Source organism: Spiroplasma endosymbiont of Villa modesta, from assembly GCF_964030925.1.
GTDB lineage: Bacteria > Bacillota_I > Bacilli_A > Mycoplasmatales > VBWQ01 > Spiroplasma_E.
Map to the genome: position 1 here is coordinate 1,384,115 of NZ_OZ034992.1, position 57,671 is coordinate 1,441,785.

The window sequence follows — 57,671 nt, forward strand, 5'->3', positions numbered from 1 at the left end:
GTATAGGATGACGAAAGCAAATTATATAAAAATTTGAATTGATTATTTTACATTTAAAAATTTGATAGATATTTATGTTTCAAATGTTTCTACAGAAGCTCGTCTTTTTGAAGAACTAAGAAGGTTTCCACGAATTGATAATACTAAATCAAATATTTGACTTACAGATATAGAAACAGGTTTTAACATTCTTTATAAAAACTTTCCAGAAATAAGAAATTTTTGAACAAAATTACCAACAGATGGATCACAAGGTTTAGTAGTCAAAACAAATAGAGATGGCGATTGAAATAAATGAGATTTTACAGTACACTATCAAAGCAAAGATCTCTAAATAAAAGAATGAAAGAGGTTTTTTAGAAACCTGTACATATTTGTTTTGCAAAGTACTAGTTCAGATTAATTCTATCTTTAAATTTATTATAAATTGAACAATTCCTATTCAAAATTGAAATGAATTGTTCAATTTTTGTTATATTTTAATTACTAAGTAAAATATTTTGAAAAACTGCCATATCATTAAGAAAGACTTTTTTATTTCTGATGACTTTTTGTAATGATGATTAATTATCTTTGCTTAGTAAATTCAATGTTAAATATTTTTAAACAGTATTATTTTCAATAATTTTCCTATCAAAATCAATCTTTTTTAAAAAATAATATAAGCATTTTTCAAAAATAATTTTGTCTATTAAAGAAAAAACTTCTTTAAAAACAATCCTTAAATATCAATTTTTATCAAAATTATTAGTTTTCATAAATTGATTTTAATTATTTAAAGATAATAAATAAATAAATAAATGAAGTTAATGATTATTGTTTTCTCATTTTCTGTTTTAGATATTTTGTTCTTTCTTTTATATTTAGTATATAATTGTTGATTTACATTAATTAATAACCACCCTTAGTTTCTTGTCCTGAAATAATAGCAACACCATTACTAGTACCAATTCTAGTAGCACCAGCATTAATCATCGCCATTGCATCATCTTGATTTTTAATACCACCAGAAGCTTTAATTGCAACATGAGGACCAATATTTGCTTTCATTAATTTAATATCAGCAACCGTGGCACCACCATTAGCAAAACCAGTTGAAGTTTTAATAAAATCTGCTTTTACTTTAGTTACTAACTGACAAGCAATAATTTTTTGTTCTGTTGTTAATAAACTACACTCAATTATTACTTTTAAAATAATATTTTGTGGACATGCATTACGAACTGCTTGTAGATCTTGCAATACAAGTTTTTGATCATTATCCTTTAATGCACCAATATTAATAACAACATCAATTTCTTGAGCACCATCTTTAATCGCACTAATTGTTTCTGCTACTTTAGTTTGTGTAGTATTGGCACCCAATGGAAAACCAACCACTGTACATACTTTAACATTACTATTTTTTAATAAAGTAACAGCACGATTAACATAAAATGGATTAATACAAACTGCTTTAAAATAATAAATTTTAGCTTCTTTACATAATGTATCAATCATTGATAATGTTGCTTCTGGTTTTAATAATGTATGATCAATATATTCATTTAAATTAATATTACTTTTCATAAACTTCAACTCCTAATTCATTTTCACTTTTAATAATTGCTTCAATAACTTCAAGATTCATTAAACTATGATTTAATCAATAATCTCGACTTAAATAATCTTTATTTTTAATCATTTTTACAAAATCATTTAATTCATATGTCATTAAACTTTCTTCATTAGTATTATCTGCGATTTCTTTTATTCCGTTTTTAGTATAAACCTTAATTCCACTTAATGGATGAACTTGTGATAAAACAAGACTACTATTATGACCTATAAATTCACTTTGTGCATAAGAGGTTACTCCTTTACTACAAGTAATAGTAGTAATAGTTCCATTTTCATGCTTCAAAATAACATGATTACTTAAATTAACACCATTAGGTAATTTAATTGCCATCGCTTTAACTGTTTTTACTTTACCTAATAAATACAATACTAATTGTAATGGATATACTAAACTATCATAAGTTGCACCTTTACCAAAATCTTTATCAAAAACAGAATCATATATTCCTTTTTCAACTGATGGCATTCTTGAAGAAATACGATTAAAATTAAGGTTAACTACTTCTGGATTTATTTCATGAACTAATTTTTTTAATTTAGAAAAAATAGGTAAATGAACAGTAACATAAGCTTCTAATAAAATTAATTTTTTACTTCTTGCTAAAAAAATTAGGTCTTTAACTTCTTCAACTGTAAAAGTAATAGTTTTTTATACTAAAACATGAATATTATTATTTAAAAATAATTTACTTTGTTTGTAATGCAAACCATTTGGTGAAGCAATATAAATAGCATCAATATGTTCTATCATTTTATTTAAATCATCAGTACTATGGGCAATATTATATTTTTTTGCTCATGTTTCTGCTTTATCTAAACTTCTTGAATATATACAAGTTATTTTAACTTTTTTATTAGTTAACGCTTGCTTTATAAATCTTTGAACAATTTTTCCAGTTCCAATAATACCAATTCTAATCATCTTGTACTCCTTTAACTTTTTAAACTTGTTTCATAATTAATGATTGACATTAAAAATAAAGGTGCAGTTTCGGCACGTAAAATTAATTTTCCTAAACTAATATTACTAAAATTAAGTTGTGTTAAAGTTGCAATTTCTTCTTTAGTTATTCCTCCTTCGGGTCCAACTATAATTGTTATTGATGATAATTTATTATTTATTTGACTAATCCAACTAGTTTCTGATGAATTTTCATATGCAACCAAATTAAGATGAGACCGATATCGTTCTAATTGTTTTAAATCAAAAACAACGGGTGTAACAATCGGAATTAAATTGCGATTTGATTGTTTGGCAGCAGCTTTTGCAATATTTTGTCAACGTAAAACTTTCTGTTCTGCTTTTGTTCTTGTTAAAATACTAACACATCGTTTTAACTGCAATGGCACAATTTGATAAACTCCCAATTCTACTGCTTTTTGAATGACTAAATCAAATTTTTGTTCTTTTAATAACGATATTACTAATGTGATTTTACATCTTAATTCTGAATTACTATTTGGCACTGTTTTTATAATTTCGCATTTAATAACTGATGTAATTTCAATAATTTTTGTTAAATATTTTTGTTCTTGATGAATAATAACTATTTCATCATTAATTTTATGACGTAATACTTTAATTAGATGTTTACTATCTTCTTCATCTAATATTAAAATACTATTAGTTTTATGGTTAGTAAAGTAGCATTCCATAGTCCACCTCTAATTTGATTATAACATAAGGTAAAACTCAAATTAACAAGTTTTAACTATCATCTTTAATTTATAAAATATAAAATTTCTTTTTTCTTTTATCATGAAACTAAATTAAAAACTACTTAATTAATTAAGTAGTTTTTAATTATTTATAAAATAATACATTTTGCAACTTTAGTAGTAGCATTATTATCTATGTTTACTAAAGGTTTATCATTTATGTAGCAGCAACTTTTCCTCGTCTTTCTCTTTCTTTTTCTTTTCCAAAACTATTATTTACTTCATCTATTTTTTTGCAAGTGAATCTTTATCTTTTGTACTTCATTTTTCATATGGTTCTCATGGCATATTTTTTACTTCCTTTATTATTTTTTGAATATTTTTTCTACCCTTTAAATACTCAGTAAAATTATATATTTTTTATAAATGTAAATATAAAAAAATATATAATTTTACTCTTTTTAACAAAACTATTAAAATTATTTTTAAAACAATATTTTATATTGAATAACTTCGTTGTTTTGTTACTGGACTAATTGGGGGTTGTATATCAGAAGAATTAACTATAACACTTAAATCAAAATTTTTAGCAACAGGATTAGTAACTGTTGGTTTTGCTTTATCTGGGTTTTCTCACGTTGTTTTATTACTTAATAGTTTATTTATTTTTTGCTTTTTCCTATTATCTAATTCTTGTTTTAAAATATTAAATTGTCTTTCTAATTGAGTTTCTACTTTATCACTTGTCAAGTCTCTAATTATTGTTTTAAATTCTTTTTTATCTTTTTCAATTTTTTCTTGATTTTTAAACATTTTATTATAAATTCACGAATCAACTTTTTTTATTGCAGTTGAAACTGTTGTTGCAGCAGTTTTAATAAATAAGCCAAGCGTAATTGAAATTAAACCAACTATAAGTTTGTCTTTTAATTCTGTTACAATTTCCCTCCTTACAAAGGGTAAACAAGAAATCAATATTGGAACACCAACAGAAAGTACTGAAATAACACCCCACATTGTGAATTCCGCTATAGATGGTTTTTCTTTACATTCTGTTTGTTCTTTTATAAACTCTTTGATTGGTATTCTATCAAAATTATTATTATTATTTATTAATAAAAGATCATTTTTGTATTGACTTAAATTTTTATATTGTTTTGTTTGAGTTAATATTTGTATATTATCATTATCAAAGTTATGAAAAAACATTATTTTTTCTGAAATTGATTGATTATTATGTATAAAAGTTGTTATATAATAATAATTATTATTTATTGTCAAAATTTCTTCATATATTTGTTTAACTTTTTTACCATTTTCAATTTTTTCTTGTTTAATTTCGTTTTCTAATTTTAATATTTTATTTTCATATTTTAATTCTTTTTGTAGAATGTTAATTTTATTAAGTTTAATTTTTATTTTTTTTATTTTTTTTCTATTTTTTGTTAATATTTTGGTTTTGTTCTTTTCATCATTATTTAAAAATTGTTTAATATCATTTTTTAATTCATTTTGGATATTGCTATTTATCTTTTGATATTCATTTAATTGTTCTTTTCTTTAGACATATTCCGTAATTAAATTTTTTAAAAGTCAATTAATAATTTTAAAATTTATTTTATAATTTTGTTATTAACAATAAATTTAGAAAAGTGTTGATAAAAATGATTTTTGAAAATTTAAAAAAATTAAAAAATGAAGAATTTTACAGATATTTTGGTATAAAACGTTTTCATTTTAATGAAATGTTAGAAAAATTAATTGAAATAGAAAAATTAGAAAAAAATAAAGGTCGAAAAAATAAACTTTCAGTAGAAGAAAGATTAATGATGACTTTATTATACTGAAAAGAATATTATACTTTTTTTCAAATGAGTATTAAATCTAAAATGAGCCCATCAAGTTGTTTTCGAAATATTACTTGAGTAGAAAATAAACTTAGTAACCACAAAGATTACCAATTTTTAAAAGAAAGATATAAATTAAAAATTGATAAAAAACAAGAAAATTCAAATTAATTTCAATTTTATTTAATTGATTCAACTGAGATTGAAATTGAAAGACCAACTAAAAAAACTACAGTTAGAATATTTTTCTGGTAAAAGTTGAATGTATTCTATAAAATTTCAAATTGTATATGATTTTTTTAATAAAAAAATTGTTGATATTTTTGCTGATAATGGTAAAGTGCATGATTTTCAAATATTAAAAAATTCAAATCTTGAATTTTCAGAAAAAACAATAATTATTGGTGATTTAGGATATCAAGGTATACAAAGTATTTATAAAAATACAATAATACCAATTAAAAGAACTAAAAATAAAAAATTAACTAAACAAGAAAGAAAATACAATAAGATTGTATCTAAAATTAGAATTAAAGTTGAACATGTCTTTGCTTGATTGAAAAGATTCAAAATTTTAGTAAATAAATGTAGAAAATCTAAATTTAGACTTATGTACTTAAGATTTAACTTACTTTGTGAAATTTTTAATAAAATAAAACCATTAAAATAAAAAAAATATTAAAAATATTTTTTTAAAATTTAAATTTTTATCGAGTTAATATAAAAATATTATTAACAATTTTTTGTTTAAAATGTAAACTCATTTTTTAAACTATTTTTTCAAAAAATATTTATTTCTATATTCAATAACACTAAATAGTTTTAAAACAATTTTATTGACAATTAATTAAATTTAATTACGGAATATGTCCAAACTATTTATATGCAGTATTTAAGTTCTTTTGCTGGGTTACATACTGTAACACTTTTTATTAAGTCGTTCTTTTATGATAGTTTATACACTTTACCTTTGCCTATTCTCGCTTTAATAAATGTTAGTTTTGTATTTTATTTAATTTTAGGATTATTTAGATTTACAAGACATTAGGAGTAAAATTATGTTTATACCTTTTATTACAACCGTTATGCATTTATTTGCTTCAATTTTTATGAAGTTTTTTAGTTTTCCACTTGGTGATTTAGGTTTTAATTTGGGTACGTTGATGATATTTTTGATTTTACTTAGATTTGCATTTAGGGTTATTTTACCTGAATTAATGTTACCAACATTAGGTTTAGGATATGCTGTTAAGTTTATTGGTAAAAGTTCTGTTTCTTTGGGTGTTGGTGCTGGTCAACAAATTGCTAAGAGTTATCAAAGACGTGTTGAAAAAGTAAAAACAAGAAATAAACAACAAGGTAAGTTTAAAGGTGGTGCTGGCGGTAATAAGTTTACTGGTAGTTCAACTCGTGACTTTGGTATTGGTGATTAATTATGTCTAATTTTGTTATTAGTATATTGCATTTTATTTTTATATTTTCTAGTAATGATATTGGTATATTTTTAAATCAAACTAAAGACATATTCCGTAATTAAATTTAATTAATTGTCAATAAAATTGTTTTAAAACTATTTAGTGTTATTGAATATAGAAATAAATATTTTTTGAAAAAATAGTTTAAAAAATGAGTTTACATTTTAAACAAAAAATTGTTAATAATATTTTTATATTAACTCGATAAAAATTTAAATTTTAAAAAAATATTTTTAATATTTTTTTTATTTTAATGGTTTTATTTTATTAAAAATTTCACAAAGTAAGTTAAATCTTAAGTACATAAGTCTAAATTTAGATTTTCTACATTTATTTACTAAAATTTTGAATCTTTTCAATCAAGCAAAGACATGTTCAACTTTAATTCTAATTTTAGATACAATCTTATTGTATTTTCTTTCTTGTTTAGTTAATTTTTTATTTTTAGTTCTTTTAATTGGTATTATTGTATTTTTATAAATATTTTGTATACCTTGATATCCTAAATCACCAATAATTATTGTTTTTTCTGAAAATTCAAGATTTGAATTTTTTAATATTTGAAAATCATGCACTTTACCATTATCAGCAAAAATATCAACAATTTTTTTATTAAAAAAATCATATACAATTTGAAATTTTATAGAATACATTCAACTTTTACCAGAAAAATATTCTAACTGTAGTTTTTTTAGTTGGTCTTTCAATTTCAATCTCAGTTGAATCAATTAAATAAAATTGAAATTAATTTGAATTTTCTTGTTTTTTATCAATTTTTAATTTATATCTTTCTTTTAAAAATTGGTAATCTTTGTGGTTACTAAGTTTATTTTCTACTCAAGTAATATTTCGAAAACAACTTGATGGGCTCATTTTAGATTTAATACTCATTTGAAAAAAAAGTATAATATTCTTTTCAGTATAATAAAGTCATCATTAATCTTTCTTCTACTGAAAGTTTATTTTTTCGACCTTTATTTTTTTCTAATTTTTCTATTTCAATTAATTTTTCTAACATTTCATTAAAATGAAAACGTTTTATACCAAAATATCTGTAAAATTCTTCATTTTTTAATTTTTTTAAATTTTCAAAAATCATTTTTATCAACACTTTTCTAAATTTATTGCTAATAACAAAATTATAAAATAAATTTTAAAATTATTAATTGACTTTTAAAAAATTTAATTACGGAATATGTCTTAATATTACTGATGAAGTTTATATTTTGTTTAATTTGACTTTTTGATTAGTATTAGGTGTATTTTTTAATTTTATTTATCGTGCTATTAAATTTGTTTTTAGGTCATTATTTGGGTAGGTGTTAAGTATGAGTGTTTTAGAAAAGAAATTTACAATAAAATACATCAATGTATCGTTGATTATTGAACTATGTTTATAGGTAATCCAGTTGATGATTTTACTACTATTTTATGAAATTTAGTAGTTTATGGAACACAATTTTTTATTGGATTTGTTTTATTTTATGGTTCATGGTGAATTTTAAAATGTTTATTTGGTAAATAATTATGTGATTTAAGTTTGCTAAATTATTTTTTGTTGTAAATACTTCTGTTCAAGCACCGACTAGTTTAATTGCTTCAAATGACCCTAATGTTGTTAATTATGATATTACAAAAGAAATGGTTAAACATGTTAAATACCATAGTTTTGATGATTGAGCAACAATTCCATGAAATTCTGCTTATTTTGATGTTGACCAACCGGATTTAAAATTAGTTAGTGGTGAATTTATTGGAAATGGTGAGGGTATTTATACATGTTATTATTATAGTGATACAGTTGGTGTTCCATCACAAATGATAGATATGGGAACTGGTGTTTATACTTTTAATAGAAAACAATTAGATGAATTTTCACGTATCATGTTTAATCATAATTATGTTGCAAAGAATAATACTAATAATTTAAATTTTGTTAATACTGGTAAAAGAATTATAAATTTTCAAACACAGTTAAATTTTGAAATTGATAAACCTTTAAGTTTTTATATTCAAGGTTTTATGTTTTATTTTGAATATGAATATTTTAAAACTTTTACTGCTAATTTTGTTTTTAGTTTTTTAGATAATGTTGGTGATACAAAATATGTTTTTAAAGGTAAAGTTGATAATGATATTTATCAGCAAGATTTATATAATTTTGTTACTATGCCTATTCGTGTTCCAAATTTAAGACATTTAACAGTATTTTTTGATGTTCATGGTGAATCAACTAGACCAACTTTTTCACCACAATTAAATTTTGGTCAAATTAATATTTTTTCAAGCGAAAAAGTTACGCCAGTACCACCAAATAGTCCTTTTAACCCTGAGTATGAACGTGTTAGTTGATATGATGTTTTTGGTCATTTGCGTAATGCTTTTAGGTGAGTACTATATGGTGTTGTTGGTAAAGTTTTACCCGTGGAACCATTAAGAGAATTTTTTACTAAACTTGACGGATTATTGAGACGTATTTTTGATGATACTATTAGTTCTGTTTTAAATGTTGATTTTACTAGTGGTTTAGAACAAGTTTTAACATTATGAGTATTTTTAAAAGCAGTTGGATTTTTAGTTGGTTAGGAGTTGAAATAATGCCTTGATATGGTTATTTACTTTTAGGAGTTATATTATTAATAATACTTTATCCATTTTTAATAACTAGAAAAAATATAAAGATATTACAACGTGTAGGTAGTTATATTATTTCAGCACCACCACGTACTGGTAAATCTGCCCTTGCTTGTTGTTTAGCACAAAAACATAAAGATAGGGTAGTAAGTCCTATTCCTATTAAAGTGCGTAATGAGTATAGTTATCGTTGTTCTTATGATGATGTTTTTAAATTTAATCAATTAAATAGTAATTATGCTTTTAAAGAGAATGATATGCTTGTTTTTGATGAATTAGGTTTAAAAATTAATAGTAATGATTTATCACCCGAATTTAAAGAAACACAAGAAAGTTTAGGAATGTTTTGTAAATTGATAGGTCATAATTTTAATGGAATTATGTATATGATTGAACAACACCCCGATAGAATACCAAAACAAGCACGTGAAAAAGTAGAATATATTGTTCAAGTTAAAAGAATGCGTATTTTATTATTTTTAGTTAAATTTAAATTGAATATTTATACTAATGTTGAGGACTATAATAAAGTTGTCTTATCTAAAAGACAAATGGTGGTTGGCCCGGTGGTTGGCCCTCATTTAAATATTGGACATATTCCGTAATTAAATTTAATTAATTGTCAATAAAATTGTTTTAAAACTATTTAGTGTTATTGAATATAGAAATAAATATTTTTTGAAAAAATAGTTTAAAAAATGAGTTTACATTTTAAACAAAAAATTGTTAATAATATTTTTATATTAACTCGATAAAAATTTAAATTTTAAAAAAATATTTTTAATATTTTTTTTATTTTAATGGTTTTATTTTATTAAAAATTTCACAAAGTAAGTTAAATCTTAAGTACATAAGTCTAAATTTAGATTTTCTACATTTATTTACTAAAATTTTGAATCTTTTCAATCAAGCAAAGACATGTTCAACTTTAATTCTAATTTTAGATACAATCTTATTGTATTTTCTTTCTTGTTTAGTTAATTTTTTATTTTTAGTTCTTTTAATTGGTATTATTGTATTTTTATAAATATTTTGTATACCTTGATATCCTAAATCACCAATAATTATTGTTTTTTCTGAAAATTCAAGATTTGAATTTTTTAATATTTGAAAATCATGCACTTTACCATTATCAGCAAAAATATCAACAATTTTTTTATTAAAAAAATCATATACAATTTGAAATTTTATAGAATACATTCAACTTTTACCAAAAAAATATTCTAACTGTAGTTTTTTTTAGTTGGTCTTTCAATTTCAATCTCAGTTGAATCAATTAAATAAAATTGAAATTCATTTGAATTTTCTTGTTTTTTATCAATTTTTAATTTATATCTTTCTTTTAAAAATTGGTAATCTTTGTGGTTACTAAGTTTATTTTCTACTCAAGTAATATTTCGAAAACAACTTGATGGACTCATTTTAGATTTAATACTCATTTGAAAAAAAGTATAATATTCTTTTCAGTATAATAAAGTCATCATTAATCTTTCTTCTACTGAAAGTTTATTTTTTCGACCTTTATTTTTTTCTAATTTTTCTATTTCAATTAATTTTTCTAACATTTCATTAAAATGAAAACGTTTTATACCAAAATATCTGTAAAATTCTTCATTTTTTAATTTTTTTAAATTTTCAAAAATCATTTTTATCAACACTTTTCTAAATTTATTGTTAATAACAAAATTATAAAATAAATTTTAAAATTATAATTGACTTTTAAAAAATTTAATTACGGAATATGTCTATTGTAAAAAATTAATAATTATTTTAAAGTGATTATATCATAATTTAAAAAAAATTAAATTCTAGATTTTTAAATGATTTTATTAAAAAATAGTTTGTTATATATTTTACATTTTTAATGTATGTACTTTTAATGAAGGAGTTGAAATCGAAATATTTTGTACATCTTTATTAATTTTTTTAATAACAAAATTTGATATTTTATTATCATTTTCTAAGTTTTTCTTTACAAAAAATTGTTTTTTATAACATTCAAAATACTGTTCTTTTCAATATTTAACTATTTCTTTTTCTTTTTTATAAAGTTTAATAGAAAATTTATATCAAAATTTATTGATTGATAATTCTAACTCAAGATTATTAACTAAGAATTCATTATTTATATTTTTACTTAATAAAAAATTTTGATGTTCTAAAAGTTGAATTTTTATTTCTTGAAAATTATAATTTTGTTCTAAAATTGAATCTTTTATCATATCTATCTCTTCGTCACAATAGTTATTTCTATTAAATATGATTTCATTTAAAATTTCATTATTACGTTTATATAATTTTTTTATATTTAATATTTTTTCATTTATCTCTTTTAAATGTTCTTCTTTCATTTTTTTTCCTTTCAAAAAAATTCATTTATTTTAATTTTTAAAATAAACTATAAATAATAATAATAAATGATTATCTAAAAAACATAAAAAATGCTTTTAACACTATTAAAGTTTTTATTATTACTTTTTTTGAAATTTGACTTATTTTGAAATAATATAAAAGATTCTAAAGTTGACAAATTTTTTTTATTTTCTATACTGTATATAACTAAATATTAGTTTTTAATCCATTTACTTTCATAAAAAGTAAATGGGTTTTTATTTTGAAAGGAAAATTAAATATGCCAAAAAAATCAAATTTTGAAAAAAAAGATTGAAAAGAAAAAGAAAAATTTGATGAAGAAGAAATAATCAACTCAAGTATTTTTCATACAATAACAATTTTAGAAGTTTTAAATGATAATCCTATAATATTTTTTAAAAAATTAAATCATATTATTAAAGAACTATATATAGAAACTATTTTATTAAAATGCCAAATACATATGGTTCAAATGCTAACTCAGAGTTTTATTATATAAATCAAAAAGCACAATATGATTACTTTTCAATTACTGTAAATATTGAACAAAAAACGTTAAAATTATTTTTTTGTTCAAAAAGTTTATACCTACAAGGATTTACTTTTGAAACAACTTATTATTATTTTGAAGATAGCACATTAATAAATCCTAATATAAAAAATATTTTTTGCCAATCTTTACCTTTTGTAGGGAGTTATGTAGCAAGTAATGGACTCCAGGCACATAATAATTATTCTTGACAAACAATACATAATGATTTTTTATTGTTAACAAATTCTAACTTAAATGAAAATCAAATTAAATGCTCATTAATAGGAGTAATTCTAGCTACATCAGAAAGTATTCGTTTCAGAAGTGTTAAATATTTTATTCTTCAAAGTCAAAGACCTATAAATCCAATAATACAAAGTTGAGTTTTTTTTCAAAAAATTATAAGAAATTGAGATCGCGGAACACATAATGCTATTAATTATCTTTTAAATAATAAAGGTAACTTAAATAAATATTTTCACCAAGAATTAAGTAATAATGGATTAAGAATAATGGTTTTTAACACAAGCATGTATCATGCAATTAACAATTATCAAAATCCACCATTAATAACTCCAAATCAAAAATGAAAAATAAAAAAATTACAAGATTGAATAGATATCGGTATTAAAATCTGTGAAAAACAAAAATACGCTATTGCTAAAGAAAGAAATAAATTTCAAAACTTAAATAATCTTATTGAAATACTGAAAAATTTTAAAAATGATATTATTACAAATAAAAAATTACAAGACGAAATAAAAACAGTAAAAGATTTTGCTGATAATATTATTGAAATAAATAAGGTTTTTGATATAAAGACAAACCCAGAAAATATAAAAAGTTGTTATATTTAAAAAATAAATTATTCTTTTATTTTAACTCTTTTGACTCAATTTCATCAATGTTGTTACTTCTTCTTCTGTCAAATAACGATATTCACCCATTGCTAAACCTTTTAAAGTAATATTAGCAACTTGTAAACGCTTTAAAGTAATTACTCTACTTCCTACTGCTTTAATCATACGTTTAACTTGTTGATTTTGTCCTTCATGAATAGTCAGATGTAGTAAAGTATTTTCTTTTTTTATATTTTTATAAATTATTTTAACAATAGCAGGAGAAGTTGTAAATGAAGTTGATAAAATAATACCGTCTTGTAGTTTTTTAATAGCATTTGATGACAAAATACCACTTGCCAATACTTCATATACCTTATCTATTTTATAACGAGGATGAATAATAGCATTAGTAAATTCACCATCATTAGTCATTAACAACAAACCTGAAGTATCAAAATCTAAACGACCGACTGGGTAAATTCTACTATTAATATTAGTAAAATAATTCATTACCGTTGGTCGATTTTTAGGATCACTTACTGTTGTTAAACAATTAGGTGGTTTATAAAATGCTAAATAAATATGATTAGATTGCTTAATAATTTGATTATTAACTTTAATAACATCACTACTTGTAACTTTAAAACCTAACGTTGTAATAATTTGCCCATTAACTGTTACTTGCCCATTAATAATTAGTAATTCTGCTTTTCGTCGTGAACATACTCCAGAATTAGCAATAACTTTTTGCAAGCGTTCTAAATCATTATTCATTAGTAAAATTGTAGATTTCTTGTTCATCATTTTGGTTATTAAATTGAGGCAAAGTTGGTAATTGAGTTAAAGATTCGATATTAAAATGATCCATAAATTCATCAGTTAAATCATATAAAATTGGTTTTCCTGGTAATTCACTACGACCAATCTCGGTAATTAAATTTAAACTTTTTAGTTTAAAAATAATAGAATCACAATTTACACCACGAATATCTTCAATTTGTGGTTTAGTAACTGGATGATTATAAGCAATAATAGCTAGTGTTTCTAAAGCTGCTTGTGATAAACGTATTAAAGGTTGTTGTTTTAATACTTGATAGCGATTATAATGAATAGGTTTTGTTGTTAATTTATAAATATTACCAACTTTAATTAAACTTAAACCACTGGTATCATCATCATTTAATTTCATTTGTAAAGATGCAATTAAATTTTCAACAGTTTTTGGTTTTTTTGTTAATTCTAAATATTCAGCAAGTGTTAATAAATCAAGGCCTTCATTACCAGCAATAAATAATAAACCTTGTAAAACTGCTAATCTTTCGTTTGTTTTTCAATTGCTATTATTCATTTTTCTCACCTCGATAAATTACTGTAATTTCAGTAAAAGTATTAGTTTGTATAATATGTAACATTTGATGATTTGCAAGATCTAAAATTGCAATAAAAGTAATAATAAAATAATGTAAAGTTAATGTTTTAGTAAAAAATAATTGTTCTAAAGTAAAATGTTGCTTGGGATTTTTTTTCAGTAACTGTTTAATTTCTTTAGCTCGATCTTCAGCTGAAATTAAGTTTAATGCTAAATTAACTGGTAATTTATTTTCATTTTGTAGTCTATTAAATAAGTTTAACATTGCTTGTGTTAGTTTATTAACATTATTTTTTACCAAAATTGGTGTAATTTCATCAACTAAATATGTTTTTAAATCACTAGGTGCTTTTGTTAATAATTGGGTTCTATATACAGCCTGTTCTTTAAAATAATTACTTATTTCTTTAAATTTTTTATATTCTAATAAACGAGCAATTAATTTTTGACGATTAACTTCATTTTCATAAGCACTATCTACTACTAGTTCTTGTTTTGGTAATAATTGTTTTGATTGCAATTCTAATAAATAAGCAGCAATCGGTAAATATTCACTTACTAAATCAATGTTTTTAATTAATTCTTCATTAATAAAATGAACATATTGGTTAGTAACATCATTTAGATTTAAATCTAAAATATCAATATTTTTTTCTTTAATTAAATGCAAAAGCAAATCCATTGGTCCTTGAAAAGATTCAATTGTAATTACTGGTTGTAACATTATTCTCGTTCCCTCAATATCATTTTATACTTATTAATATTAATTATAACTTAATTTAATAGTACTTGATTAATCTTTAATAAATAAAAAAACTTATTTTTAATTTTTTAATGATTAAAATAAGTTTTAAAAGTTATTATATTTTTAAATATTATTATTTAACTTCACGTAACGTAATATGAATATTTTCAGCAGATATTTCAAATTTTGAAGTTGTCTTTATATCTGGAAAGCCTTTACTTAGATCATATTCTAATTTAAAGTTTAAATTAAAATAACCATTTTTTTCATTAGGATTAAGATTAAATCCACTTTCAGGATTAGTAATAGTTATTACATTATTTCATTTAGGAACAAGAATACTATAAATTTTATTAATATTAGCAAAATAACCATTTGTTATAACTTGTTCTTTTATTTTTCCATCTTTGTCATAATCTGAATACTTATCTGAAGCTTTTGGTAATTCCTTTACTGTATCAACTGTTCAGTCAGAAAATATTTTTGAAATTTGTGTTGTTGCATCAACAAAAGTTTGGTTAATCTTAATAGCAGTAGTACTTTCAATATCACCAGTATTAAAAGTAGATTTACCATCATTACCAACTAAGAAATCAATAGTAATATTACTAACATTACCATTAAATACAATTGATTTATCATCATTATTGGTCACCGTTGGATCTGTCATTTTAAATAAAGTTGATTTAGGAACATTTGAAAAATCACCTGAAAATTCAAAACTTAAACTTAAACCAGAATATTGAACTTTATCTTTAATGGCAACATTTAAATTTTGTTTAATATATGATAACTGAGTTCTAGCAATTTCTTCTTTTTCTTTTTTTTCTGCTCCTTTAATTTCTCCAGTTATTGGTAAATTTTCAACATTAATATTTAGATTACCTTTAGTAATTTCTTCTTTAATAAAGTCTCTAATTGCATCAGCTTTTTTTTGATCACTAGTATGACTTGTATCATTATTAATTGTAATTTTAATATCTTTAGTAACTGATGGTAAATTTAAATAAGAGATTTCCACTTTTACTCATAAATGACCATTGACTAATTCACTACCAGTTGGTAAAACAAACTTAGGTTTGTCTTTTTCATCATTATCATTATCTTTTTTTGGAACATAGTCCATAATTTTGACATGTGCATCAGGGTGATATCAATTTGTTGGATGTTCATTGGTACTTTCTTTAAGTTTACTAGAGAAAAAGTTACCAATAGCTGTTTGCACAGAAGTATCTAATTCGCTAAAAATTTTACCTTTCATTTCTCCTATATTGGTATCATCTGATAAATTAAGATCAGCCTTAATTTGCACACTACTATCAGTAACAAAAGAGGCAGCAAAATTAAGAATATCCCTTGGAGTCATTTGATTATTTTCACTACCACAAGCAACAACTGTTACAACTGGTGTTGTTGCTAAAGCAAGTGTGCCCAGTAATTTTAATAAAGATTTCACAAAAACGCTCCTTATCATTTCATTTAATTAATATTTTTTAAAATACTGTAACATTATAAACAATTTTAAACTAAATTACATTATTATTTCTAAAATTATTGGTTTAATATCGTATTTTTTATTAGTAATCTGAAATGTAGAAATTGCCAAATCTAAAAATTGTTGATGAAAATGTTGATCTTTATTAGTATGGAGTTCCATAATTACACTATTTTTTTCAACTTTTTGACCATGAATTTGTTTTAAATAAATTCCTGCCACTGGATCAATGATATCAGTTTTAGTAGTTCTTCCTGCTCCTAATATTACTGATAATTCACCTAAAGCATAATTATTAGTAACATCTAAATAGCCCGATAATTGTGCCTTAACTTTAATAATATATTTAGCTGGTGGTAATTTATCAATATTATCAAGATATTTAGTATCTCCACCTTGACTTTTAACAAAATCATAAAAAATTTGTAGTGGTTTTTCACTAGTAAACATAGCATTAGCTTTATCAATACCCTCTTTTAAGGTTTTTACGTTTTTAGCTCCCAATAAGGCTAAAGCTACTAAATTACTAACAAGAATTTTCAAATCTTCTGGTCCTTTATTTTTTAAGCTTAAAATAACTTCTTGTAATTCTAGTGCATTACCAATTGTTTGTCCTAAAGGCTTATTCATATCACTAATAATAGCATAAATTTTTTTATTAAAAGCTTTACCAATATGTACCATTAATTTTGCTAACTTTCTTGCAGTTACTATATCCTGAACAAAGGCACCTTTTCCACATTTAATGTCTAGTAAAATTAAATCAGCACCCATTGCTATTTTTTTAGACATAACACTAGCAGCAATTAATGGTAATGAATCAACTGTTCCTGAAACATCACGTAATGCATATAATTTTTTATCAGCAGGCACTAAATTACTAGTTTGACTAATAATACTCATACCAACTTTATTAACAACTTTAATAAAATCTGATATTGCCAAATCACATTTAAAATTTGGAATTATTTCCAATTTATCAATAGTACCACCAGTAATACCCAATCCTCTTCCAGAAATTTTTGCAACCTTTAATCCACAAGCAGCAGCTAATGGACCAAATACTAAACTAGTTTTATCACCAACACCACCAGTTGAATGTTTATCAATACTAAAACCAGTAATTTGTGATAAATCCATGGTTTCACCACTATTAATAACGGCTTTTGTATATTCTACTAATTCATCATTAGTCATTCCCTGAAAACAAACAGCCATTGCTCAAGCACTAATTTGATAGTCTGGTATTGTTTCATTGACAATACCTTCTGTTAAAAATTTTAGTTCTTCTTTATTTAAACTTTGTCCTAATTTCTTTTTAGAGATTAAATCAATCATATACATTTTAATAAAACACCTTACTTTCTTTTTATTAAATAACAATTGCAATTGCAATTGCATTAGTTTCATTATGTGATAAAGATAAAAGTAATTGATAATTCTTAATGATAGTTATTGGTTGATTATATTGATTATAACTAATATCAATATTTTTAAATGTTAACTTTTCTTGTGGTAATGCCTTAAAAATTGCTTCTTTTAATGCTCATCTTCCTGCCAAAAATTCCTGTTGACGTTGTAAAGAATATTGATTAAAAAGTATAATTTCTTTCTTACTTAAAATTCTTTTAGCAAATTCTTCAATATTTTCTATTCGATTTACTTCAATAATATCTATACCTACACTACGCATTGTTAACTCCTTATATAAAATAAAAGGTTAAAACCCTAAAATCCTTGTTTTTATTATATAATTAATATGAAAGAAAGTGTGATATTAATTTCAATAAATCAAATAAATTTTGAAAAGATGGTGGTATATTAATGACATTTTACTTAAATCAAAAACAAAAATCATTAATTAAAGAACACTACCAAAACTATAAAGTTGATAATAAAAATAGTAGTTATGAATTATTTCAATATCATAATATAACAATTGAAATTTATCAAGAAAAAGTTATTTTTAAAGGTACTAAAGAGGATATTATTGCAGAATATCGTAGAATTTGAAATCAACTTGATGAAAATCAATCACCAGTCATTGGCAATGCTGAATTTGGTATTAATAATTTTTTTGGTCCACTTGTTATTATTAGTTCTTATATTGGTTCGGGTAATTTAGAAAAATTACGTTTACTTAACATTCGCGATTATAAAGACTTATCACAAAGTAAATTTATTGAATTAGCACAAGATATTATGAAAACAATTATTTTTGAGTCAGTAATCATTAACAATCGTAAATATAATCAATGAATTGATGCGGGTTATAGCCCCAATATTATTAAAACCTGAGGAGAAAATCAAGCATTAGTTCGTATGTTACAACATAGAATTCAATATGATACTATAGTTATTGATCAATATATTAATGAAGATACATATTACAAATACATTGAAAATATGAAAGATAATCGTAATAAAATTATTAAAGATAAAGTTCAATTTGTTACTAATGCAGAAAGTAAGTATTTAGCTATCGCTTGTAGTACTATTATTAGTCGTTATTTATTTTTAGAAGAAATTAAAAAAATAAAAGGTATTGACACTAATACAATTCCATTAGGTACTGGAAAAGAAGTTAATATATTTTTAGAAAAAATTAAAAATGAAAAAACAATTGAATTTAATAAATTTCTTGAACGTCATAGCAAAAAATCATTTACTGAATTTTTTAAATAAATAATTAAAACTTAATTTTTATTAACTATATATAAAAAATTTTTTTTATTTAAAAACTATCAAATAAATGATATAATCCAAATCAGATATATGTTTAAATATATTTTTAAGTCCTATTTTGTTTATAAAAACAAAATAGGACTTTTATACTTAAAGGAGAAAATAAAATGCCAAAAGAAGAAAAAAACCTTTATTAGAAAAAAATAAACATACTAATTATAGAATTACCCAGCAACAATCTTCTATAAATAATAGTAATTCAAGTAGTACTGAAAGTCTTAATAGTTCAAGTACAATCATCGAAATAGAAAATAGTGAAGAAAATAATTGAATAAATTGTAATAGTCGTTTTGGAGGAACAACACAAAAAAACTCGATGATAATGGAAATTGAAAATATGAAACCCAAATTAAAAATAACTTTGATAGTTTAACTTTTTTTAATGAAAGCACTATTACCATTAATAACAATCAATACTGACAAAAACTAACATTTGTTGAAAAAAATGGAACAGTAATTATAGTGATTTTAGAATTATTAAAAATAAACTTTAATAGAAATACAATAGAAATATATAAAAAAGAATACAATGATGTTGATGAATATATTGATGATAATTTAGATTTAAAAACTTTTCAAAAAAAAGAAAGAAAATTATCACTTGAAGATCAATTCTTAGAAGGTATTACTATAAAAACTATTAATAATCTTAATAAATTTATAACAAATACCAACTCACTTAATGAACAATTAAAATTATTTAAAGAAAATTCTAATAATAGAGATTTAAATGTTTTATTAAAACTATATAAATATTTAACAATAATACAAAATTTTATTGATCAAACAAAACCAGGAATAATAAGAAATATTGCATATAAATTTTTAGGATTATTAGAAATTTATATTGGACTTACTGGTAAAAATTTACAAAGAGTAGTTTCTAATTTTCCCATTGATGGTAAAGAACACACATCCCAAGATTATATTGATGCTATATTTTGAAATTGACAAAATTATGTTATGGTATTACTTGATACTGCACTTGGCACATTTTTCACTTCAGCAGCTTCAAGTTGATCACGAGATGTTTTTTTAATAAAAAAAACAAAACAAATCCCATTGAAATCAATCAATTTAATACCAGTGACTTTGAAAAATATAAAGAAATATTTGAAACACTTTTATTTGAAGAAGACCATCAAAAATTAATGAAATATTTTTCAAATATTTCCATACTTAATGATTTAATACAGAAATTTAATCAAATTGAAAATTGTGTAGAAACAGAATTTGAATATCATCCAAATTTTAAAAAAGAAATTGAACGAATTAAAAAACTAATTATTAATTCACAAACAGAAAATAATAATGCTAATAATGATAGTGAAATTAAACAAGTAATATCTTTAGCAAATAAAACAATTAAAACTATGGAACAACAAAATAATAAACCAATAGCATTAGTAACTAATTGAGGACGTAATCTTTTAGTTAATTTAACTTTAGAAACACTAACATGAGCAGGCAGTCATATTATTCTAACTGGTTCATCAGAAAATTTATTTTATAATTTTGTTATTAACAATAAATTTAGAAAAGTGTTGATAAAAATGATTTTTGAAAATTTAAAAAATTTAAAAAATGAAGAATTTTACAGATATTTTGGTATAAAACGTTTTCATTTTAATGAAATGTTAGAAAAATTAATTGAAATAGAAAAATTAGAAAAAAATAAAGGTCGAAAAAATAAACTTTCAGTAGAAGAAAGATTAATGATGACTTTATTATACTGAAAAGAATATTATACTTTTTTTCAAATGAGTATTAAATCTAAAATGAGCCCATCAAGTTGTTTTCAAAATATTACTTGAGTAGAAAATAAACTTAGTAACCACAAAGATTACCAATTTTTAAAAGAAAGATATAAATTAAAAATTGATAAAAAACAAGAAAATTCAAATGAATTTCAATTTTATTTAATTGATTCAACTGAGATTGAAATTGAAAGACCAACTAAAAAAAACTACAGTTAGAATATTTTTCTGGTAAAAGTTGAATGTATTCTATAAAATTTCAAATTGTATATGATTTTTTTAATAAAAAAATTGTTGATATTTTTGCTGATAATGGTAAAGTGCATGATTTTCAAATATTAAAAAATTCAAATCTTGAATTTTCAGAAAAAACAATAATTATTGGTGATTTAGGATATCAAGGTATACAAAATATTTATAAAAATACAATAATACCAATTAAAAGAACTAAAAATAAAAAATTAACTAAACAAGAAAGAAAATACAATAAGATTGTATCTAAAATTAGAATTAAAGTTGAACATGTCTTTGCTTGATTGAAAAGATTCAAAATTTTAGTAAATAAATGTAGAAAATCTAAATTTAGACTTATGTACTTAAGATTTAACTTACTTTGTGAAATTTTTAATAAAATAAAACCATTAAAATAAAAAAAATATTAAAAATATTTTTTTAAAATTTAAATTTTTATCGAGTTAATATAAAAATATTATTAACAATTTTTTGTTTAAAATGTAAACTCATTTTTTAAACTATTTTTTCAAAAAATATTTATTTCTATATTCAATAACACTAAATAGTTTTAAAACAATTTTATTGACAATTAATTAAATTTAATTACGGAATATGTCTAGAAAATACTTCTAAAGAAGATTTTAATTTACATGATTGAATCACGAAAGACATTTTTACTACAGGTGCTTTAGCAGCAAATATAAGTCGTTATTTTGTTATGAGACCAATTAATAATATTTTTAAATCGGGTTTAACAAACTTAGGAATTCCAACTAATCTTTGTCCTGAAAAACTTTCAAAATGAGTTGAAAAACAAACTAGATATAAAAAAATATTAATGGCAATCCCTTTATTTTTATCAGTCACTTGTACTGTTAATGCTGTTAAAACAGAAGCTGCATTAGTTACTGAATATGGATTTCAAAAAGCCACAAAATTATTTTATGAAAAATTTGTTAGATGAACAACATTAGGATTTTCAATTGGTGTAATAGCAATTGATATGATTGCTTTTGCTATTTCTGATTTTTATAAAGATGTATTTAATCAACCAATAACTATAAAAAAAAATAACAGAAATATTAACTAGTTGTTGTGGATTTACTAAAAAAGAAGCAGTTTTTCTTGAAAAACATTTAGAAAAATTAGAAAACAATGGGAAATTCACAACTTTTGATGAATTGTTTAAAAAATATCAGGAAGAAGAATTTGAAGATTCTGGTATTGAAGAAGTTTTATCACAACAAATAGAATCAGAAAAATCATCAAATGAAAAAGAAACTGATGACGAAACATCAATAGAAGAATTTCCTATTGACAATCCATATCAATTTGCAAATGATATAAATAACCAACCATCAACAAGTACAGGAATATACCATCCAATGCCATTCAATTAAAAGCACTATTTAAATTTAATTTTTAGTCACTCTTTTTAAAAGAGTGACTTTTTTAATATTTTATATTTATTTTTTTTCCAAAAAATGTACACTGATTTTGGGTATTTTAGATGTATAAGAATAAATATACCAAAAAAGTAGTGAGAAAGGGATTTTTATGGATGAAAAAAATAAAAGAGAAAAAAATAGCAAGAATAAAAGAAAAAATTGCAGCTAATAAATTAAAAAAAGAATCCGAAAAAGCTGAAAAAGAAAGACAACAACAAGAAATCGAAAATAAGAAAAAAAATGAAAATAAAAAAACTTTATAAAATTAATTTTTAAAGAAAAAATCACTTAATAATTAAGTGATTTTTTTATAAAAATGATTAATTTTAATATTTTGGTTTTCTTTTTCATTTTGAATTATTATCAACATTACGTTTAAAATCATTTCTATTATTATGAGATGAAAAATTTAATTTAGTTGGTACTTTAACAACATTTTTAGGTAAATCTCAACCTGTAGTATCTAGTAAAGTAATTTCATGATTTTGATAATATTGAATTTCTTGAATTTCATTATATTGAACTCTATTACTTACTAAAGTAATAGCAGTTCCTTGTGCTCCAGCACGAGCTGTTCTACCAATACGATGAGTATAGTATTCATATTCACGTGGAATATCATAATTAAAAACATAATCAATGCCATTAATGTCAATTCCTCTAGCAACAACATCAGTAGCAATTAATACTTTAACCTTACCGTTTTTAAATTGTCTCATTGCTTCCATACGTTCTCTTTGACTTTTATCACCGTTAATAACAGCACATTTAATATTATTTTGTTCTAATAATTGTGCAATTTTGTTAGTAAAAGCTTTTGTATTTGAAAAAACAATACTTAATTGTGGTTGTAATTTTTGATATAAAGTAACTAATGCAGTTTCTTTTGTTATATTACGACAATCAAAATAATATTGTTTAATATTTGCTTGTTGTAATTTTTGACTTTCATCTTCAACAGTAATACTAACTGGATTATTTTGATAATCATCAGCAATTTTTAAAACTGGTTTTGACATTGTTGCTGAAAAAAGGACAGTTTGAATATTTTGTGGTGAATTCTCAAATAAGAAATCAATATCTTTTTTAAATCCCATTTTTAACATTTCATCTGCTTCATCTAAAACTAATGTTTTAATTGAATTTAATCTTAAACTACCACGATTAATATGATCAGTAATTCTTCCTGGTGTTCCAACAACTATATTACTAGTTCTTAAATCATATAATTGATTTCTAATATTAACACCACCACATAATAAAGCAACATTAACACCATTTAAAAAATAAGCATATTTTTTTACTTGTTTAGCAACTTGGATTGCCAATTCTCTAGTTGGACAAACAATAATGGCTTGATTACGATATAATTTTATATCTAAATTATGTAATATAGGTAAGACAAAAGCAGCAGTTTTTCCCGTTCCGGTATGACTTTTTCCAATAATATCTTTTTTTTGTAAAGAAACTGGAATTGTCTTCTTTTGAATTGGTGTTGGGGTAGTATAACCTCATTTAGCAATAGCAGCAGTTAATTCTTGTTTTAAATTTAGTTCTGTAAAACTCATATATTTCTCCTTAAAAATAAATTTTGAATAAATTTAGAAAAAATGATAATTATAACCTAAAAAATAACCTCTAAAAGAGGATTATTTTAAAAAAGGATTAGTTTTATTTATTATTTATATATAATATACTTACTTACATTTTAAAGTATTAATTCATCTAATTTTTCTAAAATTAAAAGTTGTCAAATAATTTCATGATATTATTTATTTCTTTGACATCATTAACAACTTTTTGATATTTTTTTATCAATCATATCTTAAAAGAAAATTGCGAATTAATCAACAACTTAAATATAATACACTATTTTTAATTAAATGTAAAGATAAATTTTTAGAAATGAAAATATAAAAATAATAATTAAAATACTATACAAATTTTTAATTTTAATCAATTTAAAAATTTAAATTATATTAGAATTTTTTTATCATAACAAAAAAATTTGAAAAATAATATAAATTATCAAACATTAGTATCTGCTTTTTTAATAATTCAATTATCAAATAAAATATGATTATTTTTATGATTCTTAATCATTCCAGTTAAAAAACTAGTTTTTGCATAACGAATAGTTAAATAATTATAACCATGCATACCACCCGCATTTCTTTTAACTTTAAATGTATTATCATTTACTTTTTCCACACTAGTTCTATCACTTAAAGTAGGATTTTTTGCTCCTTTTCAAAGACCATTTAAAGTAACTGAAATATTACCTGGGATGGTAACAAAAACGGAGGATATAATTACTTTTTAAACATTTCTTTAAAATTATAGACAAGAAATAATTGTAATTATATGCAATTGTAAATACATCTTACTACTAAATTAAATGAATTACAATTAAAATACAAATATTGAAAAAATCAATAATAAAATTTAATATTTATACACAACAAAAATTCTTATTAACTTTTAATTTAATAAGTTTTTAAAATTTTAATAAAAAAATAAATTAATTATGTTTTTAAATTTATTTGATTACATTTAAAAATAACCATTTTAATATAAATATTTATGTTATAAGTTCTATTACCAAGCATTTCTTTTAAAATATGTCAAATATTACCTTCTGTAAAACAACCTATATTTCACTTTGCACCTTGATTTTCAATACCTTGTTTATTATTTTTAAAATATTGTTTTTTTAATTTTTTATGGTTTTTTAATATTTCATTCATATATTTTATTAACTCATCATATTGACCATTTTCAATAAAATTTCTACAAGTATTATATTCGTTTCAATATTTTCCTTTATTTCCAGCGATTATTCCAACATATAATTTTTTAACTAAATGGAATTTATCTAAAACAAAATTTGCACCTAAATAATCAGCAACTTCTTTAATTCATCCTGCACTATCTCCACAAATAATAATTTTTGCTTGGTCAAAATTTTCAAAAAATCTATTTCCTTGTTCTTTGATAAATTCAGCAGTTTTTTTAACACCAATTGCTGTTTTTGTTGGTCTTATTATTACATCTGCTCTTTTATTAACTAATTTATGATTAACATTATCTGTACAAAATAATACTAAACGCATTGAATATTTACCAGAATTGCGTTTAAATTTTCAAAATTTTCGATGTCCATCATCAATACTAATATAAATAAATTGATTTGGTTCTAATTTTATTTTAGGAACATCTAATTTATTAACTTGATATTCTTGAAATAATCTACTAATACTTGTTGTACTAAATTTTGTTTGCTTCATAGTATGTAAAATATCAACATATCTTTTTCCGTCAGCAAAATGTTCAATAACATTATTTTTGATATCCTGACAAGTTCTTTTATATTTAGGTAATTCTAATTCTTCATCTAATAAACAAACTCTTACTCATTTTTTTAATTGTTCATCATAATATTTATAATCACGACATGCCACTTGCCACTTGCCACTTGCCACTTAGCCCTTTTTACTAGACCATTAATTTAAAAAACCTGAATGTATTCTAAAAACAATTGTGTTATATAATTAACACTAATTTTAACCTGAAAGGATTTTTATTAATGGATAAAATTAAACAAATAGCATTAGTAATTAACAAATTAAATATCAAAGAAAAAATTAAAATTATTGATGATTGTAAAAATCAATATTCAATTAGAAACCTATGTCAATATCTTCAATTAAACAGATCAACATATTACTTTTTAAAAAATAAACAAAAACCTATTAAAAAAGAAGAAAATCATATTATTAAATGCAATCATAAATATCAAAAAATATGCCAACTTTTAATCGAATTTCATTCTACAAGAAAAGGCAGAATTTATGGATATTTAAGAATTTTTTCAGCTTTTAAAGAGTGATTAAAACAAGAAAAAAATATCATTTTAAATATAGAATTATCAATAAAACAAATGCGAAAAATTATGAAAGAACACAATATTCAAGGATTAAAACAAACTAAAAATAACTATCCTAAAAACAAAAAAAATCCAAATAAGTGAATACCTACAATGGATAAAGTAAACAAAGATTATAAAAGTACAACCTCTTCAAATCAAATTTGATCAATGGACACTAAACAAATAAATACTAAAGAAGGATGATTATATCTTTTTGTAATTATTGATTTTTATTCAAATAATGTTGTTAGTTATAATATTGCTCCTAATAAATCATATCAGGATTTAATTCTTCCTGCTCTTGAAAAAATCAACAAACAATTTTCTTGAAATCAAGTAAAAAATGTTATTTTACATTCAGATAACGCCAACGAATTTTATTGTCAGGATATCACAAAATGAGCAGAGGATAAACAAATAATTTTAAGCAAAAAACAACCTTATGATATTGGTGGTAATGTATTATCTGAAAACTGATTTTCTCATTTATCTCAAGAATGACTACCTAAAGGATCAAATCAATATTTATCCATCAATGAAGCTATAAATGATGTAAATCAATATGTTATGTTTTATAATTATGAAAGAATACATTCTAAATTTCTAAAACCACCAATTTTACAAATTAAAATTTAGAATTTTATATCAAAAATGGTCCAGTAATTAAGGGCCAACCACCAAATCAAGTAAAAAATGTTATTTTACATTCAGATAACGCCAACGAATTTTATTGTCAGGATATCACAAAATGAGCAGAGGATAAACAAATAATTTTAAGCAAAAAACAACCTTATGATATTGGTGGTAATGTATTATCTGAAAACTGATTTTCTCATTTATCTCAAGAATGACTACCTAAAGGATCAAATCAATATTTATCCATCAATGAAGCTATAAATGATGTAAATCAATATGTTATGTTTTATAATTATGAAAGAATACATTCTAAATTTCTAAAACCACCAATTTTACAAATTAAAATTTAGAATTTTATATCAAAAATGGTCCAGTAATTAAGGGCCAACCACCATTAATAATTTTAAAATTTATTTTATAATTTTGTTATTAACAATAAATTTAGAAAAGTGTTGATAAAAATGATTTTTGAAAATTTAAAAAAATTAAAAAATGAAGAATTTTACAGATATTTTGGTATAAAACGTTTTCATTTTAATGAAATGTTAGAAAAATTAATTGAAATAGAAAAATTAGAAAAAAATAAAGGTCGAAAAAATAAACTTTCAGTAGAAGAAAGATTAATGATGACTTTATTATACTGAAAAGAATATTATACTTTTTTTCAAATGAGTATTAAATCTAAAATGAGCCCATCAAGTTGTTTTCAAAATATTACTTGAGTAGAAAATAAACTTAGTAACCACAAAGATTACCAATTTTTAAAAGAAAGATATAAATTAAAAATTGATAAAAAACAAGAAAATTCAAATGAATTTCAATTTTATTTAATTGATTCAACTGAGATTGAAATTGAAAGACCAACTAAAAAAAACTACAGTTAGAATATTTTTTCTGGTAAAAGTTGAATGTATTCTATAAAATTTCAAATTGTATATGATTTTTTTAATAAAAAAATTGTTGATATTTTTGCTGATAATGGTAAAGTGCATGATTTTCAAATATTAAAAAATTCAAATCTTGAATTTTCAGAAAAAACAATAATTATTGGTGATTTAGGATATCAAGGTATACAAAATATTTATAAAAATACAATAATACCAATTAAAAGAACTAAAAATAAAAAATTAACTAAACAAGAAAGAAAATACAATAAGATTGTATCTAAAATTAGAATTAAAGTTGAACATGTCTTTGCTTGATTGAAAAGATTCAAAATTTTAGTAAATAAATGTAGAAAATCTAAATTTAGACTTATGTACTTAAGATTTAACTTACTTTGTGAAATTTTTAATAAAATAAAACCATTAAAATAAAAAAAATATTAAAAATATTTTTTTAAAATTTAAATTTTTATCGAGTTAATATAAAAATATTATTAACAATTTTTTGTTTAAAATGTAAACTCATTTTTTAAACTATTTTTTCAAAAAATATTTATTTCTATATTCAATAACACTAAATAGTTTTAAAACAATTTTATTGACAATTAATTAAATTTAATTACGAAATATGTCCTAAAATAAAAATTATTTACTCATATTTTAATTGTTAACAGCAGCAAGATGATATATAATGATTTATTAGAACCAAATTTAGATAGTGAAAATAGTAGTTTAGATTGAAAGGAGAGGAAATAAAAAATGTTAGAAAAAGAAACAAAAACAAATTTAACAGAAACAACACATGAAAAAAGAGTTAAAAATAGTGACTTTCTAATTAATGCTACTGACATTGTTAAAGTATACGGTGATAAAACGGTTTTAAATAAATTAAATATTCAAATTAAAGCTGGTGAGCGAATTGGAATCATTGGTGCAAATGGTAGTGGTAAGTCAACACTAACAGAAATTATTGCTGGTATTAGACATGCAACTTCAGGAGTTATTGAAAAAAAAGAAGGCATTGTTATTGGTTTTCAATTTCAAGAATCAAAATATCCACCAGGGATTACTGTTATGGATATGCTTACTTATTATTTAGAAACATTTAATATCGAAATCAATGTTGGTCAATTAAATGAATTATTAAATACCTATCAATTATCAGCTGCTAAAAATAAAAATATTATGTTTCTATCTGGTGGTCAACAACAACGACTTAATATATTATTAAGTGTTATTCATAAACCTGACTTGGTTATTTTAGATGAAGTATCAACTGGTTTAGATATTGAAGTTAAGGAAGAAATATTTGATTTTTTACAAAAAAATATTGTTGAAAAAAATGTAGCAATGATTTTAGTTACTCATAACATGAGTGAAATTGAACATTTCTGTACACGTATCATTTATATGCATGATGGTGACATTATTGAAAAACGGACTGTTAAAGAAGTCGTTAAAGAATATGGTTCAGTTCATAACTATACATCTCAACAATTTCAAAAATATAAAAAACCTACTATTGCTGCAGAAAAAGAAGCATTATCTAAGAAAAAAGGTCAGCAAGATCCAAACAAAATTGTAAATGCCGCAAAAACACGCCCTTCTAAACAAATACCGTTATTGAATTTAATGTTTAAATATTATCTAAAAGGCTTCTTTGTCCCATTTTTTCTAATTGTTTATCCAATTCTAATTTTGGGAATTCAAGGAGAATCAATACGGCATACTGGTGCTGATGTTGCTGGTACCATTACTGCTGTTAAACAAATGATTGCTGGTATTGCGATTGTTAATATTATTTCAGTTGGAATATTTATTATTCCTCAAACAATTATTGAATTTAAATTATCTGTATTACTAAAAAGAATTGGTGCAACTAATATTCATCCTTTATTTTTTGTTACTGCTGTAATTATCATCGGTGTATTTGCTTCAATAATTTCTTTCTTATGAACATTATTATGAGGGGGCATTTACTTTGGTGGTACGTATGGCTGAAGTGTTATTGCTCTTCCTACTCAAATTGGTGCTTCGATTCCGTGAATTATTATTATTTTTATTACTACTATTGGTTTAGGAATAATGTTAGCATCACTATTTAAGACTATTACTTCATTTATTGCCGTTGCCAACGTATTATATTTACCTGTTGCTTACTTAAGTGGCTCAATTATGCCTATTGATTGAATTACAAGTAGTAAAGTATTAAATATTATTAGTTATTTCTCACCATTTAAATACTCTACTTTGCCTTACTTTGAATGTTGAAATGGAACATTTAAAATGACATGAGAAATGTATTTATATGGAGGTATTAGTTTAATAATACTAGCAATTTTTATGGGAATTGCTGCTCGCAAATTAAAATGACAAGATTAATAATCTAAATTTAAAAGTGATTGGGATTCCCAATCACTTTTAATATTTTTTAATTATTTAAATAATAATTCCTTACTTAAATCTAAACTTACTACTCATTGATAAGAGTTTATTATAATATCTAATGTAAAATTTAACATTTCAACAACATTTTCTAATAATTTTTCTTCACTATTAGCAATAACTAAATTTAATAAATTAGCAGTAGAACTATTATCAGAACCAATATTCATATAAGGAAACATTATAGTGACTTGATTTTTATTGACATAAATACGTGGTATTTTTTCTTGTGTATTTGCTAAATCAACCATTTTGCTCATTACTTTTGGCACTAATAACTTTCTTAACTTAATTGGATCACTATAATCAAGAGCAAATAACTTTTCAAATGCTGCTGATTCAAGTTGATCACCACGATTTGAACCCATAATTCTTGAACCTAATGTTTCAGGAACAATCGTTGTTATTACATCTTGTATATCAATTAAACACGTAAAATAAAGATATCGATTATATGTAGTACTAGTAGTTGTAGTTTTTCCTGTCTTGTAAGTTCTAGTAATCTTTTCTAAGGTTGTTCCACAATTAAAATTTTTATCATTAATACTACCAATAATAACTTTTTCAGTTCAAACACGATGATTAAAATCACTACCAATAACTAAGAATTTTTGTGGTACAATGGTAAAATTATTAGTAACATTAGTAATTTCAACTGCTTTAAAAGTAGAATTAACTGCCATTTTTAAATAATTAATATTATATTCTAAAAATTCTCGTTTTATTTTTTTAGAAAAAGTTTGTCCAACTGTTACTAACAATGTTCCAACTAAAATAAAAATAATACCAATAATAACTATTACTAAATAAAATGTGCTAGACACTTTTTCAGGTAATAAACTACTCAGAAAAATTATCCCTAACATAATAGTAAAAAAACCTAATGCCAAAATAATATAAGCAATAATTTTATATACATTGCTTATAAACATTCGCTTAAAGCAAGTATTTAAAATCTTGTTATAAATTGAATGTATATTTTCTTTAATAATTTTTAATTCATTCTCATTAAACTTTATAATACTATTATTTCTGCTCATTTTTCCTCCCATATATTTATTTATTAAAATAATTATACTTAAAATTATTATTTTTACTATCAACTTAACCATTAATATCTTATAATAACATTTAGAATACTAAAATATAGTAAGAATTTAGGAGAGAAAGATATGGAACTTACAATTAATATTTTATCTTGGATTGGAGCAATTTTAACTAGTATTGTTTTAATTCCTCAAAGTTTTAAAATAATTCGCACCAGAGATACAAAATCATTATCATTATATATGTATATTATTTTTGTACTATCAGCAATAACATGAATTATTTTTGCAATATTGTCTAATCAACCTGCTATTATTACAACTAATACTATTGTATTATTTTTTGCAAGTATTATTTTAATTCTAAAAATTAATAATATTTTTAGAAAAAAAGAAAAACCATAGTTTCAATTAGGTAATAAGAATTAAAGGATTTTCATTAATATATTTAATTCATCATTTAAAACCATGACTACCATTTTCATCAATTACTAAATTAGTAGTAATTTTTCTATTAGTTAATATTTTTTTTAATTCAATAGTATTACTTTCATAATTTGTTACTAATTTGCCTTCAAAAAACTTTGGTTCTTTTTTTCCTACCCATAGTTCAACTATTAAAGGTTGATTATTATTTAAAACTTTAGTTTTTAAATCTTCAATAATTTGTGAATTAAATCAAATTGCTGGCGAAAATAATAATAATTTTGTAAATTGTAATTTTGATAAATATAACATTTGTAAACAAAAATATGCTCCCAAAGAACAACCAATGGCATTTAAATTTTTAATTTTTAAATTAAACTTTTTAATAACAAATGGTATAACCTCATTAATAATAAATTCTAAGTAATTTTTACCATTACCACCAAGAAAATCAATGTTACTTTTTTTTAATTCAGGAAAATATTTTGTCATTAATATTTTTACATCATCATTGGTATAAGTTGCTAAATCATTAAAACGAGTCATATTATTGGTACTACCAATACCAATAAAAATACAATTACTATTATTTTCAAATAAAATATTACTATTACTATTAAGTAACATATCTTTACCATCAAAAACTAAATAAACTTCATAAGCAATATTTTGATCATAAATAGAAGGTAAAGCAATAATAATATCTTTATTAATGTTTAAAAATTTACTTTTAATATTTTCAACTTTTATATCATAATTATTCATATTTTTTCTCCTTAATTTATTGATAATTTCCTAACAAAGAATAATTCATTATTCTAATATAAAAATTAAAATTAGTTTGTTCTAAGCGCATAGCACATTTAACCAATTCATCTAAAATTATCAACTTATTAGTAAATAAAGTTTCATATGAAAAAAAAGCTTTTAAATTTAAATCAGTACTATCTTTTGTCAGCAATGTTTTTCTAGTTTCTAAATCCAACAAGTAAAATAACATTAATAAACTTCCAAACTCATAATTATTTTTTATGTTTGTTTCATTCTTAGTTAAATTAATAAAAATATTACCACTAATATTTACCAATCTTTTAATTATGAGCAAACTTTCTTTTTTCAAATTAGAATTATTTACCAAAAAATCAGGTAATACTACTTTTGAAGTATCATCAAACCAAACTTTTATTTGGTCTTTACATCCAAGTAATAATAAAAGTTCCTTGGCATTTTGATAATCATCTAACTGTTTTTCTTGACGCTTAAAAGTAGGAATTAAAGCAGAAATAGTTAATATAAAATTTGCAACTAATCTTAAATATTCTTTATAAGAAATTTTATTAAAATATAAATAAACACTTACTATTTTCATAAACATTAAATTTTGATTACTATTAAATATTAAGTTATAAGTATTACGATAATCTTTTGCTTTTAAATGACCTAATTTTTTTTTAATTTCGCGCTTAAAAAAATAATTACTTTTTAAAAGCAAAAGATGGTTAAATAATCGATATTCGGGAATCATTTTTTACTTCCAATCTAATTATATATTTTTAAATTTAATCTTAAAATAATTATAACATTGAAATAAATAAGTACATAATGTTACTTATTTATTATATTTAATTGATAATTAATTATATTTAATATATAAAAATAAAAAGTTATTTTAAATAATAACTTTTTAAATTCATTTTTAACTAAAATCTTTTTTTCTTATAAAGAATTTATTGATTTCAAAGAAGAACTTAATTTTTCTTCTGCTTTATCTTCATTTGGCAAACTAAAACAAGATTGATTTTTTTCAATATCTGTTTCAAAACCAAGATCACTATATTAGACATATTCCGTAATTAAATTTTTTAAAAGTCAATTAATAATTTTAAAATTTATTTTATAATTTTGTTATTAACAATAAATTTAGAAAAGTGTTGATAAAAATGATTTTTGAAAATTTAAAAAAATTAAAAAATGAAGAATTTTACAGATATTTTGGTATAAAACGTTTTCATTTTAATGAAATGTTAGAAAAATTAATTGAAATAGAAAAATTAGAAAAAAATAAAGGTCGAAAAAATAAACTTTCAGTAGCAGAAAGATTAATGATGACTTTATTATACTGAAAAGAATATTATACTTTTTTTTCAAATGAGTATTAAATCTAAAATGAGCCCATCAAGTTGTTTTCAAAATATTACTTGAGTAGAAAATAAACTTAGTAACCACAAAGATTACCAATTTTTAAAAGAAAGATATAAATTAAAAATTGATAAAAAACAAGAAAATTCAAATGAATTTCAATTTTATTTAATTGATTCAACTGAGATTGAAATTGAAAGACCAACTAAAAAAAACTACAGTTAGAATATTTTTCTGGTAAAAGTTGAATGTATTCTATAAAATTTCAAATTGTATATGATTTTTTTAATAAAAAAATTGTTGATATTTTTGCTGATAATGGTAAAGTGCATGATTTTCAAATATTAAAAAATTCAAATCTTGAATTTTCAGAAAAAACAATAATTATTGGTGATTTAGGATATCAAGGTATACAAAATATTTATAAAAATACAATAATACCAATTAAAAGAACTAAAAATAAAAAATTAACTAAACAAGAAAGAAAATACAATAAGATTGTATCTAAAATTAGAATTAAAGTTGAACATGTCTTTGCTTGATTGAAAAGATTCAAAATTTTAGTAAATAAATGTAGAAAATCTAAATTTAGACTTATGTACTTAAGATTTAACTTACTTTGTGAAATTTTTAATAAAATAAAACCATTAAAATAAAAAAAATATTAAAAATATTTTTTTAAAATTTAAATTTTTATCGAGTTAATATAAAAATATTATTAACAATTTTTTGTTTAAAATGTAAACTCATTTTTTAAACTATTTTTTCAAAAAATATTTATTTCTATATTCAATAACACTAAATAGTTTTAAAACAATTTTATTGACAATTAATTAAATTTAATTACGGAATATGTCTATTGAATATTAACTCTTGAAATTAATTGTTTTTTACTAGAAAAAGGATTGTCTTCATCAAATTGCTTTGATATTTCATTTTCTGAAATAAAATTTAATTTATCAAAAATTTTTTCATTTTTTTCATTTGTAATTTTATTAATCAAACTGACTTGTAAATTAATAATATTTTCAAAAATATTTAATTTTAAAACTTTAAGTGGTTTAATATTTTTTTCATTTTCATTTATTTCTTCTCTTAAATTTCTTGTTTTCAATTTTATTTCTTTAATTTCTTTATTAACTTTTTTGTTTCTAACATATTTAAAAATACCAAAAGTAAATACATTTAAAAAAGTTAGTTTTCAATTTTTTTCTGCTTTTTTTCTCTTAAATTTTTAATATCAAGTTCAAGTAAATCAATTTTATCTAATATTTCTTTATTTTTTTCTTCAAAATCAAATATTTTTTGTTCTAAATCCTTAATTTGAATTACTGAGAAACTAATACTATCAAATAATTCTGTATCACCATCTTCTTCAAAAGGATTTTTCTTAGATGAATATATAGAATGTTCTAATTCTTCAAAGTTTTTATTTTTTAAAATAAAATCTAATTGTTCAAATATTTCTTTATATGGTGGTTGGTCCTTAATTACTGGACCATTTTTGATATAAAATTCTAAATTTTAATTTGTAAAATTGGTGGTTTTAGAAATTTAGAATGTATTCTTTCATAATTATAAAACATAACATATTGATTTACATCATTTATAGCTTCATTGATGGATAAATATTGATTTGATCCTTTAGGTAGTCATTCTTGAGATAAATGAGAAAATCAGTTTTCAGATAATACATTACCACCAATATCATAAGGTTGTTTTTTGCTTAAAATTATTTGTTTATCCTCTGCTCATTTTGTGATATCCTGACAATAAAATTCGTTGGCGTTATCTGAATGTAAAATAACATTTTTTACTTGATTTCAAGAAAATTGTTTGTTGATTTTTTCAAGAGCAGGAAGAATTAAATCCTGATATGATTTATTAGGAGCAATATTATAACTAACAACATTATTTGAATAAAAATCAATAATTACAAAAAGATATAATCATCCTTCTTTAGTATTTATTTGTTTAGTGTCCATTGATCAAATTTGATTTGAAGAGGTTGTACTTTTATAATCTTTGTTTACTTTATCCATTGTAGGTATTCACTTATTTGGATTTTTTTTGTTTTTAGGATAGTTATTTTTAGTTTGTTTTAATCCTTGAATATTGTGTTCTTTCATAATTTTTCGCATTTGTTTTATTGATAATTCTATATTTAAAATGATATTTTTTTCTTGTTTTAATCACTCTTTAAAAGCTGAAAAAATTCTTAAATATCCATAAATTCTGCCTTTTCTTGTAGAATGAAATTCGATTAAAAGTTGGCATATTTTTTGATATTTATGATTGCATTTAATAATATGATTTTCTTCTTTTTTAATAGGTTTTTGTTTATTTTTTAAAAAGTAATATGTTGATCTGTTTAATTGAAGATATTGACATAGGTTTCTAATTGAATATTGATTTTTACAATCATCAATAATTTTAATTTTTTCTTTGATATTTAATTTGTTAATTACTAATGCTATTTGTTTAATTTTATCCATTAATAAAAATCCTTTCAGGTTAAAATTAGTGTTAATTATATAACACAATTGTTTTTAGAATACATTCAGGTTTTTTAAATTAATGGTCTAGTAAAAAGGGCTAAGTGGCTATCTCTTAACTTTATTTTCATATAACTGACCTTGTAAATCAATAATTTCTTTTAAAATATTTAATTTTGAATTTTTAAATGGTTGTGCATTTTTTTCATTTTCATCAATTTCTTCTATTAAAGCTTTTATATTTAATTCTGTTTCTTTAATTTGTTTATGTCATTATTTAGTGATAATTTCCTATTAGTTATCGAGTAATAATTTCCCAAAAGTGAAGTTAAATATACTTGGTGATAAATATGGAAAGAAGCATGACTATGAAAGAAAAATATAAGTACAAAATTATAAATGACATTTTTATTAATAAATTATCTAAACATCAAGCCAAGAATAAACTTAATCTAACTATTAGAAGAATTAACCAATTAATTCAAATTTTTAATAAAGAAGGTAAAGTTGGTTTTATTCATAAATCTCGCAATAGAATTTCTAATAAAGCAACAAATACTGAACTTAAAAATAAAATTATAAACTTGTATAAAACAAAATATTATAATTTTAATTTTCAACATTTTCATGAAAAAATAATTAATGAAGAAAAAATTAAAATTTCATATAGCACACTTTATACTATATTAGTTAAAGAAAAAATCAGTTCACCAAAAAAACATAAAAATAAGAAAAATAACTTACATCCAACAAGAAATCGTAGAACAAATTTTGGTGAATTAATTCAAATGGATGCCAGTAATCATCATTGATTTGGTAATGATAAACCAAAAGCATTTTTACATGCTGCAATTGATGATGCTACTGGAAATATTGTTGGACTATGATTTGATCATCAAGAAACATTAGATGGTTATTATAATGTTTTTTATCAAATTTTAACTCAATACGGTATACCAAAAACATTTTATACTGATAACAGAACAGTTTTTGGATATAAGAAAAAAGTTGATGCAGGAAAAATAAATCCGGAAAATGACACTTATACTCAATTTCAAAAGTGCTGTAATGATTTAGGTGTTGAAATAGTTAGAACTTCAATTCCACAAGCTAAAGGTAGAATAGAACGCTTATTTGGAACACTGCAAAGTCGATTAATTAGTGAATTACGACTTAATAAAATTAAAACATTAAATGAAGCTAATCAATTTCTTAAAACATACATAAACGTTTTTAATAAACAGTTTGCCTTTCCTATTGATGATAATAAATCTGCTATGGTTAAAGCTCCCACACAAAAAGAAATAAATATTTATCTTTCAAGATTTTCTAAAAGAAAAACAGATAGTGGTTCAACTATAACATATTATAGTAAAAAATATTTTCCTTATAAAAATAACAAAGTTCAATATATAAAACCTAGAACTGATGTAATTGTACTTAAATCATTTATTAATGACTTATATATTAGTTACAATAATCAAATATATGAACTAAAAGAAATAACGTTAAAACCAATTATCAAAGAAAATTTAATAAAAACTAAAAAAGTTTATATACCCAATAAAAATCATCCTTGAAGATATGGATATCAATAATTCCTAATTAAATGATACTTAACATATTATACTTTATTTTTTTATTTTTTAACTATTAATTTTAAAAAAAATAGTTATATTAAACAAAAATATTGGATTATAAAATAAAAAACTATCTTTAAAATAATATAATATATTTATATTAGAAATATAGTTATTAACTAAATTCAATCATATACTAGTTATAATTACTTATTTATTTTATCTAAAACACCATTAATGTATTTATAAGCATCATTTGGACAATAAGCTTTAGTTATAATAATAGCTTCATTAATAATAATTTTTTTATCTGTTTTAGTATGGACAATTTCATACACTGCTAAAATTAAAATTGCTTGTTCAATTGGTTTTAAATTTTCAAAATCTCATCCTTGTTTTAAATTATTATTGATTAAATCTATTAAATCATATTCATAATCAATTATTTTATTTAATATCTCACATTGTTCAGTAATTAAACTCTTACCTTCTTCTTCAAAAAGAAATTGTTTAAACGCTTGTTGTGATTGGCCTTCAAGGAAATATTGATATAATACTTCCATCATGCCAATTCTTTTATGATGCTGGGTTATCTTCTTTTGTTCTTGCATTATTGATTTCTACTTCCTTAGTTTGAGCAATAAATATTATATGAATATTTAATAAAAATAAATTTAAAGCTGATTCAGTACGTCTTAAAATTAAATTATTAATTTTATTTTTTAAATTTACTAAATCTTCATTTGGATTAACAATTAATTTTATTCGCACAACAATATTATTATTAATAGCAGTAATATCATTTGTTTCTAACATTAGAACTTCAACATCTTCTAATGTTAATTGATAGTTATCATTAATTAATAACATATAAATAAATTTTTTAATAACTAACGAAGATAATTTTAATGTTCCAACTTTACTTTCTTCAATAAGTATTTCCATAATATTCACCTTTCTTAAGCGCGAGTTTTGTATTTCCCTTCATCTGTACTTACTACAATTTTATCACCATTATTAATAAACATTGGTACTTGTAATTGTAAACCAGTTTCTAAAATAGCTGTTTTTGTCGTGTTAGAAACACTATTTCCCTTTACTCCTGGTGGAGCATCAACAACCGCTAATACTACCGAAGGAGGTAAATCAATACCTAATATTTCTAAATTTTTATAAACCCTTAATGATACTTTATTACCAGGAACTAAAAATTTTTTTTCTCATGATAAGCGTGATTGATCAATCCTAATTTCATTATAATCTTCATTATCCATAAAAACTGAATACATACCATCATCATAACTATAAATTGCTGGTCGTTTATCAATAATAGCTGGATAAACTGTATCACCACCAGTAAAAGTAATACTAATAATAACTTGTGTTCTTAAATTTTTTGCTTTTACTTTCACATGCGCTTGTCCACGTCCACTTTTAGAATGTGCTGATTCAATAACTATTAAAATATCAGTTTTATTATGTAAAAAAGTAATTCCTGGTTTAAAATCATTAACGTTAATCATTTTTATTTTTTCTCCTTTCAAATATCAATTTCACGAGATGATTTTGTTAAAATTTGATAACCATCTTTGGTAACTAAAATATCATCTTCAATTCTAACACCACCTAAATTAGGAATATAAATACCTGGTTCAACAGTAATAACCATTCCCGGAACTAAAATAGTAGATTCATTTTTAATAACTCAAGGTGATTCATGAATTTCAATACCAAGTCCATGACCAGTACCATGAGTAAAATATTGTTCATAACCCTTTTCTTTAATATATTCTCTACAAATCTTATCAATTTCACCAATAGCTATACCCGGCTTTACAGACTTAATTCCTGCCATTTGTGCTGACTTAACTATTTCATGAATTTCAATTAATTTTGGATTAACTTTACCAATCGCAAAAGTTCTAGTCATATCTGAACAAAAACCTTCATATACACAACCAAAGTCACAAGTAATTAACTCATTATTGCCAATTTTTTTATTACTGGCTTTACCATGAGGCATTGCTCCTCTTTCTCCAGAAGCAACAATAGTATCAAATGATGCTTTTGTTGCACCATTTTTAACAAATGAACGTAATATTATATCTTCAACATCTTTTTCACTAACACCAGGTCGGATAAAGTTTAAAACTTCATTAAAAGCCAAATCACCAATAGCACAAGCTTTTGCAATTCGTGCAATTTCGATTTCATCTTTAATCATTCTTAGTGAACTAACATAAATTGGAACAAATTCAATATCTTTAATTTCTTGCTTTCAACTTTCTAGTTGAGCAATAGTAATATATTCTGCTTCAAAACCAATTTTTTTAATTTTTTGTGATTTTAATAAATCTTTCAATGAAGAAAAAATATTACTAAATTGAATGCATTTAACATTTTTGGCATTTTCTTTTCCCTCAGTAATATATCTTCCATCTAATAATAAATTTGCATCATTTTTGCTAATCAATAAATAACCTAACGTTGAAATAAAATCACTATATCAAAAGCGATTTTCGGGAGAATAAAATAACATAGCATCTATTTTATTTTTGGTTAATATTGTTTCAATAATTTCTTTTTTATTTAAATTTTTCATTTTAAATTCAATCCTTTTAATAAATCATTAATTAATAACTAAGTATATTCTACTGCAAATTAAAGAAAAGAAATAAGTAAAACTTATTTCTTTTCTTTATGTAGTGTATGTTGATTACAACGAGAACAATGTTTTTTTGTTTCTAATTTTTCAGGCTTAGTTTTTTTATTACGATCAGCAATATAATTTTCTTCTTTGCAAACTTCACATCTTAAAGTTAATCCATCACGCATTGTGCGCCTCCTTAATAATAATTGAGTTATATACAATACAATATTATTGCATAATTAAATAGTTAGTTCAATTAAATAAAGGAATTATTTTTAAACTTCCTTATATGAAAAAATGTTACTAATATTAAAAATAAAAAATATCAGTAACTAGGTAATTATTTAAATAATATTATTTAAAACACTTGATATCAATATAAGTCATCAGTTTTATACTGTGTAAAAATACTAACTGTTTTATTATATCTATTAATTTCGCCATTCATTCCATCAGGAATACTTTTAGTATTAACTTCTAAATTCTCAATTTTGTTTATATTTGCATCAATATTAAGAACATAATTTGTATTATTTAATGTTTTAACGAAAAAATTAGTTGAAGATTTACCCTTATTTTCTTGATTATTTAATAATTTTATTTCACTTATTTCATTAGTTAAATTAATTGTTTTTAATACAACTAATTCATTTTCAGAATTAAGATTTCTCTCAATTATTCTAACTGTCATTTTTTGTTGTCGATCAAATAAAAGTAATAATTGACTATTAATATTCAATAAATCATAATCATCAGAAATTTCAAAATTATATTTTCCTTTAATAACTTGACCTGATGAATCAATAATTTGAATATTTTTACTATCTGCTTTTAAAATATATGTTTTACTATTTAATCTAATAATATCAATTCCATAAAGATCTAATTCAGAGGACATATTCCGTAATTAAATTTAATTAATTGTCAATAAAATTGTTTTAAAACTATTTAGTGTTATTGAATATAGAAATAAATATTTTTTGAAAAAATAGTTTAAAAAATGAGTTTACATTTTAAACAAAAAATTGTTAATAATATTTTTATATTAACTCGATAAAAATTTAAATTTTAAAAAAATATTTTTAATATTTTTTTTATTTTAATGGTTTTATTTTATTAAAAATTTCACAAAGTAAGTTAAATCTTAAGTACATAAGTCTAAATTTAGATTTTCTACATTTATTTACTAAAATTTTGAATCTTTTCAATCAAGCAAAGACATGTTCAACTTTAATTCTAATTTTAGATACAATCTTATTGTATTTTCTTTCTTGTTTAGTTAATTTTTTATTTTTAGTTCTTTTAATTGGTATTATTGTATTTTTATAAATATTTTGTATACCTTGATATCCTAAATCACCAATAATTATTGTTTTTTCTGAAAATTCAAGATTTGAATTTTTTAATATTTGAAAATCATGCACTTTACCATTATCAGCAAAAATATCAACAATTTTTTTATTAAAAAAATCATATACAATTTGAAATTTTATAGAATACATTCAACTTTTACCAGAAAAATATTCTAACTGTAGTTTTTTTAGTTGGTCTTTCAATTTCAATCTCAGTTGAATCAATTAAATAAAATTGAAATTCATTTGAATTTTCTTGTTTTTTATCAATTTTTAATTTATATCTTTCTTTTAAAAATTGGTAATCTTTGTGGTTACTAAGTTTATTTTCTACTCAAGTAATATTTCAAAAACAACTTGATGGGCTCATTTTAGATTTAATACTCATTTGAAAAAAAGTATAATATTCTTTTCAGTATAATAAGGTCATCATTAATCTTTCTTCTACTGAAAGTTTATTTTTTCGACCTTTATTTTTTTCTAATTTTTCTATTTCAATTAATTTTTCTAACATTTCATTAAAATGAAAACGTTTTATACCAAAATATCTGTAAAATTCTTCATTTTTTAATTTTTTTAAATTTTCAAAAATCATTTTTATCAACACTTTTCTAAATTTATTGTTAATAACAAAATTATAAAATAAATTTTAAAATTATTAATTGACTTTTAAAAAATTTAATTACGGAATATGTCTAGAATATGTATTACTTACATAATCATAAATTAATACTTGATTATTATCATCTTTAATTACTCAAACTTCCCTATTGGTTTTAAAAAAATATTTTGCTGTTCACGATAATTTATTAATAGTAAAATCGGAATTACTTATTAAAAGACTATAGTCTCCATTATCTAACTTAATAATAACTTCATCATCACGAATATAGTTAATTTCTTTTATTGTATGAAATAAAGAAACAAATTTTAATGGCATTAATTTTTGATCTTTTACTTCTCCAAGAGTAAGTATAGTGTGATTTAAAATTTTTGTTTCAATTAAAAATTTTGTATTACTAATTGCTGTTACCTTGCCATAAAGATTAAATTCTTTAAGTATTTCTATTTTTAATGAAGTTAAAACACCATTAGAAGTTAATAAATACAGGTTTTTGGTAGATTTTTCTGTTAAAATTCCGTAATTTCCTCCTTGACCATTAGTGAATTCAGTGAATCTTATATGATCAAGATTAGAAATTTCTTGAAACTTCTTATCTTTATCTAAAAATCATAATTGATTTCCATTAATCACTAAACCAAGATTATTATTAAAAAAATAAAATTTACCTTTTTTATTCAAATTAATTAAAGAAATATCATCTTTATTTTGTTGAAGATTACATTTTAAATCTTGTAACTGATTAGCATTCGTACCTATATTATTAGTATTTAAAATACTACTTAAACTGCTAACAGTTGTTGCAAGTGTTAAAATACTTAATGTTTTTAATAATGCTTTCATGATGAAAACCCCCTTTTTCCCCATTAACTTCTTAAATTTAAGAAGTTAATTACATTTTAATTTTCAAAAAAAATAAATGCAATAAAAAATTAATATTAAAGTATTCTAATCTATTTTCTAAAAAATATTTTTTATCAAAACCATTCTCCTTTTTAAAATCTTTAATTTGACAAATTTTAAAATATGCTTATCAAATAACTTCTATTTACGATTAATTTATTTTCATAAAATTAATAAATCCATTACTTAAAACTAAAGTAATGGATTAATTTTTATATTAAACTAATAATATATTTATAATGTTATTTTTGGTAATTCTTTTCTAAAGATTAAATAATACATACCAGGTAATAAAATACCACCACCAATAAAATTACCAAATAAGGTTGGAAGTTGTACTTGATAACCAAATTGTAAAAAGTCATTAAATCCACTATGAATTCCATAAATATTAAACAAAGGTCCTAATCCTCAAACATAAGAATTTGCTACAACGTGAGAAAAACCAGATAAGGCAAAAACCATAATTACTAATCCTATTAATAAAAATTTAGCAGTAGATGAACGAGTGGCATGAAAAATATAAACACTTCCTGCTACTAAAAAATTACATAATATACCACTAAAAAAGGCTTTTCATCAAGACATTACTAATTTATGATTAAAAATACTAACAGCATTATCCAAAAAAGCTTGATTATCAAAAAATCCTGCTCATCATGTAAATAATGAAAGAATAAAACAACCTATAAAATTACCAATTAATACTACTAGTAAGTTAATTAACATTCTTGTTAACTTAACTTGTTTTTTTATTAATGGCATAAATATCATGGAATTAGAAGTAAAAAGTTCACCACCCATAAAGACAATCATAGTAATTGCTAAAGTAAAAATAAAACCAAATGTTAAATTTTTAATACCATTATCACTTAATCCTCTACTACCAAAAATAGCCGCAATATAAGCAATACCAACAAAAAGTCCGGCCGCAATACCCATTAAAAAAGTTTTTAATAACGGACTTTGTGCTTTCTTTAATGCATACTTATAAACAGCAATATAAGTTTCAATACTTGTTAATGTTTCTTCATTATTCATATTTTCTACACTTGTATTCACGAATAAACTACTCCTATCTTTTATTTAATAGCAGCAAAAGCTGTTTCTAAAGTTTCTTTAATAATTGCACAAGATTTATCAAATGCCGTTTGCTCTTCTTTCGTTAATGGTAACTGAACTACTCTTTTTCAACCTTTTTCGTAAAGTATTGTTGGTACACCAATATAAAAACCTTGCTGTCCATATTCTCCTTGTAAATAAGCACCCGCTACTAAAACGTGATTTTGTCCTTCAAGGATATTTCTTACTAATAATGCCAATGCTGCACCAATACCATAAAAAGTTGCGCGTTTTAATTTAATAATTTTATAAGCTCTTTGTGCTACTTCTTTTCTTAATTCTTCTAAATCTTTTTCTTTAATTCTACCTTCAGTAATTTGTTGATAAATAGTTTTATTACCTACCGAAACCGAACTTCAAGGAATCATTGAAGAATCACCATGTTCACCAATTACATAAGCAGCAACTGACTTTGGATTAACTGCAATTTTTTCTCCAATTAAATATTGTAAACGTAAGGTATCTAAAATTGTACCAGAACCTAATACTTGATGATAATCAAATTGTGTAATTTTTTGATAAACAGTTGTCATTATATCAACAGGATTAGATGCAATAATAGTAACACCTTTAAATCCTGATTTTTTAATTTCTAAAGCAATGCTCTTCATAATTTTGGCATTATCTGCTACCATATTTAATCTTGTTTCACCATCTTTTTGTGGTCTTCCAGCAGTAATAACAATAATATCAGCATCTTTACAATCACTGTAATTTCCAGCCTTAATCGAAATAAAAGGATGATCTAAAGCTGCTTGACAATCAGCAAAATCAATCGCATTACCTTCAGCTATACCTTCAAAAGCATCAATTAATACATATTCTTGGGCTAAACCTTGATTAATGGCACTGTAAATAAAACTACTACCAACAGCTCCACATCCAACAAGGACAATTTTTCGTTTTGCCATATTTACCTCCATATTTTTTGCATTTCATGTAACAGTACTTTATCCTCGGCACTATTTTAATAACTTACTTTTTAAAATAAAAGTTACAATGATATGTAATATTTTTATTATGCTTTTTATATAAGAATGTTAAAAAAATAAAAATCTAATTAACAAGGACAAAAATTTATTACATTTTTATCTTACCACTATTTTAATAAAAAAATAAAACTTATTTTTTTATTAAAATAAGTTTTATTTTTTCTTTTAAATTTTTGTTTTTCAATTAATAACAATCCCTTTTGGTCTAGTAAAAGCAAGTAACGAAGGACGAATACCTTGTACACCAAGACCTGAATCCTTAACACCAACAAAAGAAAAGTGATCGGGACCACGTTGTGACTGATCGTTAATATTAACACTTCCAACTTCTAATAATTTACCAATACTCATTGCACTATTAATATTAGTAGTAAAAACAGAAGCTTGTAAACCATATTGTGAATCATTTGCAATATTAATTGCTTCTTTTACTTCATCAAAAATAATAATCGGCAACAATGGTGCAAAAGGTTCTTCTCATGCTAAATTCATTTTTGTTGTTACGTCAGTAATAATAGTTGGTCACATTAAATTTTCTTTAAATTTATTACCAATTAAACAATTGGCTCCTTTATCTAAAGCATCTTTAATTAATTTTTTAGCATTATCAACTGTTGGTTGATCAATAACAGGAGTAATATCACAATCATCTGTGGGCAAACCAACAGTTAATTTTTCAACTTTTTCTTTTAAAATTGGAATTAATTTGCTACTAATTGTTCTTTGTACTAACACTCTCTTAATAGCAGTACATCGTTGTCCTGAATAACTAAATGCACCTTTAATGATTTTGGTTGCTGTATCTTCAAGATCAGCATCATTAAGCACTATTGCTGGATCTTTACCTCCTAATTCTAAAATCAAATCAGCTTTTAAAGATTTCTGTGAAATACGATTACCAACAACAGCACTACCAGTAAAAGAAATAACATTAATTGCTTCATTTTCAACTAAACTATCACCAATTTCACTACCTTTACCACTTATAGCATTAAAAACACCATTAGGAATGTTAGCTTCTTTGGCTAATTTAGCTAAGTGTAATCCCACCAATGATCCTTGTGTTGCGGGTTTAAAAACAACACTATTACCGGTCACAAGTGCTGGAAATATTTTAGAGACTGATAAATTTATCGGATAATTAAAAGGAGAAATAGCAAGAACAATTCCTTTTGGTACGTATTCAAAAATAGCTAATTTGTTCATACTTCCTCAACTATCACCTGTATAAGATTCAGGATGAAGACGTAATGCTTCTTGTAAAGTATATTCAATATATTCAACTGTTCTATCAATTTCACTGCAAGCCGCTTTTGTGCCTTTAGCAATTTCATTGGTCATTAATTCAGCAAGTATTAATTTATCGCGAATAATTAATTGTTTTCAAGAATTTAAAAAAGAAATTCTTTTTAAAATAGGCATTTGTTCTCAATTTTTTTGAGCAAATTTTGCAGATTCATATACTTTTTTAATTTCAACTTTAGTTAAGGCAGGAACTTGGCCTGCTATTTTATTAGTAGTGGGGTTAATAACTGATATTCAATTACCATTTTCATACAACTCACCATTAATTAGAGATTGATATTTAATAATATTATTTGTCATCTATACTTCCTCCTTAAATCACTACTATAATAATTATAGCATTGATATAAGTCCTATCCTATTCACTCTTAACTAAAATTATTATTTAAATTTATATTATGAAATTCAAAAAAACTAATTCTTTAAAAAAGTTCATAATTTTCAATAAAAAAGTTTATTTTAAATACCATTGTTGCTTTCTTTTGTATTAAAATTTTCTGATATTGATGATATATCAGCATCAATAACATCAGTTTTTAAATCAATCACTAAATTATTACCACCAGCAATAATATCATCAGCAACTACTTTGCCAGTTCCTTCATTTACCTTGCTAAGATTAATGTCACTTGCTTTAATCACTAATCATTTTTCTTTTTTCGTTAATATATTAATAAAAGATGTTGCTGGTGATAAGAAGGTTTTAATAATACTAATACTTTTACTTTTAGGAACTTTTATTACTTTATTACCTTTTGTTGTTCGTGAAGTTTGTTCAATAGTATTGAATAACATTCGTTTAATTGTTCCAACTGATGTTAACATTGCATAAATATCATTACTATTACCACAAGCCATTCCTACCACTTCATCTTCTTCAGAATTAATTTTCAAAGCTTTAACACCTGTTGCGGTTTTAGTTAATAATGGAACTTTCGTTTCTAAATATTTTAAAGTCATACCCTTGCGAGTACTAATAACAATAAAATCATGACCGGTAGTACTATTAACACTAATAACACTATCGTTCTCTTTTAACTTAACATATTTGGCGGTTTTATTAAATCTAGTAGTTGCTAACTCTAAAAGTGGCATTCTTTTAATTAAACCATATCTAGTAGCGACTACTATATTTACATTTGACTGTTCAAAACTATTAACTTGCGCAACACTAATAATTTTTTCATTTCCTTCAAGTTTACATAACGTATTAACATGAATACCATTATCTTTTCATTTATTTTCTTCTAATTTAAAAATTGGTATTAAAAAATAATTACCTTTATTTGTAAAAAATAATAAATTATTAAAATTATTGAACATTGCTCCACCAATAATAACATCATTTGGCTTACGTCCAAAATCTTGATAATCAAGATTTTGTAAAAATACTTTACTACTTATTACCTTAATTCAACCATCATAACTAATACTAACAAATACATTTTCTTGTCGCAATGTTGCTTTTTCATCAATTATAATTTCAGAAATTTCACCTTGAATTTGTGATTTTCTTAATCCAGAAAAATGAGAATTAATTTGTTCTAACTCAGTAATAATAACTTGACGTAGTGAATTTTCATTATTAAGAATTTCTTGTAAAACAATAATTTTACTTTCAATATCTGCTTTTTCTAAAACTAATGATTGAATATCAGTAGCAGTTAAACGATATAAACGCAATTGTACAATTGCTTCTGCTTGAATATCAGTAAAATTAAAAGCTGATATTAAATTTAATTTTGCTTGCATACGGTCAGTTGATGTTCTAATAATTTTAATTACTTTATCAACTTCACTTAATGCAATAACTAAACCATTAACAATCTCTAATCTTCGTTCTAATTGTGCTAAGTCATATTGTGAACGCTTAGTAACAACATCAATTTGATGATTAATATAAAAATCTAACATATTAATTAAACTCATTTGTACTGGTTTTTTGTTAGCGATTGCTACTAAATTAAAGTTATAATAAATTTGTAAATTGGTATTTTTAAATAAATAATTTAAAATTTCTTGCGGTTTACTATCTTCTACTAAATCAATAACTATTCGTAAACCAAAACGATCCGTTTCATCACGTACTTCTTTAATACCATGAATTTTTGCTAATGTTTTAACATCATCAATTTTTTTAATCAAATCTTGTTTAATAACTTCAAATGGAATTTCGGTAATAATTATTTGTGGAATTTCACCTTCATTATTAATATGAGTTTTAGCACGAATTGCAATTCGCCCTTTACCAGAACGATAAGCTTCTTTAATACCTTTAATACCTTTAATAATTCCTCCGGTTGGAAAGTCAGGACCCTTAATAACACGCATTAATTCGCTTAAATTACATTGTGGATTATTAATTCTCATGACAATTGCATTAATTACTTCTTGTAAATTATGAGGTGGAATATTAGTTGCCATTCCAACAGCAATTCCAGAAGCACCATTTACTAATAAATTAGGAAAATAGGCAGGTAAAACTGTTGGTTCTGTTTCTGATTCATCAAAATTTTTAATTAAACTAACAGTATTTTTCTTAATATCCTTCAATAATAATTCTGAAATTAATGATAAACGTGCTTCTGTATATCGCATCGCAGCAGGATTATCACCATCAATTGAACCTTTATTACCATGCATTTGTACTAATGGTCATGCTACCTTTCACTCTTGTGCCATTCTACACATCGCAGCATAAACCGCTGTATCACCATGAGGATGATATTTACCAATTACTTCTCCAACAACACGAGCTGCTTTTTTATATGCTTTATCATTGGTTAAACCCAAATCATTCATAGCATGCAAAATTCGACGTTGAACTGGTTTCAAACCATCACGGATATCGGGCAATGCTCGTTCTAAAATAATATATTTGGCATATCGACCAAAACGTTCTGCAACAATATCATCAATAGGATAAGATAAAATTTGTTCATTATTTTGTTGAATCTCTTCTTTACTATTCATAACTTATAAACTCCTTTTTCTTAATAATCACTAGCTTCAAAAGAAATATTTTCTTCAATTCATTTTCGTCTTTTTTCTGGTTTATCACCCATTAATATTTGAATTTCTGTTTCTGCTGATAGAGCATCCTCAATAGTAATTTTAATTAATTGACGGACATTTGGATCCATAGTTGTTTCTCATAATTGTTCAGCATTCATTTCTCCTAAACCTTTATAACGTTGCAGGTCATATTTACCTTTAATTGTTTCAACTTTATCTTTTAATTCTAACTCATTTCAAACATATACATGTTTCTCTTGTTCTTCTTCTTTAAAAGAAATTTTAAATAAAGGCGGTAATGCAATATAAATATTACCCGAAGTAATTAAATCTCGCATATAACGATAGAAAAAAGTTAGTAATAAAATTTGAATATGGGCACCATCAGTATCGGCATCAGTCATAATAATGACTTTATTATAATTACAATTTTCAATACTAAATTCGTTACCAACACCAGCACCAATCGCATTAATAATCATACTAATTTCCTCATTATTAAAAAGATCAATTACTTTAGTTTTTTCGGCATTAATTACTTTTCCTTTTAACGGTAATATCGCTTGGAACTTACGATCACGACCTGACTTGGCACTGCCACCAGCGGAATCTCCTTCCACTAAAAATAATTCATTAATGTTAGGATTTTTACTTTGTGCAGGCACCAATTTACCTACTAAAAATTTTTGCGTATCTTTACTTTTATTACGCAATGATTCGCGTTCTTTTCTTAAAGCATTACGAATATCACGAGCCTTAATGGCTTTATCAATAATTTTTTTAGCAGCATCACTATTTTCGTGAAGTCAAAATGAAAATCTTTCATTAACAATATTATCAACAACAATTCTTGCTTCGGGAGTTCCTAATTTACCTTTTGTTTGACCTTCATATTGAATTAAATTTTCAGGAATACGCAACGAAACAATAGCAACCAAACCTTCTCGCAAATCATTACCTTCTAAATTTTTATCTTTTGCTTTTAATAATTCTTGTTTTCTTGCATATTCATTAATAGCTTTCGTTAAACCACTTTTAAAACCAACTAAATGACTTCCACCATCAACAGTTTTAACATTATTGGCAAACCCTACTAACGTTTCACTATAATCTTCAGTATATTGTAATACAATTTCAACGTCAATATTATTTTGTTTACCTTTTAAACTAACAATTGGTGATAAATTTTTTTTATCTTTATTTAAATATTGCATGAAAGCAACTAAGCCATTTTCATAATGAAAAGTTTCTTCAGTACCTGTCCTCTTATCAATTAATTGAATACTTAAATCATTAATTAAAAAAGCACTTTCACGTAAATGTTGTTCAAATAAATGAACATTTCAATCACAACCTAGAAAAACACAATGAAAATCAGGTAAAAATTGTACCCTAGTTCCTGTTTTATAAGTGCTACCAATCATTTTTAAACTTTGATCAATCTTACCACCATTTTTAAATTTAATTTCATGAATTTTTTTATCACGATGAATAGTAACAATCATTCAATTACTTAAAGCATTTACTACTGAAGCACCAACACCATGTAAACCACCCGATGTTTTATAACTATTAGTGTCAAATTTTCCACCAGCATGTAAAACCGTATAAATAACTTCGGGAGTACTTTTTTTTGAAGCATGCATACCAGTTGGAACACCACGACCATTGTCTTCAACAGTAACTGACTTATCAACATTAATAGTAACAACAATACTAGTACAAAAGCCAGCTAATGCTTCATCAATACCATTATCAACAATTTCTCAAACTAGATGATGAAGACCACGATTATCAGTAGAACCAATATACATTCCAGGTCTTTTTCTAACTGCTTCTAGACCTTCTAAAATTTGAATTGATGATTCATTATAAACACTGCTTTTTGGTTTATTTGCCATGAAAAAAACTCCTTACTACAATTTATTTCATTTTCATTTTATCATATATTTATTTATTTAAAGATAATGTCGATAAAAGAACTAAATCAATTTTATAATTTAAAGTTAAAGGTTTCTATATAAAATTTAATATAATACATTTAAAATAAATATTTATCTAATAATTTTTAATTATTAATAAAACAGTTATAAAATAAATATAAAAAAACTATTAACTTTTAATTAATTTAAAAGTTAATATTTGAATCATAAAAAAAATAAATATAATAATCTTATAAAGATTATAGAATTTTATCGCTTATTTATTTTAATATTTACAAAGTAAATGGGTTTTTATTGTTAAAGGAGTAAAAAAATGAATGACGATTTAAATGAAAAATTAATAAATAGTGCTTGAAATGGTGATTTAGATACAATTAATATTTTACTGACAAATAATGGTGCTGATGTTAATTATTTAACTATAAATAATTTTAGCGCTTTAACACTAGCCGCCTGAAATGGACACTTAAATATCGTTAAAACTTTACTAGAAAATGGTGCTAATATCAATCATGCTAATATATTTGGTAATACTGCTTTATTATTAGCTGCTGAAAATAATCATATTGAAATAGTTAATACACTAATAGAAAATAACGCTAATATTAATCATGAAAATAATGGTAATGAAACCGCTTTATTATTAGCTGCTAAAAATGGACACTTAAATATTGTTAATAGCTTAATAATGCAACATAATATTAATATTAATCATGAAAATATAGAAGGTTACACTGCTTTCAAGTGAGCCGCCAGAAACGGATATTTAGATATAGCTAATGTTATAATAGCGCATAATGCTAATGCTGATCATACAAATCAAATAAATAATAATGCTTTAGTATGAAGCGCGCGAAATGGTTATCTAAATATAGTTAATAGTTTAATAGTACATAGAACATATTCCGTAATTAAATTTAATTAATTGTCAATAAAATTGTTTTAAAACTATTTAGTGTTATTGAATATAGAAATAAATATTTTTTGAAAAAATAGTTTAAAAAATGAGTTTAAATTTTAAACAAAAAATTGTTAATAATATTTTTATATTAACTCGATAAAAATTTAAATTTTAAAAAAATATTTTTAATATTTTTTTTATTTTAATGGTTTTATTTTATTAAAAATTTCACAAAGTAAGTTAAATCTTAAGTACATAAGTCTAAATTTAGATTTTCTACATTTATTTACTAAAATTTTGAATCTTTTCAATCAAGCAAAGACATGTTCAACTTTAATTCTAATTTTAGATACAATCTTATTGTATTTTCTTTCTTGTTTAGTTAATTTTTTATTTTTAGTTCTTTTAATTGGTATTATTGTATTTTTATAAATATTTTGTATACCTTGATATCCTAAATCACCAATAATTATTGTTTTTTCTGAAAATTCAAGATTTGAATTTTTTAATATTTGAAAATCATGCACTTTACCATTATCAGCAAAAATATCAACAATTTTTTTATTAAAAAAATCATATACAATTTGAAATTTTATAGAATACATTCAACTTTTACCAGAAAAATATTCTAACTGTAGTTTTTTTAGTTGGTCTTTCAATTTCAATCTCAGTTGAATCAATTAAATAAAATTGAAATTCATTTGAATTTTCTTGTTTTTTATCAATTTTTAATTTATATCTTTCTTTTAAAAATTGGTAATCTTTGTGGTTACTAAGTTTATTTTCTACTCAAGTAATATTTCGAAAACAACTTGATGGGCTCATTTTAGATTTAATACTCATTTGAAAAAAAAGTATAATATTCTTTTCAGTATAATAAAGTCATCATTAATCTTTCTTCTACTGAAAGTTTATTTTTTCGACCTTTATTTTTTTCTAATTTTTCTATTTCAATTAATTTTTCTAACATTTCATTAAAATGAAAACGTTTTATACCAAAATATCTGTAAAATTCTTCATTTTTTAATTTTTTTAAATTTTCAAAAATCATTTTTATCAACACTTTTCTAAATTTATTGTTAATAACAAAATTATAAAATAAATTTTAAAATTATTAATTGACTTTTAAAAAATTTAATTACGGAATATGTCTATAGTAATTTTAAAGGTAAAAATTTAACTGATATATATAATTGAAATGTTAATGAAATATTTAAACGTTGTGGTATTCATATACCAAGTCAAAAGAAATCTGCACAACAATCAGTTCCCGAAAGTACAGCAGTTAATATTTCAACTATTAATTATATTGAACAAAAATTATGACAATTTAATATTGATATTCTTAAATGTATTCAAATATTAGTAAGCGGTGGTTGGCCCTTAATTACTGGACCATTTTGGTGGTTGGCCCTTAATTACTGGACCATTTTTGATATAAAATTCTAAATTTTAATTTGTAAAATTGGTGGTTTTAGAAATTTAGAATGTATTCTTTCATAATTATAAAACATAACATATTGATTTACATCATTTATAGCTTCATTGATGGATAAATATTGATTTGATCCTTTAGGTAGTCATTCTTGAGATAAATGAGAAAATCAGTTTTCAGATAATACATTACCACCAATATCATAAGGTTGTTTTTTGCTTAAAATTATTTGTTTATCCTCTGCTCATTTTGTGATATCCTGACAATAAAATTCGTTGGCGTTATCTGAATGTAAAATAACATTTTTTACTTGATTTCAAGAAAATTGTTTGTTGATTTTTTCAAGAGCAGGAAGAATTAAATCCTGATATGATTTATTAGGAGCAATATTATAACTAACAACATTATTTGAATAAAAATCAATAATTACAAAAAGATATAATCATCCTTCTTTAGTATTTATTTGTTTAGTGTCCATTGATCAAATTTGATTTGAAGAGGTTGTACTTTTATAATCTTTGTTTACTTTATCCATTGTAGGTATTCACTTATTTGGATTTTTTTTGTTTTTAGGATAGTTATTTTTAGTTTGTTTTAATCCTTGAATATTGTGTTCTTTCATAATTTTTCGCATTTGTTTTATTGATAATTCTATATTTAAAATGATATTTTTTTCTTGTTTTAATCACTCTTTAAAAGCTGAAAAAATTCTTAAATATCCATAAATTCTGCCTTTTCTTGTAGAATGAAATTCGATTAAAAGTTGGCATATTTTTTGATATTTATGATTGCATTTAATAATATGATTTTCTTCTTTTTTAATAGGTTTTTGTTTATTTTTTAAAAAGTAATATGTTGATCTGTTTAATTGAAGATATTGACATAGGTTTCTAATTGAATATTGATTTTTACAATCATCAATAATTTTAATTTTTTCTTTGATATTTAATTTGTTAATTACTAATGCTATTTGTTTAATTTTATCCATTAATAAAAATCCTTTCAGGTTAAAATTAGTGTTAATTATATAACACAATTGTTTTTAGAATACATTCAGGTTTTTTAAATTAATGGTCTAGTAAAAAGGGCTAAGTGGCAAGTGGCAAGTGGCAGCATAGATAAAGATTTATTAAATAGTAAAACATTTAATATTAATGATGAACAAGAAATTAATAATTTAACAGTTAAATTAAAATTATTTAATCCCGAAAATAACCAATTAATAGGAGAGAACAATGGAAAACAACAACAAACCACAAACGAAGTTTCCACAGAAACAGACTAAACTTAATCAAGCAGAAGTAGAAAATGATTATTTAATTGATAATATTCCTTATGATTTTACAAATATGATGGGTGCTACTAGTGACCCAGATATTAATAGAGCATATGATGAATTTAAAAAAAGAACAATATATATTTATGAAATTGAACGTTTATTTAAAAATAATGAAAATAATAGTTTAAGATTTTCAGCAAATACTATTAAAATTGGTTTTATTGATATTGATAAAGTATTAAAAACTACTGCTGTTGAAACATCTGATTTTACTATGCAATTAAATCAAAGAGTAAGTACTAATATTAATGATAATACAATTGAATATAGTATGACTGATATTAAAAATTTAATATTTCAAGAAATAAATTTACTAAATCAATTTAAATTATATGCAGTATCTATTAATGAACCATTAATTGAAAATAATATTGATAATTTATATATCATTAATAACTATTCACAACCTTATCAAAATCCAAAAACAAGAAGTACTAAAAGCATTACTATTATTAAAATTAAAGATTTTAAAACAAGAGATGGTTATCCCAATATTATTAAATTACAAAAACCATTAGACAAAGATACCAAAGTAACTGGTTTAAAAATTAAAGCCCCTAGAAGCATGATTTTTGGCAATATAAAGGTACTTGGTGAAGTTGACAATATGGAAGTATACCCAAAGTTATTTGTCAAGGATAAGATAGCATTTCCGCTGTTATCAATGCCTATTGAAACTCAACCAAAAGTTAGAATATTACAACAGTGATTTAGTGAACAAATATTACCTTGAAATTTAGCAAAACAATTTATTGGACAAGAAAAATCAGTTTTAGATTTAATTGCTATTAGTGGTGGCAAAGAAACAAGAAAAGAAGTTATTAATAATGCAAGAGTAACTGATACTTGACTAGGTTGAGAAATGGGTGCTGTTTGAGATGGTAATTGACCATTAAAACACGAAATACATTTAGAAGATAAAAAAGTTTTATCTTATAGTAATGAAGGATGATATGTTTATCTTGCAACTAATAATAGATTTAAAAGTATAGAAATTGAAATAAAAGATGCACCAACAATTGATAGTTTACAAAAATTATTATTAGATATGTTAAGTTATACATATAACTACAATAGAAATTTCGAAGGTGCAGATTATGATGATAAAGGTAAACCAAAAAATAAAATAACAGAATTAAGAAAAAAATTTGAAGGTCAAAAACCCGATGAAGTGATTACCAACTTATTTAGGCAGTGAGAGTTAGATTATCCAAATTATGTTAATTTATCACAAGTTAAAATATTTAAACAAATATTTACTATGTTATCAAAATATATTTATTCTTCTTTATCAATAAACAAAGGTTTAAATGATGATAATAAAATTTTATTACCATATTATTTTGAATTAAAATCAAGTCCAATACAACCTAGTGAAAATGATATTTGACAGTATAAAGATGTAAAAGTAATATTAAAATCTGTATATTTTGATTTTACAAATATTAATAATATTAAATTAAAAAATAATGATATTAGTCAAAATGAATTATTTAAACTTGATGATAATCAATTTAATTGATTATCAATAACAAATGAATTAGAAAGTAATAACATACCTTCATTAATTCCTGCCGATTGAACATTAACTAATGGTGAATATGGAAAATATTTTACAAAATTAATTATTAATAATAATAAAATTGAAAATGCTTTAAATTTATATGGTTCAAATAAATCACAATTATTTTCAAAGTTAGAATTTTATAAAGAAATTGCACAAATTGATAATGTTAAT

Annotated in this window: 71 protein-coding genes (2 of these 71 running past the window's edge); 28 read left to right on the top strand and 43 right to left on the bottom strand. The window is 22.7% G+C overall.

Going from position 1 to position 57,671, the window contains the following annotated elements:
* Window positions 1–334 carry the 3' portion of a hypothetical protein gene (locus tag AAHM89_RS08885; protein ID WP_338959615.1) on the top strand. The gene continues 107 nt to the left of window position 1, outside the view, so only the last 334 of its 441 coding nucleotides appear in the window; its start codon lies beyond the left edge, outside the window; its stop codon occupies window positions 332–334.
* A 557-nt stretch (window positions 335–891) separates the two neighbouring features.
* On the opposite strand, the gene deoC is transcribed toward AAHM89_RS08885, so the two are convergent.
* From deoC to AAHM89_RS08910, 5 genes are all read right to left on the bottom strand, one after another.
* Window positions 892–1,557 (bottom strand): deoxyribose-phosphate aldolase, encoded by a 666-nt coding sequence (deoC, locus tag AAHM89_RS08890; RefSeq protein WP_425289703.1) that lies wholly within the window; start codon window positions 1,555–1,557, stop codon window positions 892–894.
* 1 nt (window position 1,558) lies between these two features.
* Complete coding sequence (locus AAHM89_RS08895) at window positions 1,559–2,086, bottom strand: Gfo/Idh/MocA family protein (protein WP_342257309.1); 528 nt, start codon at window positions 2,084–2,086, stop codon at window positions 1,559–1,561.
* A gap of 183 nt (window positions 2,087–2,269) precedes the next feature.
* Window positions 2,270–2,542: a Gfo/Idh/MocA family protein gene (locus AAHM89_RS08900; RefSeq protein WP_342266103.1), complete on the bottom strand. Its 273-nt coding sequence runs from the start codon at window positions 2,540–2,542 to the stop codon at window positions 2,270–2,272.
* Window positions 2,543–2,553: 11 nt separating this feature from the next.
* Window positions 2,554–3,276 carry an RsmE family RNA methyltransferase gene (locus tag AAHM89_RS08905; RefSeq protein ID WP_342266104.1) on the bottom strand — a complete coding sequence of 241 codons (723 nt, stop codon included), beginning with the start codon at window positions 3,274–3,276 and terminating at the stop codon, window positions 2,554–2,556.
* A gap of 501 nt (window positions 3,277–3,777) precedes the next feature.
* Window positions 3,778–4,488 (bottom strand): hypothetical protein, encoded by a 711-nt coding sequence (locus AAHM89_RS08910; protein WP_342266105.1) that lies wholly within the window; start codon window positions 4,486–4,488, stop codon window positions 3,778–3,780.
* A 455-nt stretch (window positions 4,489–4,943) separates the two neighbouring features.
* Between AAHM89_RS08910 and AAHM89_RS08915 the strand changes: the two genes are divergently transcribed.
* The 3 genes from AAHM89_RS08915 to AAHM89_RS08925 all read left to right on the top strand — a co-directional run bounded on the left by AAHM89_RS08915 (window position 4,944) and on the right by AAHM89_RS08925 (window position 6,559).
* The gene (locus AAHM89_RS08915; RefSeq protein ID WP_342266106.1) at window positions 4,944–5,297 is read left to right on the top strand and encodes a transposase family protein; all 354 of its coding nucleotides are present in this window, start codon (window positions 4,944–4,946) and stop codon (window positions 5,295–5,297) included.
* 91 nt (window positions 5,298–5,388) lie between these two features.
* Window positions 5,389–5,796: a transposase family protein gene (locus AAHM89_RS08920; RefSeq protein WP_342266107.1), complete on the top strand. Its 408-nt coding sequence runs from the start codon at window positions 5,389–5,391 to the stop codon at window positions 5,794–5,796.
* A 388-nt stretch (window positions 5,797–6,184) separates the two neighbouring features.
* Window positions 6,185–6,559 carry a hypothetical protein gene (locus AAHM89_RS08925; RefSeq protein ID WP_342266108.1) on the top strand — a complete coding sequence of 125 codons (375 nt, stop codon included), beginning with the start codon at window positions 6,185–6,187 and terminating at the stop codon, window positions 6,557–6,559.
* Window positions 6,560–6,846: 287 nt separating this feature from the next.
* On the opposite strand, the gene AAHM89_RS08930 is transcribed toward AAHM89_RS08925, so the two are convergent.
* The 3 genes from AAHM89_RS08930 to AAHM89_RS08940 form a co-directional block, all read right to left on the bottom strand.
* Complete coding sequence (locus tag AAHM89_RS08930; protein ID WP_339045908.1) at window positions 6,847–7,254, bottom strand: transposase family protein; 408 nt, start codon at window positions 7,252–7,254, stop codon at window positions 6,847–6,849.
* A 91-nt stretch (window positions 7,255–7,345) separates the two neighbouring features.
* Window positions 7,346–7,492, bottom strand: coding sequence for a hypothetical protein (locus AAHM89_RS08935; protein ID WP_342266109.1), 147 nt, complete (start codon window positions 7,490–7,492; stop codon window positions 7,346–7,348).
* The gene (locus tag AAHM89_RS08940; protein WP_339046964.1) at window positions 7,482–7,700 is read right to left on the bottom strand and encodes a hypothetical protein; all 219 of its coding nucleotides are present in this window, start codon (window positions 7,698–7,700) and stop codon (window positions 7,482–7,484) included. The genes AAHM89_RS08935 and AAHM89_RS08940 overlap by 11 nt, the downstream gene beginning before the upstream one ends.
* 291 nt (window positions 7,701–7,991) lie before the next feature.
* Between AAHM89_RS08940 and AAHM89_RS08945 the strand changes: the two genes are divergently transcribed.
* Genes AAHM89_RS08945 through AAHM89_RS08955 form a run of 3 tightly spaced genes read left to right on the top strand, consistent with a single transcriptional unit; the run spans window position 7,992 to window position 9,840 of the window.
* Window positions 7,992–8,126 carry a hypothetical protein gene (locus AAHM89_RS08945; RefSeq protein ID WP_342266110.1) on the top strand — a complete coding sequence of 45 codons (135 nt, stop codon included), beginning with the start codon at window positions 7,992–7,994 and terminating at the stop codon, window positions 8,124–8,126.
* A 2-nt stretch (window positions 8,127–8,128) separates the two neighbouring features.
* Window positions 8,129–9,187: a hypothetical protein gene (locus AAHM89_RS08950; RefSeq protein WP_342266111.1), complete on the top strand. Its 1,059-nt coding sequence runs from the start codon at window positions 8,129–8,131 to the stop codon at window positions 9,185–9,187.
* An 11-nt stretch (window positions 9,188–9,198) separates the two neighbouring features.
* Window positions 9,199–9,840: a hypothetical protein gene (locus AAHM89_RS08955; RefSeq protein WP_342266112.1), complete on the top strand. Its 642-nt coding sequence runs from the start codon at window positions 9,199–9,201 to the stop codon at window positions 9,838–9,840.
* A gap of 187 nt (window positions 9,841–10,027) precedes the next feature.
* On the opposite strand, the gene AAHM89_RS08960 is transcribed toward AAHM89_RS08955, so the two are convergent.
* The 3 genes from AAHM89_RS08960 to AAHM89_RS08970 all read right to left on the bottom strand — a co-directional run bounded on the left by AAHM89_RS08960 (window position 10,028) and on the right by AAHM89_RS08970 (window position 11,586).
* Window positions 10,028–10,435: a transposase family protein gene (locus AAHM89_RS08960; RefSeq protein WP_339045908.1), complete on the bottom strand. Its 408-nt coding sequence runs from the start codon at window positions 10,433–10,435 to the stop codon at window positions 10,028–10,030.
* 23 nt (window positions 10,436–10,458) lie between these two features.
* Window positions 10,459–10,881, bottom strand: coding sequence for a transposase family protein (locus tag AAHM89_RS08965; RefSeq protein ID WP_339045912.1), 423 nt, complete (start codon window positions 10,879–10,881; stop codon window positions 10,459–10,461).
* A gap of 207 nt (window positions 10,882–11,088) precedes the next feature.
* Window positions 11,089–11,586 carry a hypothetical protein gene (locus AAHM89_RS08970; RefSeq protein WP_338959305.1) on the bottom strand — a complete coding sequence of 166 codons (498 nt, stop codon included), beginning with the start codon at window positions 11,584–11,586 and terminating at the stop codon, window positions 11,089–11,091.
* A 281-nt stretch (window positions 11,587–11,867) separates the two neighbouring features.
* Here AAHM89_RS08970 and AAHM89_RS08975 point away from each other — a divergent pair, with 281 nt between their 5' ends.
* Together AAHM89_RS08975 and AAHM89_RS08980 are read left to right on the top strand one after the other, a co-directional pair.
* Window positions 11,868–12,107, top strand: coding sequence for a hypothetical protein (locus AAHM89_RS08975; RefSeq protein WP_342266113.1), 240 nt, complete (start codon window positions 11,868–11,870; stop codon window positions 12,105–12,107).
* Window positions 12,059–12,997 (top strand): ribosome-inactivating family protein, encoded by a 939-nt coding sequence (locus AAHM89_RS08980; protein WP_342266114.1) that lies wholly within the window; start codon window positions 12,059–12,061, stop codon window positions 12,995–12,997. Before AAHM89_RS08975 ends, AAHM89_RS08980 begins: the two co-directional genes overlap by 49 nt.
* Window positions 12,998–13,018: 21 nt before the next feature.
* On the opposite strand, the gene AAHM89_RS08985 is transcribed toward AAHM89_RS08980, so the two are convergent.
* From AAHM89_RS08985 to acpS, 6 genes are all read right to left on the bottom strand, one after another.
* On the bottom strand, window positions 13,019–13,756 hold the full coding sequence (locus AAHM89_RS08985; RefSeq protein ID WP_338973748.1) for a pseudouridine synthase: 738 nt from the start codon (window positions 13,754–13,756) through the stop codon (window positions 13,019–13,021).
* The gene (scpB, locus tag AAHM89_RS08990) at window positions 13,749–14,330 is read right to left on the bottom strand and encodes an SMC-Scp complex subunit ScpB (RefSeq protein ID WP_286641535.1); all 582 of its coding nucleotides are present in this window, start codon (window positions 14,328–14,330) and stop codon (window positions 13,749–13,751) included. Before scpB ends, AAHM89_RS08985 begins: the two co-directional genes overlap by 8 nt.
* The gene (locus AAHM89_RS08995; RefSeq protein ID WP_252319677.1) at window positions 14,323–15,075 is read right to left on the bottom strand and encodes a segregation/condensation protein A; all 753 of its coding nucleotides are present in this window, start codon (window positions 15,073–15,075) and stop codon (window positions 14,323–14,325) included. The genes scpB and AAHM89_RS08995 overlap by 8 nt, the downstream gene beginning before the upstream one ends.
* Window positions 15,076–15,229: 154 nt before the next feature.
* Window positions 15,230–16,552: a hypothetical protein gene (locus tag AAHM89_RS09000; protein ID WP_342266116.1), complete on the bottom strand. Its 1,323-nt coding sequence runs from the start codon at window positions 16,550–16,552 to the stop codon at window positions 15,230–15,232.
* Window positions 16,553–16,627: 75 nt separating this feature from the next.
* Window positions 16,628–17,935, bottom strand: a complete 1,308-nt coding sequence (locus AAHM89_RS09005; RefSeq protein ID WP_342266117.1) for a thymidine phosphorylase — start codon at window positions 17,933–17,935, stop codon at window positions 16,628–16,630.
* 28 nt (window positions 17,936–17,963) lie between these two features.
* On the bottom strand, window positions 17,964–18,284 hold the full coding sequence (gene acpS, locus AAHM89_RS09010; RefSeq protein ID WP_174479919.1) for a holo-ACP synthase: 321 nt from the start codon (window positions 18,282–18,284) through the stop codon (window positions 17,964–17,966).
* Window positions 18,285–18,415: 131 nt separating this feature from the next.
* Between acpS and AAHM89_RS09015 the strand changes: the two genes are divergently transcribed.
* The 7 genes from AAHM89_RS09015 (at window position 18,416) to AAHM89_RS09045 (ending at window position 23,038) form a co-directional block, all read left to right on the top strand.
* The gene (locus tag AAHM89_RS09015) at window positions 18,416–19,276 is read left to right on the top strand and encodes a ribonuclease HIII (protein WP_252319664.1); all 861 of its coding nucleotides are present in this window, start codon (window positions 18,416–18,418) and stop codon (window positions 19,274–19,276) included.
* A gap of 522 nt (window positions 19,277–19,798) precedes the next feature.
* A complete protein-coding gene (locus AAHM89_RS09020) occupies window positions 19,799–20,488 on the top strand; it encodes a hypothetical protein (protein WP_342266118.1) in 690 nt (229 codons plus the stop codon).
* Complete coding sequence (locus AAHM89_RS09025; RefSeq protein WP_342266119.1) at window positions 20,488–21,312, top strand: transposase family protein; 825 nt, start codon at window positions 20,488–20,490, stop codon at window positions 21,310–21,312. The genes AAHM89_RS09020 and AAHM89_RS09025 overlap by 1 nt, the downstream gene beginning before the upstream one ends.
* A 23-nt stretch (window positions 21,313–21,335) precedes the next feature.
* The gene (locus AAHM89_RS09030) at window positions 21,336–21,743 is read left to right on the top strand and encodes a transposase family protein (RefSeq protein ID WP_339045908.1); all 408 of its coding nucleotides are present in this window, start codon (window positions 21,336–21,338) and stop codon (window positions 21,741–21,743) included.
* Between the two features lie 302 nt (window positions 21,744–22,045).
* The gene (locus tag AAHM89_RS09035; protein ID WP_342266120.1) at window positions 22,046–22,417 is read left to right on the top strand and encodes a hypothetical protein; all 372 of its coding nucleotides are present in this window, start codon (window positions 22,046–22,048) and stop codon (window positions 22,415–22,417) included.
* Window positions 22,418–22,508: 91 nt separating this feature from the next.
* A complete protein-coding gene (locus AAHM89_RS09040) occupies window positions 22,509–22,727 on the top strand; it encodes a hypothetical protein (protein ID WP_342266121.1) in 219 nt (72 codons plus the stop codon).
* A 161-nt stretch (window positions 22,728–22,888) separates the two neighbouring features.
* Window positions 22,889–23,038 (top strand): hypothetical protein, encoded by a 150-nt coding sequence (locus AAHM89_RS09045; protein ID WP_342266122.1) that lies wholly within the window; start codon window positions 22,889–22,891, stop codon window positions 23,036–23,038.
* 63 nt (window positions 23,039–23,101) lie between these two features.
* Here AAHM89_RS09045 and AAHM89_RS09050 read toward each other — a convergent pair whose 3' ends face one another.
* From AAHM89_RS09050 to AAHM89_RS09060, 3 genes are all read right to left on the bottom strand, one after another.
* Window positions 23,102–24,343 (bottom strand): DEAD/DEAH box helicase, encoded by a 1,242-nt coding sequence (locus tag AAHM89_RS09050; RefSeq protein WP_339039580.1) that lies wholly within the window; start codon window positions 24,341–24,343, stop codon window positions 23,102–23,104.
* Between the two features lie 457 nt (window positions 24,344–24,800).
* Complete coding sequence (locus AAHM89_RS09055) at window positions 24,801–24,986, bottom strand: hypothetical protein (protein WP_342266123.1); 186 nt, start codon at window positions 24,984–24,986, stop codon at window positions 24,801–24,803.
* A 314-nt stretch (window positions 24,987–25,300) separates the two neighbouring features.
* Window positions 25,301–26,257, bottom strand: coding sequence for an Mbov_0401 family ICE element transposase-like protein (locus tag AAHM89_RS09060; protein WP_342266124.1), 957 nt, complete (start codon window positions 26,255–26,257; stop codon window positions 25,301–25,303).
* A gap of 104 nt (window positions 26,258–26,361) precedes the next feature.
* On the opposite strand from AAHM89_RS09060, the gene AAHM89_RS09065 reads away from it, so the two are divergent.
* The 4 genes from AAHM89_RS09065 (at window position 26,362) to AAHM89_RS09080 (ending at window position 30,605) form a co-directional block, all read left to right on the top strand.
* Window positions 26,362–27,339 carry an IS3 family transposase gene (locus AAHM89_RS09065; RefSeq protein ID WP_342265776.1) on the top strand — a complete coding sequence of 326 codons (978 nt, stop codon included), beginning with the start codon at window positions 26,362–26,364 and terminating at the stop codon, window positions 27,337–27,339.
* 461 nt (window positions 27,340–27,800) lie between these two features.
* Window positions 27,801–28,223 carry a transposase family protein gene (locus AAHM89_RS09070; RefSeq protein WP_342266125.1) on the top strand — a complete coding sequence of 141 codons (423 nt, stop codon included), beginning with the start codon at window positions 27,801–27,803 and terminating at the stop codon, window positions 28,221–28,223.
* Between the two features lie 24 nt (window positions 28,224–28,247).
* A complete protein-coding gene (locus tag AAHM89_RS09075; RefSeq protein ID WP_339045908.1) occupies window positions 28,248–28,655 on the top strand; it encodes a transposase family protein in 408 nt (135 codons plus the stop codon).
* 327 nt (window positions 28,656–28,982) lie between these two features.
* Window positions 28,983–30,605, top strand: coding sequence for an ABC transporter ATP-binding protein/permease (locus AAHM89_RS09080; protein ID WP_342266126.1), 1,623 nt, complete (start codon window positions 28,983–28,985; stop codon window positions 30,603–30,605).
* Window positions 30,606–30,658: 53 nt separating this feature from the next.
* On the opposite strand, the gene AAHM89_RS09085 is transcribed toward AAHM89_RS09080, so the two are convergent.
* Window positions 30,659–31,708, bottom strand: coding sequence for a DUF3137 domain-containing protein (locus tag AAHM89_RS09085; RefSeq protein WP_342266127.1), 1,050 nt, complete (start codon window positions 31,706–31,708; stop codon window positions 30,659–30,661).
* Window positions 31,709–31,840: 132 nt separating this feature from the next.
* On the opposite strand from AAHM89_RS09085, the gene AAHM89_RS09090 reads away from it, so the two are divergent.
* The gene (locus tag AAHM89_RS09090) at window positions 31,841–32,119 is read left to right on the top strand and encodes a SemiSWEET family sugar transporter (protein ID WP_286641432.1); all 279 of its coding nucleotides are present in this window, start codon (window positions 31,841–31,843) and stop codon (window positions 32,117–32,119) included.
* Window positions 32,120–32,125: 6 nt separating this feature from the next.
* Here the strand turns inward: AAHM89_RS09090 and AAHM89_RS09095 are convergent, their stop codons facing one another.
* Both AAHM89_RS09095 and AAHM89_RS09100 read right to left on the bottom strand, forming a co-directional pair.
* Window positions 32,126–32,905, bottom strand: coding sequence for an alpha/beta hydrolase-fold protein (locus tag AAHM89_RS09095; protein ID WP_339039631.1), 780 nt, complete (start codon window positions 32,903–32,905; stop codon window positions 32,126–32,128).
* A 16-nt stretch (window positions 32,906–32,921) separates the two neighbouring features.
* Complete coding sequence (locus AAHM89_RS09100; RefSeq protein ID WP_338959250.1) at window positions 32,922–33,665, bottom strand: hypothetical protein; 744 nt, start codon at window positions 33,663–33,665, stop codon at window positions 32,922–32,924.
* A 415-nt stretch (window positions 33,666–34,080) separates the two neighbouring features.
* Here AAHM89_RS09100 and AAHM89_RS09105 point away from each other — a divergent pair, with 415 nt between their 5' ends.
* The 3 genes from AAHM89_RS09105 to AAHM89_RS09115 are packed head-to-tail and all read left to right on the top strand — an operon-like array spanning window position 34,081 to window position 34,935.
* Entirely contained in the window at window positions 34,081–34,299 is a 219-nt protein-coding gene (locus tag AAHM89_RS09105) for a hypothetical protein (protein ID WP_342266128.1), read from the top strand.
* Window positions 34,289–34,504, top strand: a complete 216-nt coding sequence (locus AAHM89_RS09110) for a hypothetical protein (protein ID WP_342266076.1) — start codon at window positions 34,289–34,291, stop codon at window positions 34,502–34,504. Before AAHM89_RS09105 ends, AAHM89_RS09110 begins: the two co-directional genes overlap by 11 nt.
* Window positions 34,505–34,527: 23 nt before the next feature.
* On the top strand, window positions 34,528–34,935 hold the full coding sequence (locus tag AAHM89_RS09115) for a transposase family protein (protein ID WP_339045908.1): 408 nt from the start codon (window positions 34,528–34,530) through the stop codon (window positions 34,933–34,935).
* Between the two features lie 200 nt (window positions 34,936–35,135).
* Here the strand turns inward: AAHM89_RS09115 and AAHM89_RS09120 are convergent, their stop codons facing one another.
* Window positions 35,136–35,393 carry a hypothetical protein gene (locus AAHM89_RS09120; protein WP_342266129.1) on the bottom strand — a complete coding sequence of 86 codons (258 nt, stop codon included), beginning with the start codon at window positions 35,391–35,393 and terminating at the stop codon, window positions 35,136–35,138.
* Between the two features lie 403 nt (window positions 35,394–35,796).
* Window positions 35,797–36,774 carry an IS3 family transposase gene (locus AAHM89_RS09125; protein ID WP_342265776.1) on the bottom strand — a complete coding sequence of 326 codons (978 nt, stop codon included), beginning with the start codon at window positions 36,772–36,774 and terminating at the stop codon, window positions 35,797–35,799.
* 350 nt (window positions 36,775–37,124) lie between these two features.
* Between AAHM89_RS09125 and AAHM89_RS09130 the strand changes: the two genes are divergently transcribed.
* On the top strand, window positions 37,125–38,372 hold the full coding sequence (locus tag AAHM89_RS09130) for an ISNCY family transposase (protein ID WP_342266130.1): 1,248 nt from the start codon (window positions 37,125–37,127) through the stop codon (window positions 38,370–38,372).
* 188 nt (window positions 38,373–38,560) lie between these two features.
* Here the strand turns inward: AAHM89_RS09130 and nusB are convergent, their stop codons facing one another.
* The 14 genes from nusB to parE form a co-directional block, all read right to left on the bottom strand.
* Window positions 38,561–38,965 carry a transcription antitermination factor NusB gene (nusB, locus tag AAHM89_RS09135; protein WP_339046318.1) on the bottom strand — a complete coding sequence of 135 codons (405 nt, stop codon included), beginning with the start codon at window positions 38,963–38,965 and terminating at the stop codon, window positions 38,561–38,563.
* The gene (locus tag AAHM89_RS09140) at window positions 38,931–39,299 is read right to left on the bottom strand and encodes a hypothetical protein (RefSeq protein WP_252320429.1); all 369 of its coding nucleotides are present in this window, start codon (window positions 39,297–39,299) and stop codon (window positions 38,931–38,933) included. The genes nusB and AAHM89_RS09140 overlap by 35 nt, the downstream gene beginning before the upstream one ends.
* 14 nt (window positions 39,300–39,313) lie before the next feature.
* Entirely contained in the window at window positions 39,314–39,877 is a 564-nt protein-coding gene (gene efp / locus AAHM89_RS09145; RefSeq protein ID WP_342266131.1) for an elongation factor P, read from the bottom strand.
* Between the two features lie 2 nt (window positions 39,878–39,879).
* Window positions 39,880–40,956, bottom strand: coding sequence for an aminopeptidase P family protein (locus AAHM89_RS09150; protein WP_342266132.1), 1,077 nt, complete (start codon window positions 40,954–40,956; stop codon window positions 39,880–39,882).
* A gap of 83 nt (window positions 40,957–41,039) precedes the next feature.
* On the bottom strand, window positions 41,040–41,189 hold the full coding sequence (gene rpmG, locus AAHM89_RS09155; protein ID WP_174481164.1) for a 50S ribosomal protein L33: 150 nt from the start codon (window positions 41,187–41,189) through the stop codon (window positions 41,040–41,042).
* A 173-nt stretch (window positions 41,190–41,362) separates the two neighbouring features.
* Entirely contained in the window at window positions 41,363–41,902 is a 540-nt protein-coding gene (locus tag AAHM89_RS09160; RefSeq protein WP_342266133.1) for a hypothetical protein, read from the bottom strand.
* A gap of 196 nt (window positions 41,903–42,098) precedes the next feature.
* On the bottom strand, window positions 42,099–42,506 hold the full coding sequence (locus tag AAHM89_RS09165; protein WP_339045908.1) for a transposase family protein: 408 nt from the start codon (window positions 42,504–42,506) through the stop codon (window positions 42,099–42,101).
* A gap of 7 nt (window positions 42,507–42,513) precedes the next feature.
* The gene (locus AAHM89_RS09170) at window positions 42,514–42,951 is read right to left on the bottom strand and encodes a transposase family protein (RefSeq protein WP_342266134.1); all 438 of its coding nucleotides are present in this window, start codon (window positions 42,949–42,951) and stop codon (window positions 42,514–42,516) included.
* A gap of 87 nt (window positions 42,952–43,038) precedes the next feature.
* On the bottom strand, window positions 43,039–43,821 hold the full coding sequence (locus AAHM89_RS09175) for a hypothetical protein (RefSeq protein ID WP_342266135.1): 783 nt from the start codon (window positions 43,819–43,821) through the stop codon (window positions 43,039–43,041).
* Window positions 43,822–44,115: 294 nt separating this feature from the next.
* Window positions 44,116–44,922: a formate/nitrite transporter family protein gene (locus AAHM89_RS09180; protein ID WP_342266136.1), complete on the bottom strand. Its 807-nt coding sequence runs from the start codon at window positions 44,920–44,922 to the stop codon at window positions 44,116–44,118.
* Between the two features lie 41 nt (window positions 44,923–44,963).
* Window positions 44,964–45,914, bottom strand: a complete 951-nt coding sequence (locus AAHM89_RS09185) for an L-lactate dehydrogenase (RefSeq protein WP_252320496.1) — start codon at window positions 45,912–45,914, stop codon at window positions 44,964–44,966.
* A 246-nt stretch (window positions 45,915–46,160) separates the two neighbouring features.
* Window positions 46,161–47,600 (bottom strand): NADP-dependent glyceraldehyde-3-phosphate dehydrogenase, encoded by a 1,440-nt coding sequence (locus AAHM89_RS09190; RefSeq protein WP_342266137.1) that lies wholly within the window; start codon window positions 47,598–47,600, stop codon window positions 46,161–46,163.
* 159 nt (window positions 47,601–47,759) lie between these two features.
* Window positions 47,760–50,273, bottom strand: a complete 2,514-nt coding sequence (gene parC, locus AAHM89_RS09195; protein ID WP_342266138.1) for a DNA topoisomerase IV subunit A — start codon at window positions 50,271–50,273, stop codon at window positions 47,760–47,762.
* Between the two features lie 20 nt (window positions 50,274–50,293).
* Window positions 50,294–52,216, bottom strand: coding sequence for a DNA topoisomerase IV subunit B (gene parE / locus AAHM89_RS09200; protein WP_342266139.1), 1,923 nt, complete (start codon window positions 52,214–52,216; stop codon window positions 50,294–50,296).
* Between the two features lie 355 nt (window positions 52,217–52,571).
* Between parE and AAHM89_RS09205 the strand changes: the two genes are divergently transcribed.
* On the top strand, window positions 52,572–53,183 hold the full coding sequence (locus tag AAHM89_RS09205; RefSeq protein WP_342266140.1) for an ankyrin repeat domain-containing protein: 612 nt from the start codon (window positions 52,572–52,574) through the stop codon (window positions 53,181–53,183).
* A gap of 173 nt (window positions 53,184–53,356) precedes the next feature.
* Here AAHM89_RS09205 and AAHM89_RS09210 read toward each other — a convergent pair whose 3' ends face one another.
* From AAHM89_RS09210 to AAHM89_RS09225, 4 genes are all read right to left on the bottom strand, one after another.
* On the bottom strand, window positions 53,357–53,764 hold the full coding sequence (locus AAHM89_RS09210; RefSeq protein WP_339045908.1) for a transposase family protein: 408 nt from the start codon (window positions 53,762–53,764) through the stop codon (window positions 53,357–53,359).
* 7 nt (window positions 53,765–53,771) lie between these two features.
* Window positions 53,772–54,002, bottom strand: coding sequence for a hypothetical protein (locus tag AAHM89_RS09215; protein WP_342266141.1), 231 nt, complete (start codon window positions 54,000–54,002; stop codon window positions 53,772–53,774).
* On the bottom strand, window positions 53,992–54,210 hold the full coding sequence (locus tag AAHM89_RS09220; RefSeq protein ID WP_339046964.1) for a hypothetical protein: 219 nt from the start codon (window positions 54,208–54,210) through the stop codon (window positions 53,992–53,994). Before AAHM89_RS09220 ends, AAHM89_RS09215 begins: the two co-directional genes overlap by 11 nt.
* Window positions 54,211–54,604: 394 nt before the next feature.
* Window positions 54,605–55,582, bottom strand: coding sequence for an IS3 family transposase (locus tag AAHM89_RS09225; RefSeq protein WP_342265776.1), 978 nt, complete (start codon window positions 55,580–55,582; stop codon window positions 54,605–54,607).
* Between the two features lie 111 nt (window positions 55,583–55,693).
* On the opposite strand from AAHM89_RS09225, the gene AAHM89_RS09230 reads away from it, so the two are divergent.
* Complete coding sequence (locus AAHM89_RS09230; RefSeq protein WP_342266142.1) at window positions 55,694–55,879, top strand: hypothetical protein; 186 nt, start codon at window positions 55,694–55,696, stop codon at window positions 55,877–55,879.
* Window positions 55,830–57,671, top strand: the 5' portion of a protein-coding gene (locus AAHM89_RS09235) for a hypothetical protein (protein WP_342266143.1). It continues 183 nt past the right edge of the window; the window shows 1,842 of its 2,025 coding nt (coding positions 1–1,842); it begins with the start codon at window positions 55,830–55,832; the stop codon falls past the right edge of the window. Before AAHM89_RS09230 ends, AAHM89_RS09235 begins: the two co-directional genes overlap by 50 nt.